The 57537-nt window shown below is 66.3% G+C and carries 41 protein-coding genes, 1 tRNA gene and 9 pseudogenes (1 of these 51 running past the window's edge); 25 read left to right on the forward strand and 26 right to left on the reverse strand.

The genetic code is table 11. The features are described from left to right. The first annotated feature begins 21 nt into the window (after positions 1-21). Positions 22-489, forward strand: coding sequence for a hypothetical protein (locus OR16_RS15945; protein ID WP_006158980.1), 468 nt, complete (start codon positions 22-24; stop codon positions 487-489). A gap of 58 nt (positions 490-547) precedes the next feature. Here the strand turns inward: OR16_RS15945 and OR16_RS15950 are convergent, their stop codons facing one another. Next, positions 548-1075: a DUF3455 domain-containing protein gene (locus OR16_RS15950; RefSeq protein WP_006158981.1), complete on the reverse strand. Its 528-nt coding sequence runs from the start codon at positions 1073-1075 to the stop codon at positions 548-550. Positions 1076-1254: 179 nt separating this feature from the next. Here OR16_RS15950 and OR16_RS15955 point away from each other — a divergent pair, with 179 nt between their 5' ends. Further along, a complete protein-coding gene (locus tag OR16_RS15955) occupies positions 1255-1578 on the forward strand; it encodes a hypothetical protein (protein WP_006158982.1) in 324 nt (107 codons plus the stop codon). Between the two features lie 135 nt (positions 1579-1713). Here OR16_RS15955 and OR16_RS15960 read toward each other — a convergent pair. Together OR16_RS15960 and rpoD are read right to left on the reverse strand one after the other, a co-directional pair. Beyond that, positions 1714-1792: transfer RNA gene (locus OR16_RS15960), tRNA-Ile, on the reverse strand. 27 nt (positions 1793-1819) lie between these two features. Further along, positions 1820-4095 (reverse strand): annotated as a pseudogene (gene rpoD, locus OR16_RS15965) (RNA polymerase sigma factor RpoD). Between the two features lie 97 nt (positions 4096-4192). Here rpoD and OR16_RS44585 point away from each other — a divergent pair. After that, on the forward strand, positions 4193-4480 hold the full coding sequence (locus OR16_RS44585; RefSeq protein ID WP_237717080.1) for a hypothetical protein: 288 nt from the start codon (positions 4193-4195) through the stop codon (positions 4478-4480). An 82-nt stretch (positions 4481-4562) separates the two neighbouring features. Here OR16_RS44585 and dnaG read toward each other — a convergent pair whose 3' ends face one another. The 4 genes from dnaG to OR16_RS15990 form a co-directional block, all read right to left on the reverse strand. Beyond that, a complete protein-coding gene (gene dnaG, locus OR16_RS15975) occupies positions 4563-6377 on the reverse strand; it encodes a DNA primase (RefSeq protein WP_006158984.1) in 1815 nt (604 codons plus the stop codon). A 214-nt stretch (positions 6378-6591) separates the two neighbouring features. Continuing rightward, positions 6592-7041, reverse strand: coding sequence for a GatB/YqeY domain-containing protein (locus OR16_RS15980; RefSeq protein WP_006158985.1), 450 nt, complete (start codon positions 7039-7041; stop codon positions 6592-6594). A 132-nt stretch (positions 7042-7173) separates the two neighbouring features. Next, complete coding sequence (gene rpsU, locus OR16_RS15985) at positions 7174-7386, reverse strand: 30S ribosomal protein S21 (RefSeq protein ID WP_006158986.1); 213 nt, start codon at positions 7384-7386, stop codon at positions 7174-7176. 128 nt (positions 7387-7514) lie between these two features. After that, positions 7515-8789 (reverse strand): NAD(P)/FAD-dependent oxidoreductase, encoded by a 1275-nt coding sequence (locus OR16_RS15990; RefSeq protein WP_006158987.1) that lies wholly within the window; start codon positions 8787-8789, stop codon positions 7515-7517. Between the two features lie 108 nt (positions 8790-8897). On the opposite strand from OR16_RS15990, the pseudogene tsaD reads away from it, so the two are divergent. Continuing rightward, positions 8898-9917 (forward strand): annotated as a pseudogene (gene tsaD / locus OR16_RS41310) (tRNA (adenosine(37)-N6)-threonylcarbamoyltransferase complex transferase subunit TsaD); the annotation flags it as partial. A gap of 33 nt (positions 9918-9950) precedes the next feature. Here the strand turns inward: tsaD and folE2 are convergent. The 4 genes from folE2 to OR16_RS16015 form a co-directional block, all read right to left on the reverse strand. Further along, complete coding sequence (gene folE2 / locus OR16_RS16000; protein WP_006158988.1) at positions 9951-10757, reverse strand: GTP cyclohydrolase FolE2; 807 nt, start codon at positions 10755-10757, stop codon at positions 9951-9953. A gap of 240 nt (positions 10758-10997) precedes the next feature. Next, positions 10998-12908 (reverse strand): 1-deoxy-D-xylulose-5-phosphate synthase, encoded by a 1911-nt coding sequence (gene dxs / locus OR16_RS16005; protein WP_006158989.1) that lies wholly within the window; start codon positions 12906-12908, stop codon positions 10998-11000. Positions 12909-12967: 59 nt separating this feature from the next. After that, entirely contained in the window at positions 12968-13888 is a 921-nt protein-coding gene (locus OR16_RS16010) for a polyprenyl synthetase family protein (RefSeq protein WP_006158990.1), read from the reverse strand. After that, positions 13885-14175, reverse strand: coding sequence for an exodeoxyribonuclease VII small subunit (locus tag OR16_RS16015; protein ID WP_043419976.1), 291 nt, complete (start codon positions 14173-14175; stop codon positions 13885-13887). The genes OR16_RS16010 and OR16_RS16015 overlap by 4 nt, the downstream gene beginning before the upstream one ends. Before the next feature lie 357 nt (positions 14176-14532). On the opposite strand from OR16_RS16015, the gene OR16_RS16020 reads away from it, so the two are divergent. From OR16_RS16020 to OR16_RS16030, 3 genes are all read left to right on the forward strand, one after another. Further along, positions 14533-15636, forward strand: a complete 1104-nt coding sequence (locus OR16_RS16020) for an aromatic ring-hydroxylating oxygenase subunit alpha (RefSeq protein WP_006158992.1) — start codon at positions 14533-14535, stop codon at positions 15634-15636. A gap of 254 nt (positions 15637-15890) precedes the next feature. Next, positions 15891-16811, forward strand: coding sequence for a DMT family transporter (locus OR16_RS16025; RefSeq protein WP_043419943.1), 921 nt, complete (start codon positions 15891-15893; stop codon positions 16809-16811). A 76-nt stretch (positions 16812-16887) separates the two neighbouring features. Then, positions 16888-17745, forward strand: coding sequence for a sulfurtransferase (locus OR16_RS16030; RefSeq protein WP_006158994.1), 858 nt, complete (start codon positions 16888-16890; stop codon positions 17743-17745). Between the two features lie 35 nt (positions 17746-17780). Here the strand turns inward: OR16_RS16030 and OR16_RS16035 are convergent, their stop codons facing one another. The 4 genes and pseudogenes from OR16_RS16035 to polA form a co-directional block, all read right to left on the reverse strand. Continuing rightward, a complete protein-coding gene (locus tag OR16_RS16035) occupies positions 17781-18608 on the reverse strand; it encodes a ZIP family metal transporter (protein WP_050982995.1) in 828 nt (275 codons plus the stop codon). A 183-nt stretch (positions 18609-18791) separates the two neighbouring features. Next, a pseudogene (locus tag OR16_RS16040) lies at positions 18792-19665 on the reverse strand (dienelactone hydrolase family protein). A gap of 180 nt (positions 19666-19845) precedes the next feature. Then, positions 19846-21153 (reverse strand): annotated as a pseudogene (locus OR16_RS16045) (NAD(P)/FAD-dependent oxidoreductase). Between the two features lie 58 nt (positions 21154-21211). Beyond that, on the reverse strand, positions 21212-24025 hold the full coding sequence (polA, locus tag OR16_RS16050; RefSeq protein ID WP_006158996.1) for a DNA polymerase I: 2814 nt from the start codon (positions 24023-24025) through the stop codon (positions 21212-21214). Positions 24026-24029: 4 nt separating this feature from the next. On the opposite strand from polA, the gene OR16_RS16055 reads away from it, so the two are divergent. The 4 genes from OR16_RS16055 to OR16_RS16070 all read left to right on the forward strand — a co-directional run bounded on the left by OR16_RS16055 (position 24030) and on the right by OR16_RS16070 (position 27520). Continuing rightward, positions 24030-24968: a TIGR00730 family Rossman fold protein gene (locus OR16_RS16055; protein ID WP_063709591.1), complete on the forward strand. Its 939-nt coding sequence runs from the start codon at positions 24030-24032 to the stop codon at positions 24966-24968. A gap of 197 nt (positions 24969-25165) precedes the next feature. Next, positions 25166-25393: a hypothetical protein gene (locus OR16_RS45835; RefSeq protein WP_006158998.1), complete on the forward strand. Its 228-nt coding sequence runs from the start codon at positions 25166-25168 to the stop codon at positions 25391-25393. A gap of 337 nt (positions 25394-25730) precedes the next feature. Continuing rightward, positions 25731-26714 (forward strand): homoserine kinase, encoded by a 984-nt coding sequence (locus OR16_RS16065; protein WP_006158999.1) that lies wholly within the window; start codon positions 25731-25733, stop codon positions 26712-26714. Positions 26715-26719: 5 nt separating this feature from the next. Next, positions 26720-27520, forward strand: coding sequence for a BPSS1780 family membrane protein (locus OR16_RS16070; RefSeq protein WP_006159000.1), 801 nt, complete (start codon positions 26720-26722; stop codon positions 27518-27520). 7 nt (positions 27521-27527) lie between these two features. Here OR16_RS16070 and OR16_RS16075 read toward each other — a convergent pair whose 3' ends face one another. Beyond that, positions 27528-28337: an amidohydrolase family protein gene (locus OR16_RS16075; protein WP_006159001.1), complete on the reverse strand. Its 810-nt coding sequence runs from the start codon at positions 28335-28337 to the stop codon at positions 27528-27530. 151 nt (positions 28338-28488) lie between these two features. Here OR16_RS16075 and OR16_RS16080 point away from each other — a divergent pair, with 151 nt between their 5' ends. Further along, positions 28489-29256 carry a GntR family transcriptional regulator gene (locus OR16_RS16080; RefSeq protein WP_006159002.1) on the forward strand — a complete coding sequence of 256 codons (768 nt, stop codon included), beginning with the start codon at positions 28489-28491 and terminating at the stop codon, positions 29254-29256. Positions 29257-29328: 72 nt separating this feature from the next. Then, positions 29329-30306, forward strand: coding sequence for a tripartite tricarboxylate transporter substrate binding protein (locus OR16_RS16085; RefSeq protein ID WP_006159003.1), 978 nt, complete (start codon positions 29329-29331; stop codon positions 30304-30306). A 24-nt stretch (positions 30307-30330) separates the two neighbouring features. On the opposite strand, the pseudogene OR16_RS16090 reads toward OR16_RS16085, so the two are convergent. Continuing rightward, positions 30331-32525 (reverse strand): annotated as a pseudogene (locus tag OR16_RS16090) (UvrD-helicase domain-containing protein). Positions 32526-32847: 322 nt separating this feature from the next. Here OR16_RS16090 and OR16_RS16095 point away from each other — a divergent pair. Together OR16_RS16095 and galU are read left to right on the forward strand one after the other, a co-directional pair. Beyond that, positions 32848-35715 carry a valine--tRNA ligase gene (locus OR16_RS16095; RefSeq protein WP_006159004.1) on the forward strand — a complete coding sequence of 956 codons (2868 nt, stop codon included), beginning with the start codon at positions 32848-32850 and terminating at the stop codon, positions 35713-35715. Positions 35716-35767: 52 nt separating this feature from the next. Beyond that, the gene (galU, locus tag OR16_RS16100) at positions 35768-36646 is read left to right on the forward strand and encodes a UTP--glucose-1-phosphate uridylyltransferase GalU (protein WP_006159005.1); all 879 of its coding nucleotides are present in this window, start codon (positions 35768-35770) and stop codon (positions 36644-36646) included. A gap of 75 nt (positions 36647-36721) precedes the next feature. On the opposite strand, the gene OR16_RS16105 is transcribed toward galU, so the two are convergent. From OR16_RS16105 to OR16_RS16130, 6 genes are all read right to left on the reverse strand, one after another. Beyond that, the gene (locus tag OR16_RS16105; RefSeq protein ID WP_006159006.1) at positions 36722-36979 is read right to left on the reverse strand and encodes a sulfurtransferase TusA family protein; all 258 of its coding nucleotides are present in this window, start codon (positions 36977-36979) and stop codon (positions 36722-36724) included. A 32-nt stretch (positions 36980-37011) separates the two neighbouring features. Continuing rightward, positions 37012-37599, reverse strand: a complete 588-nt coding sequence (locus OR16_RS16110) for an NUDIX hydrolase (RefSeq protein ID WP_006159007.1) — start codon at positions 37597-37599, stop codon at positions 37012-37014. Between the two features lie 57 nt (positions 37600-37656). Next, positions 37657-38688: a threonine aldolase family protein gene (locus OR16_RS16115; protein WP_006159008.1), complete on the reverse strand. Its 1032-nt coding sequence runs from the start codon at positions 38686-38688 to the stop codon at positions 37657-37659. 102 nt (positions 38689-38790) lie between these two features. After that, complete coding sequence (locus OR16_RS16120; RefSeq protein WP_006159009.1) at positions 38791-38979, reverse strand: 4-oxalocrotonate tautomerase; 189 nt, start codon at positions 38977-38979, stop codon at positions 38791-38793. A 96-nt stretch (positions 38980-39075) separates the two neighbouring features. Further along, on the reverse strand, positions 39076-39873 hold the full coding sequence (locus OR16_RS16125; RefSeq protein WP_043419981.1) for a class II aldolase/adducin family protein: 798 nt from the start codon (positions 39871-39873) through the stop codon (positions 39076-39078). A gap of 128 nt (positions 39874-40001) precedes the next feature. Beyond that, a complete protein-coding gene (locus tag OR16_RS16130) occupies positions 40002-41219 on the reverse strand; it encodes a YbfB/YjiJ family MFS transporter (RefSeq protein WP_006159011.1) in 1218 nt (405 codons plus the stop codon). A 144-nt stretch (positions 41220-41363) separates the two neighbouring features. Between OR16_RS16130 and OR16_RS16135 the strand changes: the two genes are divergently transcribed. From OR16_RS16135 to OR16_RS16145, 3 genes and pseudogenes are all read left to right on the forward strand, one after another. Continuing rightward, complete coding sequence (locus tag OR16_RS16135; RefSeq protein ID WP_006159012.1) at positions 41364-42242, forward strand: LysR family transcriptional regulator; 879 nt, start codon at positions 41364-41366, stop codon at positions 42240-42242. Positions 42243-42453: 211 nt separating this feature from the next. Next, a pseudogene (locus OR16_RS16140) lies at positions 42454-43555 on the forward strand (NfeD family protein); the annotation flags it as partial. Between the two features lie 2 nt (positions 43556-43557). After that, on the forward strand, positions 43558-44319 hold the full coding sequence (locus OR16_RS16145; protein WP_043419945.1) for a slipin family protein: 762 nt from the start codon (positions 43558-43560) through the stop codon (positions 44317-44319). A 45-nt stretch (positions 44320-44364) separates the two neighbouring features. Here OR16_RS16145 and alaS read toward each other — a convergent pair. After that, a pseudogene (gene alaS, locus OR16_RS16150) lies at positions 44365-47002 on the reverse strand (alanine--tRNA ligase). 331 nt (positions 47003-47333) lie between these two features. Between alaS and OR16_RS16155 the strand changes: the two are divergent. From OR16_RS16155 to OR16_RS16165, 3 genes are all read left to right on the forward strand, one after another. Next, positions 47334-48554, forward strand: coding sequence for a CaiB/BaiF CoA transferase family protein (locus OR16_RS16155; protein ID WP_006159015.1), 1221 nt, complete (start codon positions 47334-47336; stop codon positions 48552-48554). 158 nt (positions 48555-48712) lie between these two features. After that, positions 48713-49168, forward strand: a complete 456-nt coding sequence (locus OR16_RS16160) for a DUF2214 family protein (protein WP_006159016.1) — start codon at positions 48713-48715, stop codon at positions 49166-49168. Between the two features lie 76 nt (positions 49169-49244). Next, on the forward strand, positions 49245-50276 hold the full coding sequence (locus OR16_RS16165; RefSeq protein ID WP_006159017.1) for a tripartite tricarboxylate transporter substrate binding protein: 1032 nt from the start codon (positions 49245-49247) through the stop codon (positions 50274-50276). 87 nt (positions 50277-50363) lie between these two features. Here the strand turns inward: OR16_RS16165 and OR16_RS16170 are convergent. Beyond that, positions 50364-52054: pseudogene (locus OR16_RS16170) on the reverse strand (potassium/proton antiporter). Positions 52055-52386: 332 nt separating this feature from the next. Between OR16_RS16170 and OR16_RS16175 the strand changes: the two are divergent. Together OR16_RS16175 and OR16_RS16180 are read left to right on the forward strand one after the other, a co-directional pair. Next, a complete protein-coding gene (locus OR16_RS16175) occupies positions 52387-52848 on the forward strand; it encodes a tripartite tricarboxylate transporter TctB family protein (protein WP_006159018.1) in 462 nt (153 codons plus the stop codon). A gap of 12 nt (positions 52849-52860) precedes the next feature. Then, positions 52861-53951 (forward strand): annotated as a pseudogene (locus tag OR16_RS16180) (tripartite tricarboxylate transporter permease). A gap of 109 nt (positions 53952-54060) precedes the next feature. Here OR16_RS16180 and OR16_RS16185 read toward each other — a convergent pair. Further along, positions 54061-54960 carry a LysR substrate-binding domain-containing protein gene (locus tag OR16_RS16185; RefSeq protein ID WP_006159019.1) on the reverse strand — a complete coding sequence of 300 codons (900 nt, stop codon included), beginning with the start codon at positions 54958-54960 and terminating at the stop codon, positions 54061-54063. A gap of 267 nt (positions 54961-55227) precedes the next feature. Between OR16_RS16185 and OR16_RS16190 the strand changes: the two genes are divergently transcribed. Both OR16_RS16190 and ggt read left to right on the forward strand, forming a co-directional pair. Then, positions 55228-56205, forward strand: a complete 978-nt coding sequence (locus OR16_RS16190; RefSeq protein ID WP_006159020.1) for a Bug family tripartite tricarboxylate transporter substrate binding protein — start codon at positions 55228-55230, stop codon at positions 56203-56205. Positions 56206-56275: 70 nt separating this feature from the next. Further along, positions 56276-57537 carry the 5' portion of a gamma-glutamyltransferase gene (gene ggt / locus OR16_RS16195; RefSeq protein WP_006159021.1) on the forward strand. The gene runs 364 nt beyond the window's last position, so only the first 1262 of its 1626 coding nucleotides appear in the window; it begins with the start codon at positions 56276-56278; the stop codon falls past the right edge of the window.

A 57537-nucleotide genomic window follows, 5' to 3' on the forward strand; every position in this document is an offset into this window, starting at 1 on the left:
AATTTCTTTAAAGGAAAAGACGTGCCATTCATCATCGCCGGCCTAGCATTGATCGGTGCCCTCATCTATGGCGCGGTCCGCTTGTACGCGACGGTGGCCGCGGCCTATGGCGCGATTGCCGGGACCGCTGCAGTCGTGTTCTGCGCGGCGCTGCTCGCGGCCTTCGTCGCAAGCCTGGTTCGCCGCTACCGCGCGATCCACGGGGTCAAGATCAAGGGCGAGCGCATCCTGTCGCTGGAAGGCGCGTGGGGGGCAATGCGCGTGGATCCGGAACGCAAGCGTGGCGCACTGGATGTCGACGGACAGCAGGCGAAGTTTATTTTTGCGGATATAGCGAGTGCCAACGCGTTGCAGAACGGCGGCGAATGGAGGCTTGAATTACGTCTTGAACACAATGCGCGAGGCAGCTGGCATATCCCGATGGCGAGTCGCAAGGAGGCGCTCCGCTGGGCCAGGATATTCGAGCTTGCCGCGGTGCAAAAGCTCTAAAGCCGGGGGCGCATGGCAACACCATGATAGACCGCGCGCTCGCCTCGGGATGGCTTGGCTACTCGAGGAATACGTAGTCCGCGCGATACGGCACGCGGCTTTCCTGTCCTTCCTGGGTGCAAGCCTGGGCGGGCGCGATGCCGCCTTGCGTGTTCAACCGCTGAACGTAACGCACCGCGGCAAACAAGCCCGCCCCCCCGGAACTCGTCGCCTGCAACAGCAGGAGCGGAATGCTGTCCGGCGCCCGCGCATTCGCCGCCTGCCGCAATACTTTGCCGGTCACCGTGCTGCCGTCGGGCGCTGCCCAGGTCGGCCCGGCGTAATGCCGGACGACGAGCTTGCCGGAATCGTCGCGCAGTTCCGCCTCGGGGGCTTTGAACGCCCACGACAAGGCATTGCCCTGAGCGCGCTTGCACACATAGATCTGCACGCCGGATGCGTGCAGGACCGCGATCGAACGGCTAGCGTCGGGGGGCTGGAGTTCGGGCGGCGCGGCTTCCTGGGCAATGGCGCAGGAAACCAGCAAACACGCCCCGGCGAGGGCGAAGCGATGCGATTTGCGACTACCGTGGAAATCTTGCCACATACAGCCTCCTTGCCTGGGCCCGTTCGGAATAGTACCTCCGGCTCGGCTGCGAGAGTACGGCAAAAACGAGCACTGGAACTTTGCAGGGCTGACGGCTACGCTATTAGGCGGGCCGTCGCGCCAGGTGAGCGCGCGAGGGCCATCGGCGTTGTATCGACCTTGATCGGAAGGAGTCACCCATGAAGATCGCTATCGCATTGGCAATTGCAGTTCTCGTACCTGGCACCCTTTACGCCGCAGGCCCTGCAAATCCGGCAGATCGCTACGACTACAACATGCGCAGTACCAACAAGGACGGCTACGTGCCGGACCCGCAGCGGACTACCAACAAGGATGGCTACGTGCCGGACACCGCGAAGGCCAACGACAAGTTCGACCCGTACACCCAGGGTGCGAATCAAAACACGGCCTCGGCGCTCACCGACACAAAGACGTCGACCAAAAAAGCGGCTGGCAAGGCACCAAGCCATAAAAAGGCAACCACGACCGGCATGGACAAGTAGAAATAGCGTGGCCTGATGAATCCGAGGCGGCGATATGGCGGCAATAGGGCGGCAGTCAGGCAGCGATGCGCAAGCCCGCGGCATGGCCGCACCAAAGAAAAAGCCCCGCAGGAAGCTGCGGGGCTTTTTCAACAATGGTGGGCCTCCCGTGAGTCGAACACGGCACCAACGGATTATGAGTCCGCTGCTCTAACCAGGCATGAGCTAGAGGCCCAGGAAAGTCAGACCGGCATGATACCGATCAACTACCTTCGAGGAAACTCTTAAGCTTATCAGAGCGGCTGGGGTGACGCAGCTTGCGCAATGCCTTGGCTTCTATTTGCCGGATCCGCTCGCGGGTAACGTCGAACTGCTTGCCCACTTCTTCCAGCGTGTGATCGGTGCTCATTTCGATGCCGAAACGCATGCGCAGCACCTTGGCTTCACGCGGCGTGAGCGAATCCAGCACGTCCTTGACGACGTCGCGCATGGAGCCGTGCAGCGCCGCTTCGGCCGGGGCCAGCGTGTTGGTGTCTTCGATGAAGTCGCCCAGATGGGAGTCGTCGTCGTCACCGATCGGCGTTTCCATGGAGATCGGTTCCTTCGCGATCTTCATGATCTTGCGGATCTTGTCTTCCGGCATCTCCATCTTCTCGGCCAGCGTTGCCGGATCCGGCTCGTTGCCGGTTTCCTGCAGGATCTGGCGTGAGATGCGGTTCATCTTGTTGATCGTTTCGATCATGTGCACCGGGATACGGATGGTGCGCGCCTGATCGGCGATCGAACGGGTGATGGCCTGGCGGATCCACCACGTCGCGTAGGTCGAGAACTTGTAGCCGCGGCGGTATTCGAACTTGTCCACCGCCTTCATCAGGCCGATATTGCCTTCCTGGATCAGGTCGAGGAACTGCAGGCCGCGGTTGGTGTATTTCTTGGCGATCGAGATCACCAGGCGCAGGTTGGCCTCGGTCATCTCGCGCTTGGCTTCGCGGGCGCGCTTCTCGCCCTCGCTCATCTTGCGGTTGACTTCCTTGAGCTCCTTCAGCGGCAGCACCACACGCAACTGCAGGTCGATCAGCTTTTGCTGCAGCTCGCGCACGGCGGGCACATTGCGCTCGACGATGGTGCTGTACGACTTGCCGTCCTTGATGATCGTGTCGATCCACTCAAGGTTGGTTTCATTGCCCGGGAAACGGGCAACGAAATCCGCGCGCGGCATGCCGCATTTGTCCACCACGATTTTCAGGATGGAGCGCTCGAGCTTGCGCACTTCGTCCACCTGGCCACGCAGCGTGTCGCACAGGCGTTCGACGTTGCGGGCGGTGAAGCGGATGCTCATCAGCTCGTTCAGGATGGCTTCCTGGGCTTTGACGTAGGACTTGGACTTGTAGCCTTCCTTCTCGAACGAGCGGCGCATCTTGTCGAACTGCTCGGCAATCACGCGGAATTTTTCCAGCGCGGCCAGCTTCAGTTCCTCGAGCTGGCGCGCGGAGGCAGCCAGGCCGCCAGCCTCGTCGTCCTCGTCTTCGTCGGATTCCTCGCCGTCGGACTCCAGGTCGTCTTCCTCGGCAGCCACCACCACGGCCGGGGCCGGGGGGCCACGGGCACGTCCGCGGCATTCGGGTCGATCAGGCCATCGACGAACTCGTCGATCTTGATTTCATCGTTGGCAACGCGCTCGGCCAGGGCCAGGATCTCGGAGATCGTGACCGGGCAGGCGGCGATCGCCATCACCATGTCTTTCAGGCCGGCCTCGATGCGCTTGGCGATCTCGATTTCGCCTTCGCGCGTGAGCAGCTCCACCGTGCCCATCTCGCGCATGTACATGCGCACGGGGTCGGTGGTCCGGCCAAACTCGGAGTCAACGGTAGAAAGCGCAGCTTCAGCCTCTTCCTCGGCTTCTTCTTCGCTGGTGGCCGACGGGGCGTTGTCGTTGAGCAGCAGCGTTTCCGCGTCGGGGGCTTGCTCGTAGACGGCGATGCCGATGTCGTTGAGCGTGGCGACCAGCGTGTCGATCGTTTCCGAATCGACCATGTCGTCCGGCAGGTGATCGTTGATTTCCGCGTAGGTCAGGTAGCCGCGCGACTTGCCCAGCTTGATCAGCGCCTTGAGCTTCTGGCGGCGCGCTTCCAGTTCTTCCTCGGTGCCCTGTTGCGTCGAGGCGAACTCTTTCAGCAAGGCCTTTTCCTTGGCCTTGCGGTCGCGAGCCCTTTGCTTTTCGCTCTTGGGCGCGACAGCCGGCGTTGCGGCCGCCGGCGTCTCGTCTTCGTAAAGCTCTTCAGTCACGTCGTCTGGTGTGCTGTCGTCCTGCTGCGCTCCGGCCTTGGGCTTGCGGCCACGCTTCTTCGGCTCCGGCTTGACTGCCGGAGCGGCGGGACGCTCGGATGCAACGGGGGCGGAAGTTGTGGCGGGCGGCGTGGCCTCGGGCGCGGCGGCGCCTGGCATGGCGTCTCCGGTCTTGGCGCTGGTCGCTGCCGTATTCTTGCTCTCGACTTCGGTATTCTGCTGTTTCGCCACGGTAATACTCTTGCCTTTCACAGGTGCAGACGCGGCGTTCTTGCCGCTTGTATTGGCGCTATCGCCGCTCTCGTGTGCCGAAGTCGAGGGCCTCAAGTTTTCGGATAGGCGGGTCCCGGTGGAAGTGGACGCTGCGGGCGCCTTGGCGCTCCGAGCGGTCTTGGCAGGCACGGGCTGGGCTGGCGCCTTGACTGACGCGGCTGCCTTGGCAGCCGCCGTTATTTTCACGGACGCCTTGCCGCTCCCCGATTGGGGAGCTTTAGTGGAAACCTTTTCGGTTGCTTTGGCCTTTGCCATTGGCACGCTCACTTTCACCAGAAGGGGAGAGAAAGATTCCGCTATCGAAACCGGCAATTGTAGCACGTCACAATTAGCCAGCTTCCCATCAGGTGAGGTTTTCACCTGAAAAATCAAGGCTTAAGCGCAGCCAGGCTGCGCCAAACCTTCACTTATTTGTCACCATCCGCCTTGCCCGACCTACCGGACGGTCAACCCAGCTGCCGCCGCCGATTGATCTCGCTGACCAGCCATCGCATGCGGCTCTTGCCTTCTTCATCCGCCGTGCCCATGATCACCGACTGCTGGAGCATGTCGAGCTCACGGCGCAACGGCCCTGCCAGCAGCTTGGCGATGGCGGTATCGAATTCCTGCTCGGCAGGTTCCTCATCGATCTCTTCGCGCAGCACCGCGGCGCGCACATTGGCGTAGACCTCGGCATACGGCGACTGCGCGAGATGCTCGCTAAAGGCCGCGAAGTTCACCTCGCCCTGCAACTCATCGCAGGCGGACACCAGGTGCGCCAACACCTCGGCATCGGCCTGCTCGTCTTCCAGCAGCAGCGCCCGGCTGTCGACATCGAGCCGGCTCGATAGCTGCGGGTAGCGCATCAGCAACTGCAGCACCCGCTGTTCCAGCCCGGCGGGGGCCTGACGCTTGGTGCGCGGCCGCGGCTGGGCAAAGCGCCCGACCCGCGCCGGATCGCTCGCCAGCCCGCAGACGGCTTCGATTTCGGCCGGCGTCGTGCCGGTGGCATCGGCCAGCTCGCGCACGATCTGCAGCCGCAGGCCGCCGGCAGGCATGGACTGCAGCAGCGGCTTGGCCTCGTACTGGGCGCGGGCGCGGCCTTCGGCCTGGCGCAGCTCCTGCCCCTCCGACACCACCTGCAGCAAGAAGCGCGACAGCGGCATGGCATCGCGCACCTGCGCGGCAAACGCGTCGGTGCCCTGCTCGCGCACATAGCTGTCCGGATCATGCTCGGCGGGCAGGAACAGGAAGCGGATGGTCTTGTTGTCCGCCACGTACGGCAGGCAGGCCTCCAGGGCCCGGCGCGCCGCGCGGCGTCCGGCGGCGTCGCCGTCGAACGAGAACACCACGGCGTCGGTCTGGCGCAACAGCTTTTGCACGTGCACCGCCGTGCAGGCCGTGCCCAGCGTGGCCACGGCGTTGGCAAAGCCGAGCTGGGCCAGGGCCACCACGTCCATATAGCCTTCGACCACCAAAACATAGCCGGTTTCCCGGATCGCATGGCGGGCCTCGAACAAGCCATACAGCTCGGTGCCTTTGCTGAACAGGGGCGTTTCAGGAGAATTCAGGTACTTGGGCTCGCCCTGCCCCATCACCCGCCCGCCAAAGCCGATCACCTGGCCCTTGGTGCTGCGGATGGGAAACATGATGCGGTCCCTGAAACGGTCGTAGCGCCGCGGCTTGCCGTCGGCGTCGCGCTTCTCGGCGCTTTCGATCATCAGGCCGGCTTCCACCAGCGGCCCGGCGATCGCATCGTCGCGATAGTTGCCGAACACCGACTCCAGCCCCTGCCAGTCGTCCGGGGCATAGCCCAGGCCAAACTGCGCCGCGATCTCGCCGGTCAGGCCACGGCCCTTGAGGTACTGGATCGCCTGCGGCGCGCTGCGCAATTGCTTGCGGTAGAACTCGGTCGCGCGGGTCATGGCATCGGACAGCGCCAGCGAGCGAGCCTGCACTTCGGCCCGCTGGGCCGGCGGCAGCCGGTCGCGTTCCTCCGGCACCGACAGGCCGACCGATTGCGCCAGCTCACGCACGGCATCAGGGTAGGACTGCCCGGAGTACTCCATCAGGAAACCGATGGCCGAGCCGTGCGCCGAGCAACCAAAGCAGTGATAGAACTGCTTGGTCGGCGAGACCGTGAATGACGGCGACTTCTCGTTGTGGAAGGGGCAGAGCCCCATGAAGTTGGCGCCGCCCTTCTTCAACTGCACGTACTTGCCCACCACATCGACTATGTCGACACGGTTGAGCAGGTCCTGAATGAAGGATTGCGGAATCACCCGGCTTGTCGTCCTCTGGCCGAGCTGCCCGTAGGACCGGGTAGCGGCGCTATCTTGTTCATGAAGTGCGTGACCGGCACTGCGCTTTCCGGCCCCTTGACACTACATTGTAGTGCAGACGCAACGGATTGCAGCCAGTGCTGCGAGGGGTGCCGGGCAAGAAGCGCCTTAAACGGCCCTCGGCCACCAGGCGCAAGCTAGCGCCCCGGCCCGGTCAGCGCCCGGTCAGCGCGGCCTTGACGAGGCCGGAGACGGCGGTCATGTCGGCACGGCCAGCCAGCTTCGCCTTGAGCACGGCCATGACCTTGCCCATGTCCTGCGGGCCGGCGGCGCCGGTTTCCGTCACCGCGGCCAGCACCTCGGCGGCAACTTCCGCATCCGACAGGGCCGCCGGCATGTAGACCTTGAGCACTTCGATTTCCGCGCTTTCCTTGTCCGCCAGGTCGGTGCGGCCGGCTTGGGTGAATTGGGAAATGGAATCCTTGCGCTGCTTGATCAGTTTTTCGATCACGGCCTGCACGGCGGCATCGTCGAGCTCGATGCGCTCGTCCACTTCCCGTTGCTTGATGGCGGCCAGCAGCAGGCGGATGGTGCCGAGGCGCTCGGTCTCGCGGGCACGCATGGCGGCCTTCATGTCTTCAGTTACACGGGCTTTGAGGGACATGGCAAATTTCCAGAAAAGTGTGGACGGGACGTTACCGGCCGGCGCCGCGCGCCGTCCGTCGGACCGCCAATGCAAAAACCCGCCGGGGTCTTGCCCACAGCGGGTTTTGATGCGAAAAAGCGAAGGGTGCGCTCAGTACAGCTTCTTCGGCAGCATCAGGCTGCGGATGCGCTTGTAGTGGCGCTTCTCGGCTGCAGCCTTCTTGCGCTTGCGCTCAGCCGTCGGTTTTTCGTAAAACTCGCGAGCCCGCAATTCAGTCAGCAAGCCGTTTTTCTCGATGGTGCGCTTGAAACGACGCATGGCAACTTCAAACGGCTCGTTTTCTTTAAGGTGGATCGTGGTCATTTTGCTGAAATAAGTAGCAGCTGTTAGCGATTTTACGAAAGCTACAAGTGTAGCACAACGGCTGTCAAGCCCGCACGGCGGCTTTTTTGGTGCCGTGCCGCTTAGGCCACCTGGATCACCGGGACCTTCTAGACGGCGCTCGTGGCCGTGGCCCGCGCGTTCTCCGCGACGGCCTGGCCGGCGGCTACGCCGGACGCCCAGGCCCATTGGAAGTTGTAGCCGCCAAGCCAGCCTGTCACATCGACCACCTCGCCGATGAAATACAGGTTCGGCACGGTGCGTGCCATCATGCTCGCCGACGACAGCGCCCGCGTATCCACGCCGCCAAGCGTGACCTCGGCCTTGCGGTAGCCCTCGGTGCCTGCCGGCACCAGTTGCCAGCTATTGAGCGCGGCGCCGAGCCGGCGCAGCGCCTTGTCCGGCATGTCGTGCAGCGGCTGGGCGCCGTTCAGGCCCGCGGCCGCGCACCAGGCGTCGGCCAGGCGGGCCGGCAGGCGCTCGGCCAGCAGGTTGGCCAGGTGCTTGCGGCTGCCGCCCTTTTGCTCGAGCAGCCATGCACTGGCGTCGTTGCCGTCGAACAGGTCGATGGTGATCGGTGTGCCAGGGTGCCAGAAGCTGGAAATCTGCAGCACGGCGGGGCCGGACAAGCCACGGTGGGTCCACAGCAAGTCCTCGCGGAAGGCACCCGCGGTCTTTCCGCTGCCCGTCGCGATGTCGACCTCCATCGACACGCCGGCCAGCGGCACGAACGGTGCCCAGCCCTGCCCGTCGAAGGTCAGCGGCACCAGCGCCGGGCGCGTCTCCACCACGCCCAGCCCGAACTGGCGGGCAATGCGGTAGCCGATGTCGGTGGCGCCGATCTTCGGAATGGACAGGCCGCCGGTGGCTACCACCAGCGCACCGGCGCGTACCGGCCCGCTGGCCGTCATCAGCAGGAAATCGTCCCCCTCGCGCCTGACCTCGTCCACGGCGCAGCCGGTCCGCCATTGCACATGGCCCGCGCCGCATTCGGCGCGCAGCATCTCGATCACCTGCTCGGCGCTGTCATTGCAGAACAGCTGGCCACGGTGCTTCTCGTGCCAGTCGATCTCATGCTTGCGCATCAGCGCGAGGAAGTCCTGCGGCGTGTAGCGGGCGAGCGCAGAGCGGCAGAAGTGCGGATTAGCCGACAGAAAATTGGCCGGACCCGCCTGCAGATTGGTGAAATTGCAGCGTCCGCCACCGGAAATGCGGATTTTCTCCGCCACCTTGGTGGCGTGGTCGATCAGCACCACGCTGGCGCCGCCCTGCCCCGCCACGGCGGCGCACATCATGCCGGCGGCCCCGGCGCCAAGCACCGCCACATCGAAGCGCCCTGCGCGCGCGCCGGCCTGGCCGGTCTCTGCGGTCTGCTTGCTGCCCATGTCTGTCTTGCCCACTCAATGCCTGCTGAAGAAGCGGCGATTGTAGCGAAAAGCATGGCCGGCGCCGCTGTGCTACCCTGCTGGCCTCATGCCAGGCTGCCACCCGATCTGCTTGTCCTCGGCATCGAATCCTCCTGCGACGAAACCGGCCTCGCGCTGTACGACACCGAAGCCGGCCTGCTCGCCCACGCCCTGCATTCGCAGATCGCCATGCACCGCGACTACGGCGGCGTCGTACCTGAACTCGCCTCGCGCGACCATATCCGCCGCGTGCTGCCACTGTTGCAGCAGGTGCTGGACGAAGCCGGCCGCACCCGCGCCGACATCGATGCGATCGCCTTCACCCAAGGCCCCGGGCTGGCGGGCGCGCTGCTGGTGGGCGCATCGGTGGCCAACGCCCTGGGCTTCGCGCTCAATGTGCCGATGCTGGGCGTGCACCACCTCGAAGGCCACCTGCTGTCGCCGCTGCTGACGCGTAATCCGCCGCCGTTCCCGTTTGTTGCCTTGCTGGTGTCCGGCGGGCACACGCAGCTGATGGAAGTGCGCGGCGTCGGTGAGTACGCGTTGCTGGGCGAGACCCTGGACGATGCCGCCGGCGAAGCCTTCGACAAGACCGCCAAGCTGCTCGGCCTGAGCTACCCGGGCGGCCCCGAAGTCTCGCGCCTGGCCGAGTTCGGCGTGCCGGGCTCGTACGCGCTGCCGCGCCCGATGCTGCATTCCGGCAACCTTGACTTCTCCTTCGCCGGCCTGAAGACCGCCGTGCTCACGCAAACCCGCAAGCTCGGCAATGTGTGCGAGCAGGACCGGGCCAACCTGGCGCGCTCCTTTGTCGACGCCATCGTCGACGTGCTGGCCGCCAAGTCGATGGCCGCGCTCAAGCAGACCGGACACCGGCGCCTGGTGGTTGCCGGCGGCGTGGGCGCCAACCGGCAACTGCGCGAGCGGCTGGACCAGCTTGGCGCGCAGAAGAAGATCGAGGTCTATTATCCCGACCTGGCCTTCTGCACGGACAACGGCGCCATGATCGCCTTTGCCGGCGCGATGCGGCTGCAAGCCGCGCCCGAGCTGGCGCAGCGCAACTACGGCTACGGCGTGACGCCGCGCTGGGAGCTGGCGGATATCCGGCTGCTTTTTTGTCGTTGGCAAGGACGGCTTACTGGCTTACTGTGCCGTACGCTTGTCCCGCTCGATCACCGCATAGGCGCTGTGATTGTGGATGGACTCGAAGTTCTCCGCCTCCAGCACATAGGCCACGATGCGCTCGTCCGCATTCAGGCGCATGGCGATATCGCGCACCAGGTCCTCGACGAACTTGGGATTCTCGTAAGCGCGCTCGGTGACGAACTTCTCATCCGGGCGCTTGAGCAAGCCCCACAGCTCGCACGAGGCTTCTTCCTCGGCCATGCGCACCAGCGCCTCGACCGGCAAGTCGCCCGCCAGCTCCACGTTCATGGTGATGTGCGAGCGCTGGTTGTGCGCGCCGTACTGCGAGATCTTCTTCGAGCACGGGCACAGGCTGGTGACCGGCACCAGGGCCTTCAGGAAGACCTTGGTGGTGCCGTTGCGCACTTCGCCGATCAGCGTGACTTCGTAGTCCATCAGCGATTGCACGCCGGACACCGGTGCGATCTTGTTGATGAAATACGGGAAGGTCACTTCGATGCGGCCAGCCTCGGCTTCGAGCTTGACCAGCATCTTGTCAAGCAGCGTCCGGAAGGTCGCCAGTTCCAGCGGCTCGCGCTCGTCCTCCAGCAAGGCGACGAAACGCGACATGTGCGTGCCCTTCTGGTCGGCAGGCAGGTGCACGTCGAGATTGAAGGTGCCAACCGTCGCCAGCACGCCCGCGGGCGTCTTCAGCGACAGGGGGTAACGCACGCCCTTCACGCCAACCCGCTGGATCGGGATCTGGCGGGTATCGAGGCTCGACTGCACGTCGGGCATCACAAAGGCGGGATTGATGTCATTCATATGGATCAGGTTTCCTCTACGGTCGCGGCATTTTTCGCAGTCAACCTTGCCGCGCAACGAGTGTGAAACCGCGGTGAAGGCAAAGCCGATGCCTTCTTCGCAGCTGCGAACACAGAACCTGGGATTCTAAGGGAATTTGTCTTGGACTGCCCACGAGCAGGGCGATACCCGCACGGGGAGCACGGGTGAACGGCATCAGGAAAACCGGCGCGCCCGCAGCGCTGCGGGCGCGCCCTTGGCTCAGGCCGCGCGCGTTGCGGCGGCCGGCCGGGCCAGGTTGAAGCGCTCGCGCACCGACTGCTCGATGCCCTTGGCGTCCAATCCGCATTGCGCCAGCAGGAAAGCCGGATCGCCATGGTCGACAAAGCGGTCGGGCAGGCCAAGCTGCAGCACCGGCACGGCGATGCCGGCGGCGGCCAGCGCTTCGAGCACGGCGCTGCCCGCGCCGCCCATCACGCAGCCTTCTTCGACGGTGACGAGGTAGTCGTGCTCGCTCGCGAGCTTCTTCACCAGTGCTTCGTCAAGCGGCTTGACAAAGCGCATGTTGGCCACCGAAGCGTCGAGCGCCTCGGCCGCGCCCAGCGCCGGATGCAGCATCGAGCCGAACGCCAGGAAGGCCACGCGCTGGCCGGCGCGCGCGCCGCCCGTGCGGCGCATCTCGCCCTTGCCCACCGGCAGCGCGGTGAGCGCGGCCTCGGTCGCCACGCCGCTGCCGGCGCCGCGCGGATAACGCACGGCGGTCGGGCATGCCTGCTGGTACGCGGTGGTCAGCAGTTGGCGGCATTCGTTCTCGTCGGCCGGCGTCATCACCATCATGTTGGGGATGCAACGCAGGAACGCGATGTCGTAGGCGCCCGCGTGGGTGGCGCCGTCGGCGCCGACCAGGCCGGCGCGGTCGAGTGCGAACACCACCGGCAGGTTCTGCAGCGCCACGTCGTGGATCAGCTGGTCATAGCCGCGCTGCAGGAACGTGGAGTAGATCGCCAGCACGGGCTTGAGACCCTCGCAGGCAAGGCCCCCCGCGAACGTCACGGCATGCTGCTCCGCGATGCCCACGTCGTAGTAGCGGTTCGGGAAGCGCTTCTCGAACTCGACCATGCCCGAGCCTTCGCGCATGGCGGGCGTTACCGCCACCAGCTTGGGGTCGGCGGCGGCCATGTCGCACAGCCATTCGCCGAACACCTGCGTGTAGGTCTTGCGGGCGGGCTTGGTCGACGGGCGGATGCCTTCGGCCGGGTTGAACTTGCCGGGGCCGTGGTACAGGATCGGGTCGGCCTCGGCCAGCTTGTAGCCCTGGCCCTTCTTGGTCACCACGTGCAGGAACTGCGGGCCGCCGCCTTCGAGGGCGCGCTGGCGGATGTTCTGCAGCGTCGGCACGAGCGACTCGAGATCATGGCCGTCGATCGGGCCGATGTAGTTGAAACCGAATTCCTCGAACAGCGTGGCCGGCACCATCATGCCCTTGGCATGTTCCTCGAAGCGCTTGGCGAACTCGAGCACCGGCGGGGCTACCGACAGCACGCGTTCGATGCCCTTCTTGGTGGCGGCGTAGAACTTGCCGCTCATCAGCCGCGCGAGGTGGCTGTTGAGCGCGCCCACCGGCGGCGAGATCGACATGTCGTTGTCGTTGAGCACCACCAGCAGCGGCAGGTCCTTGTAGACACCGGCGTTGTTCATGGCCTCGAAGGCCATGCCGGCGGTCATCGCGCCGTCGCCGATCACGGCAATGGAAACGCGCTTCTCGCCCAGCGTGCGGGCACCCAGCGCCATGCCCAGCGCAGCCGAGATGGAGGTGGAGGAATGCGCGGTGCCGAAGGTGTCGTACTCGCTTTCCGAGCGTCGCGGGAAGCCCGAGATGCCGCCCCACTGGCGCAGGGAATGCATGCGGTCGCGGCGGCCGGTCAGGATCTTGTGCGGATAGCTTTGGTGCCCCACGTCCCAGACGACGCGGTCTTCCGGCGTATTGAACACATAGTGCAGGGCAATGGTCAGTTCGACCGTGCCCAGGTTTGACGACAGGTGGCCGCCGGTTTGCGACACCGATTCGAGCACGTAGGCGCGGAGTTCGTCGGCCAGCGTCTTGAGCTGGCGGCGGTCCAGCCGGCGAAGGGCTGCGGGGTCGTCAATAGTTTTTAGCAGTGCGTAGGTCATGATGTCCGTTCGGCGGCCGGATTCTTGTGCCCGGTTGTCAGTGTTTCCTGCTTGTCCATTCAATTCGAGCGCAGCACGATGAGATCGGCCAGTTCGCCCAGGCGTCTGGCGCGCGCGCCGAACACCGCCAACGCTTCGTGCGCCGTGGCCCGAAGCTGCTGCGCCAGTTGGCGTGCAGGCTCGAGCCCCATCAGCGACACGTAGGTCGGCTTGTCGTTTGCCGCATCCTTGCCGGCGGTCTTGCCAAGCGTGGCGGTATCCGCGGTTACGTCGAGGATATCGTCCACCACCTGGAACGCCAGGCCCACGGCCGCGGCGTAGCGGTCGAGCGCGGCCAGGCCGGCTTCGTCCACGGCACCGCAGTAAGCGCCCATGCGCACGCTGGCGCGCAGCAGCGCACCCGTCTTCATGCGGTGCATGCCTTCCAGTTCTTCCAGCGACATGGCCAGGCCGACATGCTGCAGGTCGATCGCCTGCCCGCCTGCCATGCCCACCGAGCCAGAGGCCCTGGCCAGCTCCGCTACCAGGCGCATGCGCGCGGCGGCGTCGAGCGAGGCCAGCGAGGCCGACTCGGCCAGCACCACGAAGGCCTGGGTCTGCAGCGCGTCGCCCACCAGCAGCGCCGTCGCTTCATCATAGGCCTTGTGCACTGTGGGACGGCCACGACGCAAGTCGTCATCGTCCATGCAGGGCATATCGTCGTGGACCAGCGAGTACGCATGGATCATCTCCACCGCGCTGGCGGCCGCGTCGCAGGACTCGGGGGCAGCGCCCGCCACTTCGCCGGCCGCGTGCACCAGCAAGGGGCGAACCCGCTTGCCGCCGCCGAGCACAGCATACCGCATGGCTTCGTGCAGCGTGCAAGGCACTGTCTCCACCGCCGGCAGCCCGGCGTCGAGCGCGGCCTCGGTCCTGGCGCCCGTGGCGCGCATCCAGGCGGCGAAATCGCCGGCGTCGATAGCTTGATGCGATTCGCTCATTCCAGGTCTCCGGCGTCGGCGGACATGGGCTTGAGTACATCGCCCTCCAGCACTTTAACTTGTTGTTCCACGCGTTCGAGCATCTGCTGGCAGTACCTGACCAGTTCAGCCCCGCGCTTGTACGCGGCCAAAGAATCTTCCAGCGGCAAGGCACCGCCCTCCATGCTGGCTACCAGGGCCTCCAGTTCGGCCATGGCGGCCTCATAGGAGGCGGGCGGCGCGGAGGCGGACCGCGGGTCGGCCGCGGCCGGATCGGCCTGGGCCGGAGAGCTCGTAGTCTTTGGCATTGCGGACATTGAATCTGAGGAAGGTGGGATTTTACGCCAAAGCGGGGCGTTGCCCGCATCCATGCGACAGCGGGGGTGGACAGCGTTGCCGGAAAGTGACTTGTGCGCTTGGGTCGTCTTTCCGAATGCGCCCTGAACGACACCTCCATGACGACCCGGGTCGACTTTTTCGCTAAAAAGGCTAAATAATCAGTCCCTTAACTTTTTCGCTCGGGTACAATCCGCGGTTCGTCAGCGCGATCCCCATCCGTCGGCCCGGAAGCAGGCCAGGGCGCGGCTGACCGTCTTTCCCAAATCGATTTCTTTTTCGATGGTTGGGTTGTTCACTGCTTTCGCCTGTCATAGGGAGTGGGGATAATGTCCAATCTCAGCACCGCGCTGAAACTGGTGCCGGCTGATACGCAGTTGCCCGTAAACGTCTACATCGACGAGGCACTGCATCAACAAGAACTGGAACTGCTGTTCAAGAAGGGCCCGGGCTACGTTGGCCACGAGCTGATGATCCCCGAAGCGGGCGATTATCACACGCTGGCCGCCGAGGACGAGGGCCGCATCCTGGTACGGAATGCCGACGGGATCGAGCTCATGTCCAATGTCTGCCGCCATCGGCAGGCCATCATGCTCAATGGCCGCGGCAATGCGAAGAACATTGTCTGCCCCTTGCACCGCTGGACCTACGATCTCAAGGGTGAACTGCTCGGTGCGCCGCATTTCGCCGAGCGTCCGTGTGTCCACCTGAACCGCTCGCCGCTGCAGAACTGGAACGGCCTGCTGTTCGAGGGGCAGCGCGACGTCCGGGCCGACCTGGCACGCCTGGGCGTGGCGGAAGACCTGAACTTCGAAGGCTACCTGCTCGACCACGTCGAGATCCACGAGTGCAACTACAACTGGAAGACCTTCATCGAGGTCTATCTGGAGGACTACCACGTCGTGCCGTTCCACCCGGGCCTCGGGAGCTTTGTCTCCTGCGATGACCTGAGCTGGGAGTTCGGCGACTGGCACAGCGTCCAGACCGTCGGGCTGCATGCGGGCCTGAAGCGCCCGGGCAGCCCCACGTACCAGAAGTGGCATGAGGCCGTGCTGCGCTTCAACAACGGCGTGCTGCCCAAGTACGGCGCGATCTGGCTCACCTACTACCCCAACATCATGGTGGAGTGGTATCCGAACGTGCTGGTGGTCTCCACCCTGCATCCGCTCGGGCCGAACAAGACGCGCAACGTCGTGGAGTTCTACTACCCCGAGGAAATCGCGCTGTTCGAGCGCGAGTTTGTCGAGGCCGAGCGCGCCGCCTATATGGAAACCTGCATCGAGGACGACGAGATCGCCGAGCGCATGGATGCCGGGCGCCGCGCGCTGGCAAAGCGCGGCGTCAGCGAGACCGGGCCTTACCAGTCGCCCATGGAAGACGGTATGCAACACTTTCATGAATGGTATCGCCGCGCCATGTCGTTCACGGACTGACCCGCCAGCCAAGGCCCGGCGGGCCGCAGCCACCTGAACGACGTAGCTTTTCAAGCAGAACGGACCGCCTCGGCGGTCCGTTCTGCCGTTGGTGCACTGCACACTCGCTGTTACAATCGCCGCTTCCGGTGTGCGTCCGGCGCCTCGCCGCCTGCCACGCCGGCCATCCGCCCCATGCGGAGCCTTCCGCGATTCCGATCCCTGCCCTGCCAGGACCCGGTTCGCGCGCTGTCCATTCTTCCTTCCGCCTCACCATGCAATCGCTCTGGATGCTGTTCGCCGCCTTCGCCTTCTCGTTAATGGGGGTGGGCGTCAAGCTGGCATCCGAGATCTATGCCACGGGCGAGATCGTGTTCTACCGCAGCCTGATCGGCGTGATCATCATGTGGACCGTGCTGGCATCGTCGGGCACCTCGGTGCGTACGCCGCACATGGCCATGCATATCAAGCGCAGCCTGTTCGGCGTGACCGCCCTGCTGCTGTGGTTCACCTCGATCACCATGCTGCCGCTGGCCACGGCGATGACCCTGAACTACATGTCGCCGGTCTGGATCGCGCTGATCCTGGGTGCCGGCGCGGCCTTGACCGGTACCGGCGGCGCGGACCGCAAGCTGATCGGCGCCATCCTGATGTCGTTCGGCGGCGTGCTCTGCCTGCTGCAGCCGTCCGTTGGCCATAACCAACTCACCGGCGGCCTGATCGGCCTGATCTCCGGCATGTTCACCGCGCTGGCCTACGTCGAGGTACGCCAGCTCGGCCAGTTGGGCGAGCCCGAAGGCCGCATCGTCTTCTACTTCTCGGCGGTCGGGATGGTGGTCGGCCTGGCCTGGATGGTGTTTACCGGCCCGAGCGCCCACACCTGGCGGGGCGCCGGCCTGCTGCTGGCCATCGGGGTTCTCGCCACGCTCGGCCAGACCGCGATGACGCGCGCCTACAAGCGCGGCAACACGCTGCTCACCGCCAACCTGCAATATGCCGGCATTGTGTTCTCCAGCCTGTGGGGCATGATTGTCTGGCGCGACCAGCTCAACGGGTTGTCCTGGGTCGGCATGGGGCTGATCATCGCCAGCGGCATCGCGACCACGCTCACCCGGGCGCGCGAAGGCTCCAACCAGCAGCCAACCGCCGATACGCCGGTCAAGTCGGCCGAGGCGGAAGTGCACCCCGAGGTGTAGCATCGATGGCGGCCAACGGTGCTCACCCGGCCGCCCGCGCCGTCAGGGCGCGGCCATCCCAACCCAAGGTTATGCCATGTTCACCACCCTGATCTCCAGCCAGGACCTGCGCGCGCTGCGCGACGACGGCAGCCGCCACAGCGTCGTGATCGACTGCAGTTTCGACCTGGCCAACCCGGCTGCGGGACGCGATGCCTATCACGTGGGCCACCTGCCTGGCGCCTTCTACCTGCACCTGGACAACGAGTTGTCCGGCGAGAAGACCGGCACCAATGGCCGGCACCCGCTGCCCGACCCCGACACGCTGACCGCGCGCCTGCGCGCACTGGGGGTGAATGAAGACACCCAGGTCATTGCCTACGATGCGCAGGGTGGCATGTACGCGGCGCGCGCCTGGTGGCTGCTGCGCTGGCTGGGCCACGGCGCGGTGGCCGTGCTGGACGGCGGCAAGAATGCATGGGTGGCGGCCGGCCTGCCGCTCGAGGCGGACAACGCGCGGGAGCCCGAAACCCCGGGCAACCTGACGCGCAAGGCGGCACTGGTGGCCACGGTGGACGCCGACGCCGTGCTGGCGAACCTGGCAAACCCGACCCGGCTGGTGGTGGACGCCCGCGCGGCGGACCGCTTCCGTGGCGAGAACGAAACGCTGGATCCCGTGGGCGGGCATATCCCGGGCGCGGCCAACCGCTTCTTCAAGGACAACCTGGAGGGCGACGGCAGCTTCAAGCCGGCTGGCGCGTTGCGCCAGGAGTTCGCGCAGGTGCTGGGCGGCAAGCCGGCCAGCGAAGCGATCATGCAGTGCGGCTCCGGCGTGACCGCCTGCCATAACCTGCTGGCGCTGGAAGTGGCTGGCCTTTCGGGCGCTGCGCTTTACCCGGGATCATGGAGCGAGTGGTGCGCCGATCCGGCGCGGCCGGTGGCAAGCGGCGCCTGAGATGGCGGGCGGCGCAAGCCGCCCCGGCGGCTGGCTTATCTGGCGGACGCCGCCGCGCCGTGCGCGTGGCCATGGCCATGCGCTTCGTGCACGCCATTGGTGATGAAGAAGATGGCGCAGATCCCGGTGGCAACCAGCACGACCTGGATAATCGACTCGCGCCAGCGCGGCTTGCGCTGCATCTGCGGCATCAGGTCGCTCACGGCGATATAGACGAAGCTGCTCGAGGCGATCACCAGCACGTAGGGAATCCAGCCGCTCATCTGGTCGAGCAGGTAGTACCCCACCACGCCGCCGGCGATGGCCGCCAGGCTGGAGAGCAGGTTGAAGGCAAAGGCGCGCGCCTTGGAGAAGCCGGCGTTGAGCAGCACGATGAAATCGCCCACTTCCTGCGGGATCTCGTGCGCGGCGATGGCCAGCGCGGTGACCAGGCCAATATGCGGATCGGCCAGGAAAGCGGCGGCGATCACGATGCCGTCGGCAAAGTTGTGGAAGGTATCGCCCACCAGGATGGTCATGCCGCTACGACCCGCTTCCTCGCGGTCATGGCCGTGGTGGTGGTGGTGCCCGTCGCCCTCGTGATGGTGCGAGTGGCGCAGCAGCGCTACCTTTTCCAGCAGGAAGAAGCCCAGCAGGCCGGCCAGCAAGGTGCCGAACAAGGCGCGCGGATCGGCGCCGGACTCGAAGGCCTCGGGCAGCGAATGCAGCAAGGCCGTGGCCAGCAGCACCCCGACCGAGAAGCTCACCATGCGCTCGACCACGCGGGAAGCCACTGTCAGCGACAACAGCGCTGCGCCAAAGATACTGCCCACCCCCGAGACGGTGGCGGCAAGCAGGATATAGACAAGCGTGGAATCGATGATGGGCTCCTGGGATCGCTATTCCGCTCCTGGGGGAGCAGTATCGATCTCAAACGCAACACTGTTGCAAGAAACGAAGCCCGCATTGTACGTAGGTTGCGGCCGGTTTTGCAAATCCCGCGGCACAAGCCGATCTTGCCCGCGGAACCGGCAGCGCCCGGCCAGGCCGCATGCGCGAGCCGCGCCTTACACCCCGTGCTGCTTGAACCAGGCCAGGCAACGCTGCCAGCCATCCTTGGCGTCCGCCTCCCGATAGCTCGGGCGGTAGTCCGCGTTGAAGGCATGGCCGGATTCCGGATAGACCACGAAGGTGGAAGCCTTGGCAAAGGGATCGCTCGATGCCGCCAGCGCCGCCTTCATCTTTTCGACCTGTTCCTGCGTGATGCCGGTGTCCTTGCCGCCGTAGAGGCCCAGCACCGGCACCTTGAGCTGGCCGGCCAGGTCGACCGGGTTGCGCGGCTTGATCGGGGTCGGCTCGCCCACCAGCTGGCCATACCAGGCCACGCCAGCCTTCACCTGCTGGCTGTGCGCGGCGTACAGCCAGGTAATGCGCCCGCCCCAGCAGAAGCCGGTAATGGCCAGGCGGCTGGGGTTGCCGCCGTTGGCCTTGGCCCAGGCCGTCGCCGCGTCGAGGTCTGCCATCACTTGATCGTCCGGGACCTTGGAGATCAGCTTCGCCTGCAGTTCCTGGATGGTGCCGAAGCTGCTGGGGTCGCCCTGGCGCGCGAACAGTTCCGGCGCGATGGCCAGGTAGCCCAGCTTGGCAAAACGCCGGCAGATGTCGGCGATGTGCTCATGCACGCCGAAGATCTCGCCTCACCACCAGCACCACCGGCAAGTTGGTCTTGCCCTCCGGCTGGGCGCGGTACGCCGGCATGTTGAAGCCGCCCGAGGGAATCGTCACCTCGCCGGCGGCAAGGCCGGCGAAATCGGTCTTGATGGCCTGCGCCATCACAGGCAAGGCAGCGGCGGCAAACGCCGAACCCAGCGCCGTCTTGACGAAGGCGCGGCGGTCAAAGGACTGGCTGGGTACGAGGCTCTCGACTTCTGGCTTCAGCATGCGGTCTCCTGTGGGGCGCGGATGGCTTGAGTGGCTTGGCTTGCGGATCTGGATGCGCAAGGCACGCCGACGCCAGCGGCGTCGGGAGATCCGATTCTAAGCAAACATGGCGTGAAACGCACGCGGCCGGCAGGCGCGGCGATTCCGCGCGCCTCCGGCGCCCGTCAGGCGGTCAGGCGGTCAGTGCAGCTTGACTCGCGGGCTGGTCTTGCTGCGCAGCCAGTGGGTCACGGTATCCAGCCCCATGCCCACGGCGCCGTGCAGCGCCATCACGTGCATGCGGTACAGGGAGCTGTACATCACGCGCGCCATCAGCCCTTCGATAAACATGGAGCCGCCAATCAGGCCGCCCATCAGGCTGCCGACCGCGCTGAAATGCCCCAGCGACACCAGCGAGCCCAGGTCCTTGAAGGAGAACGACGGCAGCGGCTTGCCGTCCAGGCGCGCGCGCAGCGCGCCGTAGAGGAACATGGCCTGCTGGTGCGCGGCCTGCGCGCGTGGCGGTACGGCGCCCTGCTTCTCGGGCCAGGGGCAGCTGGCGCAATCGCCAAAGGCGAAGATATCGGGATCGGCCTCGCTTTGCAGCGTGGGCTTGACGATGAGCTGGCCCATCCGGCTGACCGGCAGGCCCAGGGTGGACAGCACCGCCGGTGCGGTAATGCCGGCGGCCCACACCGTCAGGTCGGCGTCGACGCGCTTGCCGCTGGCGGTCAGCACCGCGTCCCCGGTCGACTTCCGTCACGCACGCGCCCGGCGGGAAAAACTTCGATGTCGAGCTTTCGCAGCAGCTTGGTGGTTTCGGTGGACACGCGCTCGGACAGCGCGGGCAGGATGCGCGGGCCGGCCTCGATCACGTGGATGCGCACATCGCGGCGCGGGTCCAGCTGATGCAGCCCGTAGGCGCTCAGCACGTGCGCGGTATTGCGCAGTTCGGCCGAGAGCTCGACGCCGGTGGCGCCGGCGCCCAAGAAGGCCAAAATCCACGCGCGCCCGGCCGTCTTCGCCGATGCGCCCGCGCCCGTTCTGGGCGCGCACGCAGGCCGAGATGAGCTTGCGGCGAAAGCGCTCCGCCTGGTCCACGGTGTCGAGCGCGATGGCGTTCTCGGCGGCGCCCGGCACACCGAAGAAATGCGTGACGCAGCCGATCGCCAGCACCAGGGTGTCATAGGGCAGATCGCGCGCGGGCAGGAGCTCCGTGCCGTCGAGGTCGACACAGGCCGCCACCGAGATGGTCTTGCGGCCCCGGTCGATGCCGGTCAGCTCGCCTTGCTGGAATTCGAAATGATGCCAGCGGGCCTGCGCCACGTATTCGAGTTGATGGGTATGGGGATCCATGCTGCCGGCGGCAACTTCGTGCAGCAGCGGTTTCCAGATATGCGTGGGGGAGCGGTCCACCAGTACCACCTGCGCGGCCCCGCCCTTGCCGAGCTTGTCGCCCAGCCGCGTGACCAGCTCCAGCCCGCCTGCTCCTCCTCCGACTACGATGATGCGATGCGCCCTTCCCTAGGTGCAATCCCGGGGCGGCCCCGAAGGCCGCCCCGCGCGCTTAGTGGGCCTCCTCCCAGTTGCTGCCGGTGCCAACCTCGGCCACCAGCGGCACACGCAGTTCGGCCACGTTGCACATCAGTTCCGGCAACTTCAACTTGACCAGCTCCAGCTCGGACTGCGGCACTTCCAGCACCAGTTCATCGTGCACCTGCATGACCTGGCGCGTACCCAGGCCATCGCGCTCCAGCCAGTCCTGCACCGCGATCATCGACAGCTTGATCAGGTCGGCGGCAGTACCCTGCATCGGCGCGTTGATGGCGGCACGCTCGGCCCCCTGGCGGCGCGGGCCGTTGCCACCGTTGATGTCCGGCAGCCACAGGCGGCGGCCGAACACGGTCTCGACAAAGCCCTGCTCGCGCGCGGTCTGGCGCGTTTCTTCCATGTACCGCGCCACACCGGGATAGCGCATGAAATAGCGGTCGATGTAGTGCTTGGCGGCCTCGCGCTCGATGCCCAGGTTGCCGGCCAGGCCAAAAGCGCTCATGCCGTAGATCAGGCCGAAGTTGATGACCTTGGCGTAGCGGCGCTGCTCGCTGCTGACGGCGTCCGGCGTCACGCCGAAGATCTCCGCGGCGGTGGCGCGGTGCACGTCCTCGCCCTCGGCGAACGAGCGCATCAGGTTCTCGTCGCCCGAGATATGGGCCATGATGCGCAGCTCGATCTGCGAGTAGTCGGCCGACACGATCACGTTGCCCGGCCCGGCGATGAAGGCCTCGCGGATACGCCGGCCTTCCTCGGTGCGTACCGGGATATTCTGCAGGTTGGGCTCGGTGGAGGCCAGCCGGCCGGTCACCGCGGTGGTCTGCCCATAGCTGGTATGCACGCGGCCGGTGGCCGGGTTGACCATCTTCGGCAGCTTGTCAGTATAGGTGGACTTCAGCTTGGCCAGGCCGCGGTAGTCCAGCAGCAGCTTGGGCAGCGGGTAATCCTCGGCCAGCTTCTGCAGCACCTCTTCGTCGGTGGACGGCGCGCCGCTGGCGGTCTTCTTGACCACCGGCAGCTTCATCTGGCCGAACAGGATCTCGCCGATCTGCTTGGGCGAGCCCAGGTTGAAGGGCTGGCCCGCGGCCTCATACGCGGCCTGCTCCAGCGTCAGCATGCGCTGGCCGAGCTGCGTGCTTTGCGCGCCCAGGCGCTCGGCGTCGATCAGCACGCCGTTGCGCTCGATCTTCTGCAATACCACCGAGACCGGCATCTCGATCTTTTCGTAGACGTAATGCACGCCCTGCAACGCCTCGACCTGCGGGTACATATTGCGGTGCAGGCGCAGGGTGACGTCGGCATCCTCGGCGGCGTATTCAGTGGCGCGCGCGATGTCGATCTGGTCGAAGCCGATCTGGCTCGCGCCCTTGCCGCACACTTCCTCGTAGCTGATGGTCTTCAGGCCAAGCAGGCGCTCGGCCAGGCTGTCCATGCCATGGTTGCGGTGCGACGCCAGCACGTAGCTCTGCAGCATGGTGTCGTGCACGATGCCGCGCAGGCTCACGCCATGATTGGCGAAGACATGGGCGTCGTACTTCAGGTTCTGGCCGACCTTGCCGCGCGACGGGTCTTCCAGCCAGGCGCGCATGCGCGCCAGCACGGCCTCGCGCGTGAGCTGGCCGTTGGCCTCCAGGCCCACCACATCCGGGCCGCGGTGCGCCACCGGGATATAGCAGGCTTCGCCCGGCTCGATCGACAGCGAGATGCCGACCAGTTGCGCCTGCATCGGCTCCAGCGAGGTGGTCTCGGTGTCGATGGACACCAGCGGAGCGGCTTCGATGCGCCGCATCCAGGCCTCCAGCGCCGCCTCGGTCGCCACGGTCTCGTAGCGGATCTGGGCCGGGGCCGGAGCGCTGTCGAACAGGCCGCCCTGGGCCGGGCCCGGATCGGCCGCCGCCGCACCGCCTGCCGCGGCAGGCTGCGCCGCGCTGGCGCGTGCCAGGGCACGCGGGTTGGGCAGGCTCTCGCCGGAGGCCTCGCGCAGCCAGGTCTTGAAGCCATAGCGCGCGAAGAAGTCGATCAGCCTGTCCTTGTCCTCGTTGCCGCCCTTGAGCTGGTGGAAATCGGCCAGCGAGCTGGTCAGGTCGCAATCCACCTTGACCGTCACCAGCTCGCGCGCCTTGGGCAGCCACTCCAGCGTATTGCGCAGGTTCTCGCCCACCACGCCCTTGATGCCGGGGGCGCCCGCCATCACATCGTCGAGCGTACCGTATTCGGTGAGCCATTTGACCGCGGTCTTGGGGCCCACCTTGGGCACGCCCGGCACGTTGTCCACGGCATCGCCGATCAGTGAGAGATAGTCGACGATGCGATCGGGCGGCACGCCGAACTTGGCGGCCACGCCGGGCGGGTCGAGGATTTCGCCGCTCATGGTGTTGACCAGCGTGACGTGGTCGTCGACCAGTTGCGCCAGGTCCTTGTCGCCGGTGGAGACCACCGTGCGCATGCCTTCGGCGGTGGCCCGGCGCGCCAGCGTGCCGATCACGTCGTCGGCCTCCACGCCTTCCACCACCACGATGGGCCAGCCCAGCGCGCGCACCGCTTCGTGGATCGGCTCGATCTGCTTGGCCAGGTCCTCGGGCATCGACGGGCGATGCTCCTTGTACGCCGGATACAGGTCGTCGCGGAAGGTCTTACCCTTGGCGTCGAACACGCAGGCGCTATACTCTGCCGGGAAATCGCTGCGCAGCTTGCGCAGCATATTGATCATGCCGTAGATTGCCCCTGTGGGCAGGCCCTCACCGTTCCTCAGGTCCGGCAGCGCATGATACGCACGATACAGATAGCTCGACCCATCGACGAGCAAGAGTGTTTTTGGACTATCCGACATTCCCATGGACTCAAAATTGACTGGTGCCGCCGCAGGCGGTGCGAACGCCGCCCCCCCTTCCGACGCAGCCGGCGCCGATAACCCGGCGGCGGCCCTCAAGCAGGCCGCGCAAGGCAGTATTACCACCGCGGCCGATATGGACGTGAACGTGACGGTCAGCGCTGCTGCCGATGGCCCGGGAGATACATCTCCCGCCGCCGGCATCCGCGCCAACCCACGCAAGATGATTCCCAGCCTGCGTGCGCTGGCCGACGAAGACCGCGCGACTGCAAAAAAAGCGCGCGCTTCGTGGCAAATGTTCACGATTATGGCAGAGTTCATCGAGGCAACCGAGTACCTTTCGGAGATCCGCCCGGCGGTCTCGATCTACGGCAGCGCGCGCCTGCGCGAGGATTCGCCTTACTACCAGCGCACCATCGAGATCGCTCGCCTGTTCTCCGACGCCGGCTTCGCCGTGATCTCGGGCGGTGGCCCGGGCATCATGGAAGCGGCCAACAAGGGCGCCCACGCGGGCAAATCGGCCAGCGTGGGCCTGAACATCGAGCTTCCGCACGAGCAGCAAGGCAATCCCTACCAGGACATCGCCATGCGCTTTCGCCACTTCTTCACGCGCAAGGTGACCTTCGTCAAGAATTCGGACGCCTTTATCGTGATGCCGGGCGGCTTCGGCACGCTCGATGAGCTGGCCGAAGTGCTGACCCTGGTGCAGACCGGCAAGTCCCGCTCCGTGCCGGTGGTGCTGTTCGGCAGCCGGTTCTGGAAGGGCCTGCTCGACTGGTTCCGCTTCACGCTGCTGCCGATGGGCCTGATCGCCGAGCATGACCTCGACCTGATGAAGATCGTGGACGAGCCCCACGAAGTGCTCGAAGCGGTATATGAGTACTACGAGCAGCGCGGCGGCGACAACCCGATCCCGCCCAAGGAAGAGATGTTCTACCTCTGAGCCGGGTCGGCCAGGCGGCTGCCTGGCCCGCCGCCCGCCCCGCAAAGGTGCCCGCCGGGTCACCGCGAGGAGCCCGGCGCGGGCAGGAATTGCTAGAATGGAACCCTGACACACTGCGAAAGCCCGGCGTCGCCGGGCTGCAGCGCCATTTGTGGTGCAGCATGCCCTTGGCCTGCTGCACTGCATAGGAGCCTTCGATGACCTCCCCCTCACTCCTGGCCACCGCACGTGCGGCAGAGCCGGAGCCGTTTGGAGCCCCCCGTCCGGTCGCCGCCCGCGCGCTGGCGCTCGCGGTATTGCTGGCGCTTGGCGCCCCGGCCGCGGTGATGGCACAGCAGCCGGCCGAGCAGGCAGGCGGCGCACTGACCCAGCAAGAGCTGAACCAGATCAACAACCGGCCGATCACCACGCCGGCCAAAACCTAGCTGAACCAGCCGCGCGAACCGAGCTTCCAGCTCGATGAGCGGGATGGCACCCAGATCCGGGAATACAAGAACAAGGGCCAGGCCACCGATATCGAGGTCAAGTCCGGCATTACCGTCAGTCAAAGTGTTGCAATTCTGAGTGCCGGCAATCCGGGGCTTGACGTCCCGGCTCCGGCGTCCCGATTTTCGCTTTCTGAATTCTGCTTGCTGTTTCCCGATTTCCCACGACCCTGCCAGATGATCACGGCGGGGCCGCGCCGGCGCTTCCGGCATTCATGCCGCGAAAGCCAAGCTCTGCTTGCGCCCGCCGCCATCCGTTTCGATTCACACAAAGAGTATGGCCGTATTCACCACGGTCTCGCCGGACGAGATCGCCAGTTGGCTCCTTGATTACAACCTGGGCAAAATGCGCGACTTGCGCGGCATTGCCTCGGGCATCGAGAACAGTAACTTCTTCCTGACCATGGAGCAGGACGGCGTCACACGCGAGTACGTGCTGACCATCTTCGAACGCCTGACGTTCGAGCAGCTGCCGTATTACCTGCACCTGATGGCCCACCTGGCCGCGCACGACATCCGCGTACCGGCGCCCATCCCGGGCCGCGACGGCGAGATCCTGCGCGCCCTCAAGGGCAAGCCGGCGACCATTGTCACGCGGCTGCCGGGCGGCTCGCAGCTGGCGCCCGGCGCCGGGCATTGCGCGCAAGTGGGCGACATGCTCGCCCGCATGCACCTTGCCGGGCAGAGCTATCCGCGCCAGCAGCCCAACCTGCGCAGCCTGCCTTGGTGGCAGCAGACGGAAGGCGAGATCCTGCCCTTCCTGGATGCCGGCCAGCAAGCGTTGCTGCGCGAGGAACTGGCCCACCAGAGCGCTTTCTTCGGCAGCGCGGATTACGCGGCGCTGCCCGGCGGCCCTTGCCATTGCGACCTGTTCCGCGACAATGCGTTGTTCGAGCAGGATCCTGCCGGCCAGGAGAAACTGGGGGGCTTCTTCGACTTCTACTTCGCCGGCAACGACAAGTGGCTGTTCGACCTGGCCGTCACCGTCAACGACTGGTGCATCGACCTGGCCAGCGGCACGCTCGACGCCGCCCGCGCCCAGGCACTGCTGCGGGCTTATCATGCCGTGAGGCCGCTGGGCCCCATCGAGGCGCAGCACTGGCGCGACATGCTGCGCGCCGGCGCACTGCGCTTCTGGATTTCCCGCCTGTGGGACTTCTACCTGCCACGCGAGGCCGACATGCTGCAACCGCACGACCCCACGCATTTTGAACGCATCCTGCGCCGGCGCATCGAAGCCGCCGCGCTGCCCTGGACCTGACCGTCATGCAATTACTGGAAGTCTCCGCCAAGGAAGGTTACGTCTGGTTCCGCCAGGGTGTCTGGCTGTTCCGCAAGAACCCGCTCGCTTTCCTGATGTTGTTGTTTGTCTACCTGATCGCCGCGCAGCTGGCCGTGTTCGTGCCGTTGATCGGCATCATCGCGCTGCTGGTGGTCACCCCGGGGCTGTCGGTCGGCATCATGACCGCCTGCCGCGAGGTGATCCTGAACAAGCGTGTGCTGCCTACCGTGTTACTGGCGGGATTTCGCGGCAATGGCAAGCAAGCCAGCCGCAACCTGCTGGTGCTGGGCGGCATCTATGCCGGCCTGGTGTTCGTGCTGAGCCTGATCGCGGGCAGCCTGGTGGACATCAGCACGCTGGTGCCGATCCTGCTCAAGGAAGAAGCGCCGTCGGCGGAATCCGTGCGGCAGCTCTACTTCGCGCTGATGATCGGGGCCGCGCTGTACACGCCCATCGCCATGCTGTTCTGGTTTGCGCCGCTGCTCACCGCGTGGCACAACGTGCCGCCGGTCAAGGCGCTGTTCTTCAGCTGGACCGCGTGCTGGCGCAACCGTGGCGCGTTCCTGGCCTATGGCGTGGTGTTCGCGGTCTTGCTGGTGGCGGTGCCTTTCTTTCTCGAGGCGTTGTTCGGCGCCTTGGGGGCCGAGGCGGTGCTGTCCTTCCTGGTCACGCCGTATTCGCTGCTGATGCTGGCGATCATGTACTGCTCGTTCTACGCCACCTACCGCGGCTGCTTCAATGTCGTGCCGGAAGAAGCCGCCGGCAGGCCGGACCTGGCCGCCTGAAGGCCGGTCACGCGGCTTGCAGGCCGAACAGCCGGGCCGCGTTTCGGTCCGGCGCCTCGGCCAGCGGCCCCAGCCACTCCCACACCTTGCGCTGCAGGCCGGCATAGTCGGCCTCGGCCTCGTGATTGGTCCACGGCCAGTCCGATCCCCATAGCAAGCCTTGCTCGCCCAGGCAGTGGTGCCAGCCGGCCACCACGCCCGCCAAGTCTGCCGCCACGCGATACGGCGCGCTCAGCTTGACGTAGACCGCCCGCTGCCCGCGCCAGTGCGCGGCGCAAGCCAGCGTCGGCGCGTCTGCCTGCGCGCCGAGCGCGGGCTTGCCGAAATGATCCAGCACCAGCGCAATGGGCACCGCCGGCAGCCATGCCTGCACCGCAGGCAGGCGGCCCGGATCGGTGTGCAGCTCCAGGTGCCAGCCCAGCGCGTGGGCCGCCTCCAGCAGCGCGGGCCAGCGCGCATCGCGCCATGACGCGTCGTTGTGCCGCCCGACCATATTCCAGCGCAGGCCGCGCACGCCCAGGCCATGCAGCCGTGCCAGTTCCCCGGCGGACGCCTCCGGACCCACAACGCAAACACCACGCAGCGCGGACGAAGCCGCCAGCGCCGTTTCCAGCTCGCTGTTGTCGCTGCCGAAAAAGCTCGGCTGCACCACCACACCCGCGCGCACGCCATGCGCCCCGGAGATAGCTTGCCACTGCGCCAGGCTGGCGCCGTAGGCAGGCCGGTAGCGCGCGCCGCCCACGGCGGGGGCACCTGCGGAAAACACGTGGAAGTGGGTATCGATCTGGAACATGTTCTGGCCCAAGGAACGGCGCATGCCGCCATGAATGGTAGCGCCTGGCCGTCTCGTGGCGGCCAGGCGTCCGGTGGTTGACACCAGTGCCCCTCCATTCTATGCTCTAGTCCTATAGATGACTAGAGTCCTCGACAGCGCGCAGCCGCCGGGGCACTCACCACCGAAGACAAGCATGCCCGACCGTTCCGCTCTGCCGGCCCTCATGGGAGCCGCCCTCGACGCCTCGCCAGCCAGCCAGGCGGCGCCACGCTGGGCCCGCATCGCCACGGCGCTCAAAGGCCGCATCCTGGCCGGCGAATGGGCTTCCGGCACCGCCATTGCGGCCGAGAGCGCGCTGGCGGAACACTACGGCGTGGCGCTTGGCACCATGCGCGCCGGCATTCAGGCGTTGGTGGACGAAGGCTTGCTGGAACGCGTGCATGGCCGCGGCACCTTCGTGCGCGGCGCGCTGACCGGCGCCACCATGGCGCGGTTCTTCCGCTTTGGCGATGCTGGCTCGGAGATCCCCGAGTCGCGCATCGTGTCGCTGCGCACGCTGGCGGCCCCGGCGGATGTCGCCGTGCAGCTTGGGCTGGCCGCGGGCACGCCGGTGCTGCGCGTGCTGCGCCAGCGCGGCTGGGAAGGACAGGTCCGGCTGCTCGAGACCATCTGGCTGCCGACGGCGCTGTTCGGCGCGCTGGCCACGCTCAAGCCAGCCGAGTTCGCGCCCCTGCTCTATCCGATGTATGCCGAGCGTTGCGGCGTCACGGTCGGCCGCGCCGTCGACGACTTGCGCTTCACCCGGCTGGGCGCGCGCGAGGCGGCCCAGTTGAACTTGCCAGAGGGCCATCCCGCCCTGGCGGTCAGCCGCGTGGCGTTCGACCTCGCAGGCAGGCGCGTGGAGTTCCGTCAGACACTCGGCAATGCCGACGATTTCCACTATCGCGCCGAAGTGCGCTGAACCCGCGCGCGCTGGCGCCGCCGCAGGCGCGGTCCGGCGCGGCACCCATACCTACATATCCCGAGGAGACCCATGCAATTCCCGATCCGTCTTTGCGCCGCCGCCCTGTGCTGGCTCGCCGCCGGCACCAGCGGCTTTGCGCACGCACAGGCCTGGCCTGCGGCCAAGCCCATTAGGCTGGTGGTCACCTACGCGCCCGGCGGCGGCGCCGACACCATGGCCCGCATGATCTCGCCGCGCCTGGGCCAGGAGCTGGGCCAGACCATCGTGGTGGACAACCGGCCCGGCGCGGGTGGCCAGATCGGTACGGACCTGGTCGCGAAGTCGGCGCCGGATGGCTATACGGTGCTGCTCGATGCCGCCTCGTTTGCCGCCAACCCCTCGCTCTACAAGCGGCTGCCCTACGACCCGGTCAAGTCCTTCATCCCGGTCTCGGTGCTAGCGCTGTATCCCAACATGCTGGTCGTGAACCCGCAGTTCCCGGCCAAGACCACGCAGGAGCTGATCGCGATGGCACGCGCCAAGCCGGGCACCATTGCCTATGCGTCCTCGGGCAACGGCTCGGCCCAGCACCTGGCGGGCGCCCTGTTCGCGCAGCGCATGAAGCTGGATCTGCTGCACGTGCCGTACAAGGGCGGCGGCCCGGCCATGGCCGATGTGATTGCCGGGCAGGTGCCGGTGTTCTTCGCCAACACGGCGTCGGGCCTGCAGCATGTGCGCGCGGGCAAGCTGCGCGTGCTGGGCGTGACCGGCGCCAAGCGCACGGCCATCCTGCCGGACACGCCGACGCTGGCCGAGGCAGGCGTGCCGCGCTATGAAGTCTACGAGTGGAATGGCGTGTTCTTGCCGGCGGGTACGCCGCCGGAGATCGTCAAGCGCCTGTCGGACGCGATCCGCAAGGTCATCAACCTGCCGGAGAATCGCGAGCGCGTGACCAGCCTGGGCGGGGAGATCGTGGCCGGTACGCCGGCCGAGGCGGCGAAGTTCATCCAGGCCCAGACAATCGAATGGGCCAAGGTGATCAAGGAAGGCAACATCCAGCTGGACTGATGCCCTGCCTGGCCACCCGTGCACTCAGTCGATCGGGTCCAGCTTGGCGACCGACAGCATCAGCCATTTGGCGCCGTGGCGCTTGAACTTGATGTTCGCGCGGGCGGCTTCGCCCTCGCCTTCCAGCCCGGCGATCACGCCCTCGCCGAACTTGTTGTGGAACACGCTCTGGCCAATGCGCAAGCCGGAGCCGGCCTGGCGCTTGGCGTCGGCGTAGCCGTTGCCGGTGTCCATGCCGCCGGTAGGCTGGGTGCCCGAGTAGGGAACGTCCTCCGCCTTCTTGAACCAGTCGCGGCCCCAGCCGCCCTCGTTCTGCTGGCGGCGCTGGGAACCACCGCCACCGCCATAGGCCTGCGCGGGCGGCATCAGCCACTTGAGCGATTCCTCGGGCAACTCCTCGAAGAAGCGCGAGCGCACGTGGTAGCGCATCTGCCCGTGCAGCACGCGGCTTTGCGCGAACGAGAGATAGAGCCGCGCGCGCGCGCGCGTGATCGCCACGTACATCTCAGCGAGGCATGGGTAAGGAAGGCCACCAGCGGGGTCATCACCACCGGCAGCGCCTCGGGATCCAGCACCTGCTGGGCCTGGTCGCCCTCGGCCAGCGCGGGCAGCGGCTGCGCGCCATCGCGCCCAACGGGAATCGCGCTCGCCAGTGCATCCAGGCCAAATCCTTCTTCCATCACGAACGCCTGTGCGGCCGTCACCAGTTCCTGCAAGTTCTCGATGCGGTCCTGGCCTTCTTTTTCGGCGCGATAGTGCGTGATCAGGCCGCTGGTGTTGGTCACGTACTCGACCGTTTCCGGCAGCGTCATGCGGCGTGTCTCGGCGCGCATCTGCTCGATCAGGCGGACGAAGGCGCCAAGCGTGCTGCCAGCCTTGCCGGGCACGAAGGCCACGGCCTCGGCCAGCGAGCAGTCGTACTGGCGCGCCGCATCCTGCAGGGCTTCCAGCGAGCGCGCGCCGATGCCGCGCGTGGGGAAATTCACCACGCGGCCGAAGGCGGCGTCGTTGCGCGGGTTTTCCAGCAACTGCAGGTAGGCGAGCGCATGCTTGACTTCGGCACGCTCGAAGAAGCGCAGGCCGCCGTACACGCGGTAGGAAATGCTGGCCGAGAAGAGCGCGTGTTCGATCACCCGCGACTGCGCATTGCTGCGGTAGAGGATGGCGATTTCCGAGCGGCTCATGCCCTGCGCGATCAGGTCACGGATTTCCTCCACGATCCAGCCGGCTTCCTGGCCGTCGGTGCCGGCCTGGTACACCCGTACCGGCTCGCCGTGGCCCGCATCGGTGCGCAGGTTCTTGCCCAGGCGGCGCGAATTGTGGGCAATCAGGTGGTTGGCCGAATCCAGGATGTGGCCATGGGAGCGGTAGTTCTGCTCCAGCTTGATCATGTGGCGCACGCGGAACTCGTGCTCGAAGTCGCGCATATTGCCGACATTGGCGCCGCGGAATGCGTAGATGCTCTGGTCGTCGTCGCCCACCGCGAATACGGCGGCGGGATTTTGCGTGCCAAAGCCAGCCAGCATCTTGAGCCACTGATACTGCAGCACGTTGGTGTCCTGGAACTCGTCCACCAGCACATGGCGGAAACGGTGCTGGTAGTGCTGGCGGATCGCATCGTTGTAGCGCAGCAACTCGTAGCAGCGCAGCAGCAGCTCCGCGAAGTCGACCACGCCTTCACGCTGGCACTGCACATCGTAGGCGGCGTAGAGATCGACAAAGCGGCGGTTGAAGTCGTCGTTGGCCTCCACGTCGGCCGGGCGCAGGCCTTGCTCCTTGGCGTTGTTGATGAAGTACTGCAGGTTCTTGGCCGGGTACTTCTCATCATCCACGTTCAGCGACTTGAGCAGGCGCTTGAGCGCGGAGAGCTGGTCCTGGCTATCGAGGATGGCGAAGGTCTGCGGCAGGCCGGCGTCGCGGTAATGCGCGCGCAGCATGCGGTTGCACAGCCCGTGGAAGGTGCCGATCCACATGCCGCGCGTGTTGATCGGCAGCATCGACGTCAGCCGTGTCATCATCTCCTTGGCGGCCTTGTTGGTAAAGGTCACCGCCAGCAGGCCGGCGGGCGACACCCGGCCGTTCTGGATCAGCCAAGCGATGCGGGTGGTCAGCACGCGCGTCTTGCCGCTGCCCGCGCCAGCCAGGATCAGCGCCGGCTCGTCGGGCAAAGTGACGGCGGCTAGTTGTTCAGCATTGAGATTGGCAAGCAGGTCGGACATCGGGGAGGCCTTGTGGAGTGCCCCGAATTATACCGGGGCGCCTCTCGTGGCCGTGGGGCCCCCGCTACCGGATGGGGGAATCGTCCGGGGACGGGCCGGGAACCACACAAAGCGGCACGAAAAATGGCTTGCGATCCCCTCGCGAGAGGGAAGCCGGAGACTTTCAGGCAGGGCAAAGCACCGGCAAAATGACGCCGCGATGCCGAGCTCGGGCCGAAATCGCGCGCCCTCCACCCGCCTCCCCTATAATTTGACGTTTTCCCGGCGCGTTGCCCCTCTCCGCCTGGCCCGCAGAATCCGACGTAATCATCGACATCCGAGCATGACCGCCCAAGACCAGTCCCTTGCCAAGAGCTTCGAACCCGCCGCCATTGAGGCCAAGTGGGGCCCAGAGTGGGAGAAGCGCGGCATCGCGAAGCCGACCCTCGATCCGGATCGTCCGGACTTCTGCATCCAGCTGCCCCCGCCCAATGTGACCGGCACGCTGCACATGGGCCATGCCTTCAACCAGACCATCATGGATGGCCTGGCCCGCCACGCCCGCATGACCGGCGCCAACACCCTGTGGGTGCCGGGCACCGACCACGCCGGCATCGCGACCCAGATCGTGGTGGAGCGCCAGCTGGAAGCACAGGGCGTGTCGCGCCATGAACTCGGCCGCGAGAAGTTCACCGAGAAGGTGTGGGCCTGGAAGGAAGAGTCCGGCTCGACCATCACGCGCCAGATCCGCCGCATGGGCGCCTCGATCGACTGGAGCCATGAGTACTTCACGATGTCGCCGGAGATGTCCCAGGCGGTCACCGAAGTGTTCGTGCGCCTGTACGAGCAGGGCCTGATCTACCGTGGCAAGCGCCTGGTGAACTGGGATCCGGTGCTCGGCACCGCGGTGTCCGACCTGGAAGTGGACAGCGTCGAGGAAGAAGGCTCGATGTGGCATATCCGCTATCCGCTGGCCGAGGCAGATACCGTGCACGGCCTGACCCACCTGACGGTTGCCACCACCCGCCCCGAGACCATGCTGGGCGACGTGGCCGTGATGGTGCACCCGGAAGACGAGCGTTATGCGCACCTGATCGGCAAGTTTGTGCGCCTGCCGCTCGCCGGCCGCGATATCCCGGTGATCGCCGACGACTACGTCGATCGCGCATTCGGCACGGGCGTGGTCAAGGTGACTCCCGCCCACGATTTCAACGACTATGCGGTTGGCCAGCGCCACAAGCTGCCGCAGCTGTCCATCCTGACGCTAGACGCCAGGATTGTCGCCGACGCGCCTGCCGCCTACGCCGGGCTGGACCGCTTCGAAGCGCGCACACGCATCGTGGCGGATCTGGACGCCCAAGGCCTCCTGGCCGAGGTCAAGAAGCACAAGCTGATGACGCCGCGCAGCGAGCGCACCGGCAGCGCGATCGAGCCGATGCTGACCGACCAGTGGTTCGTCGCCATGAGCAAGCCGGCGCCGGACGGCACGTTCCACCCGGGCCGCTCGATTGCCGAAGTGGCGCTGGACGCCGTGCAGAGCGGCGAGATCAAGCTGATCCCCGACAACTGGAACAGCACCTACAACCAATGGCTGGAGAACATCCAGGACTGGTGCATCTCGCGCCAGCTGTGGTGGGGCCACCAGATTCCGGCCTGGTACGACGAGGCCGGCAAGTGCTTCGTCGCCCGTACCGAGCAAGAGGCGGTGGCCAAGGCGAGCGCGGCCGGCAGCACCGGCCCGCTGCGCCGCGAAGACGACGTACTCGACACCTGGTTCTCGTCGGCACTGGTGCCCTTCTCGTCGCTGGGCTGGCCCGCCGAGACGCCCGAGTTGCAACATTTCCTGCCGTCGTCGGCACTGGTTACCGGTTACGACATCATCTTCTTCTGGGTGGCGCGCATGGTCATGATGACCAAGCACTTCACCGGCAAGGTGCCGTTCCATACCGTCTATGTGCACGGTCTGGTGCGGGATTCGGAAGGCAAGAAGATGAGCAAGTCCGAGGGCAACACCCTGGACCCGGTCGACCTGATCGATGGCATCGAGCTCGAGCCGCTGCTCAAGAAGCGCACCACCGGCCTGCGCCGTCCCAAGGACGCGCCCAAGATCGAGAAAAAGACCAAGAAGGAATTCCCCGAAGGCATTCCGGCGTTTGGTGCCGATGCGCTGCGTTTCACCTTCGCCTCGCTGGCCACGCTGGGCCGTAACATCAACTTCGACACCGGCCGCTGCGAAGGCTATCGCAACTTCTGCAACAAGCTGTGGAACGCCACGCGCTTCGTGCTGATGAACACCGAAGGGCACGACTGCGGCATGGGCCCGTGCAGCAACGACTGCGGACCCGACGGCTACCTGCACTTCTCGCAGCCGGACCGCTGGATCGTATCGCTGCTGCAGCGCGTCGAGGCCGAGGTGGAGAAAGGCTTTGCCGAGTACCGCTTCGACAATATCGCCAGCGCCATCTACAAGTTCGTCTGGGACGAGTACTGCGACTGGTACCTGGAACTGGCCAAGGTCCAGATCCAGAACGGCACCCCCGCGCAGCAGCGCGCCACCCGCCGCACGCTATTGCGCGTGCTCGAAACCGTGCTGCGCCTGGCCCACCCGATCATCCCCTTCATCACCGAAGAACTGTGGCAGAAGGTAGCGCCGCTGGCCGGCCGCGCCAAGGGCGACGGCAGCGAGACACTGGCGCTGCAGGCCTACCCGCTGCCGGCCATCGCCAAGATCGACGAGGCCGCCGAACAATGGACCGCGCAGCTCAAGGCCGTGGTCGACGCCTGCCGCAACCTGCGCGGGGAGATGAACATCTCGCCGGCCCAGCGCATCCCGCTGTATGCCGAAGGCGACAGCGCGTTCCTGACGTCGGCCCAGGCCTATGTGCAGGCGCTGGCGAAACTTTCCGAGGTCAAGGTGTTCGAAGATCAGAATGCCCTGATGGCAGAAGGTGCCGGTGCGCCGGTGGCCATCGTTGGCGGCAACCATCTGTTGCTCAAGATCGAAATCGACGTCGCCGCGGAACGCGTGCGCCTGTCCAAGGAAATAGAGCGCATCAGCGCCGAACTCGGCAAATGCCGTGGCAAGCTGTCCAACGAGAGCTTCGTCGCCAAGGCACCGCCCGCCGTAGTCGCGCAAGAAACCCAGCGTCTGTCGGATTTCGAACAGACGCTGGTCAAGCTGCAGGATCAACTTCAGCGTTTGCCGGCATGAGCTTTGCATCACCAGCAGGGTTGTCTACACCGAATTGATAAGGAAACCTGATATGGAAACCCGCGTCACCAAGGCTGTCTTCCCGGTAGCCGGTCTCGGCACTCGTTTTTTGCCGGCTACCAAGGCAAGCCCGAAGGAAATGCTGCCGGTGGTCGACAAACCCCTGATCCAGTACGCCGTGGAAGAAGCCATGGCTGCTGGCATCACCGAGATGATCTTCGTCACCGGCCGCTCCAAGCGCGCCATCGAGGATCACTTCGACAAGGCCTACGAGCTCGAGGCGGAGCTCGAGGCAAAGAACAAGCAAGCCCTGCTCACCCTGGTGCGCTCGATCAAGCCGTCGCACGTGGAGTGTTTCTACGTGCGCCAGCCCGAGGCCCTTGGCCTTGGCCACGCCGTGCTGTGCGCGGAAAAGCTGGTGGGCGACGCGCCGTTCGCCGTGATGCTGGCCGATGACTTGCTGGATGGCGAGCCGCCGGTCATGAAGCAGATGGTGGACTTGTACGGCCACTACAACTGCTCGGTGCTGGGCGTGGAAGAGATCGCGCCGGAGCAGAGCCGCTCCTACGGCGTGGTGGATGGCCGCGAATGGGACGAAGGCGTGATCAAGGTGTCGGACATCGTCGAGAAGCCCGCGCCCGAGAACGCACCGTCCAACCTGGGCGTGGTTGGCCGCTACATCCTGACCCCGCGCATTTTCGACCATATCCGCAACCTCAAGCCGGGCGCGGGCGGCGAGTTCCAGCTCACCGATGCCATCCAGTCCCTGCTCAGCCAGGAACAGGTGCTGGCCTACCGCTACAAGGGCACGCGCTACGACTGCGGCAGCAAGCTGGGCTACCTGAAGGCCACCGTGGAATTTGCGCTCAAGCACCCGGAGGTGATGGACGAATTCGGCACCTACCTGCGCGCGCGCATCAATAACATCTGAACATCCGGAACCATGAAAAAAGCCGCGGAAACGCGGCTTTTTTCATGGTCGCGGGCGACCCGCGCCGCCCTGGCTTCAACGCCGGCGCATGTAGAACACGAACACCTTGTCCACTTCCTGGTGCGACAGCAGCTCGTTGCCGGTCTGCTTCGCAAACGCCTGGAAGTCACGCGTGGCGCCGGGATCGGTGGCGAGAATCTTGAGAACGTCGCCGCTGGGCATGTCGGCCAGCGCCTTCTTGGTACGCAGGATCGGCAGCGGGCAGTTCAGGCCCCCTCTGGAACTCCATTCCTCTCTTCCTTGGTTCTGGGCGCTCAGGGCCGTCATGGTCATGGGAACCGTGCCTGCCGCTGCCGCATCTGTGGCTATGGCCGGTATTGTAGCGAAATGCCCGGCTGCCCCAGGCCATCGCGCCGGCGCGGGTCGGCAATGTCCTCGCCGGTCTGGCGATCGAAGAAGCGCACCGGATGGCCGCGCGAGGCCAGCCAGTCCGCTACCGCGAAGCCGGTGCCCGCCGACCAGATCCGCATGTCCTCCGGTGCCACCAGCTTGTAGTCGACCAGTTCCTCGGACAACACGATCGTGCCGCTCGCCTGCACGTGGTAGGCGATGATCAGCTCGTTCTTGCGCATGAACTCGTACACGCCGATCAGGGATACCGAATGCGCGTCCAGGTTGGTTTCTTCCTTGAGCTCCCGCGCCACGCCCTGCTCCGGCGTCTCGTCGCGCTCCATGAAGCCGGTTACCAGCGCGAACATCTTTTCCGGCCACGCGGCGTTGCGCGCCAGCAGCAGCTTGCCTTCATATTCCACCACCGCGGCCAGCACGGGCAGCGGGTTATTCCAGTGGACAAAGCCGCACTCTGGCTGGATGCAGGCGTCGCGTTCGCGGCCGGAATGCGGCAGCACCTCCAGCGGCGAGCCACATTGCGGACAATATCGGTAGACGGGCATGCGGGGCTCCTGTTTTTGTGATCTTGTTATGTTGTCATTTTATAAGGACGGCGGCGTTCACGCGCCGCAGGCCACGCGCATATCCGCGGCCAGCGCCTCGACCGTTTCCGGCTGCAGGTCCCACGAGCACATGAAGCGGCAGCCGCCGGCACCGATAAAGGTGTAAAAGCGCCAGCCCTTGGCATGCAGGGCCTCGATGGCCGCGAGCGGCAGCTCGGCAAAGACGGCGTTGGACTCGGTCGGGAACATGATGCGCACGCCGGGGATGCTGGCGATGCGCGCATGCAGCAACTGCGCCATGGCGTTGGCATGGCGGGCGTTGCCAAGCCACACATCGTTCTCGAGCAGGCCCAGCCACGGGGCCGAGATAAAGCGCATCTTGGAAGCCAGTTGCCCGGCCTGCTTGACGCGGTATGCAAAGTCCTCGGCCAGCTTACGGTCGAAGAACACCACCGCCTCGCCTACCGGCAGGCCGTTCTTGGTGCCGCCGAAACACAGCACGTCCACCCCCGCGCGCCAGGTGATCTCCGACGGATGCACGCCGAGCGACGCCACCGCATTGGCAAAGCGCGCGCCGTCCATGTGCACGCGCAACTGGCGGCGCTTGGCGATGGCGGCAATGGCACGCACTTCTTCCACCGTGTACACCGTGCCGACCTCCGTCGACTGCGTCAGCGACACCACCTTGGGCTTGGGATAGTGGATGTCCGAGCGGCGTGTCACCAGCGCTTCCACTGCATCGGGCGTGAGCTTGCCGTTGGCGCCTGGCGCGGTCAGCAGCTTGGAGCCGTTGGAGAAAAACTCCGGGCCACCGCACTCGTCGGTCTCGATGTGCGCCAGTTCATGGCAGATCACCGAGTGGTAGGACTGGCACAGCGCGGACAGCGCCAGCGAGTTCGCCGCGGTACCGTTGAAGACGAAGAACACCTCGCAATCGGTCTGGAACAGGTCGCGGATCCGGTCGCAGACTTTTTGCGTCCACGAATCGTCGCCGTAGGCCTGCTCGTGGCCGCTGCCGTTGGCTTCGAGGAAATACTTGAGCGATTCCGGACAGAAGCCGGCGTAGTTGTCGGAGGCGAAATGCTGCATGGGGAGATCCGTGGCGGGTGGCGAGGCGCGTGCCGTGGGCGTCGGGGCTTGTGGCCCTTGGCCCGGGGCGGTTTTTTTGTCTGCGGCGTAGCTGCGCGTGGCTTACTTCTTGTCAGCCCACAGCTGGCCGCCGGTGGCCCAGTTCTCGCGCTTGATGTCGGTGATGATGATATCCACGGCCGAGGCCGAGCAGCCGAGGGTTTCGCAGGTAACGCGGGTGACTTCCTCGACCAGCTTGCGCTTTTGCTCAATGGTGCGGCCTTCGAAGAGTTCTACGTGGTAAGTCGGCATGGCTTTGTTTCCTGTTTCCTGTTGTCGTTTTGTTTCTCGTTGTCCCTTGCTGCCTGCCCTGGCGATGCGCGCAGGGAGCTACCAGCATCCGCAAGGTCAATCGCGGTACGAAGCATCGATTCTATCGAGTTTGCGCAACAGCGATGGCCATTCCAGTTCGCCCTCGACCGCGCCGCCGTCGTACAGCTGCTCGGAAGCGCGTTGCGCCAGCGCGTGCGGCGGCTGCACGACCTGTCCGCCAGCCTGCGCGCCGATCTGGATCTCGCAGGCCTTGATGAGCGTCGCCATCAGCACGTAGGCCTCGCCCACCGTGCGGCCCGCCGTCAGCGTGCCGTGGTTGCGCAGCAGCATGGCGGGATGCTGGCCGAGCGAGGCCGTCAGCCGCGCGCCCTCGGCGGGCGTGAAAGCCAGGCCTTCGTAGTCGTGATAGGCCAGCCGGCCGTAGAAGCGCAAGGCGTGCTGCGAGAGCGCCAGCAGGCCGCAGGCCTGGGCCGAGACCGACACGCCGGCGCTGTTGTGCAGATGCATCACGCACACGGCATCGGGGCGTGCCGCATGCACCGCGCCATGCAGCGCGAAGCCGGTGACGTTGACCGCATGCGTGCTGTCGCCCACCACCTCGCCGCGGCCATTGATCTTGACCAGGTCGCTGGCGCGGATCTCGTCGAAGGCAAAGCCGAAGGGGTTGATCAGGAAGTGATCGGGCTCGCCGGGAACGGTCGCCGAGATATGCGTGTAGATCAGGTCGTCCCAACCCTGCAGGGCGCAGAGACGATAGGCCGCTGCCAGGTCGACCCGCATGCGCGACTCGGCTTGCGCGACTGGCTGAGAAGCGGACGGAGAAGCGGACGGAGAAGCGCCCGCAGCACGGGCGGGTTGCAAGGCAAAGGACATGTTCGGCTCCTGCGCCGCGCGTGTCGCGCGCCGGTTCTGCCAACCGGCGCCGGGGGCGGCAAAGGCGATACTGTAGCGCAAGCCGGGAGTGGCGTCAGGGTGCGCGCCGGCGCCTTGGCGGGGCCTCGTTACCCGCGTGATGGCCGGCATTGTTGCCGGCTCATCCATGCGAAGATCGCGCCACCCAGCAGCAGGGCCGCCACCGCGCAGCCGAGCGAGGCCGCGAAGCCGCCGGTGCGCGCCACCAGCGCCGTGGCGAGCGGCGGCCCGACGATCTGGCCGAGGCCGTAGCTGGCGGTCATCAGGCCCATCAGGCGCTGCGCCTGCGCGCCCCACAGCCGCCGCGCCTCGCGCATGGCAAACGACACCAGCGCATTGAACGGCAATCCGGCCAGCACGCTGCTGAGCGCGAAACCCGCCACCGTTGGCCAGACCACCGCAATGGCCACGCCGATCGCCTGCACCACATAGGTAAAGGCCAGCAGGCGGCGATTGTCGTGCTCCGTGCTGACGCGCGAGGCCGCGAAGGCCCCGATGGTCACCCCCACGCCGAAGATGGGCCAGAACAGGTCGGCCCACAGCGAGCCCGGCATGGCTTGGCGCGCAATCACCGGCAAGAAGGTGGCGGTGATGATATAGCCAAAGCCCGCTAGGCCGTAAGCGCAGGTCAGCAGCCAGGTCTCGCGGCCCAGCCGCGGCGCCGCTTGCGCCGGCGCCGCCAGGCCGGCAGCGCGCGCGCCGCGCGGCGCGGGCGTGAAGACATGCCAGACCGCGCCGACCAGCAGCACCGCCAGCGCGCTAAAGGCCAGCCAGCCCCAACTGGCCGGCCAGCCGGCACTCACCATGGCAAAGACGGAAACGCCCGTGATGACGATGCCGATGCCCGGCCCGCAGAAGATCACGCCGCCCAGCGGTGCCCGGCCCAGTTCGGCCAACCGGTGCATGCACCAGGCCGAGCCGTAGACCATGACCATCGCGCTGGCCACGCCGGCCGCCGCGCGCCACACGCCCCAGGCCGCCATGCCGCCGGGAGCGGCCATGCCAAGCGTTAGCAGGACAGTGACCACCATGCCAATCCGGACCATGCGCGCCGGGTCGGGCCGGATGAACAAGCAGGCCGCGGCGCCGGCGAAGTAGCCCAGGTAATTCAGCGTGGCCAGCCAGCCGCCCTCGCCCAGCGTGACGCTGCCGTCGTGCAGCATCATGGGCAGCAGCGGCGTAAAGGCGAAGCGGCCAACGCCCATCGCCACGCCCAGCGCCACCAGCCCCGCCAGGGCCACGGCCCAGACGCCGGGCTGCGCCTGCGCGGCAGCGTCGCGGGACGCGAGTGTGGATGTGGATTTCATAGGCGCATGCTACGCTCGGATCCGAGAGCCTAAAAATGAATAATTGAGAACACAATCATCTTTATCTGAGATGATCATTTGTTCGTCGCCGCTTCGCCACCTCGTCGCCGTCACGTCATCAACACACCTTGCAAGGGGATCGCAATGGACCTGGCTTCCCTGGAAATCTTCCGCGCCGTGGTGGAGCAAGGCGGCGTCACCCGCGCCGCCACCCGCCTGCACCGCGTGCAATCCAACGTCACCACCCGCATCCGCCAGCTGGAGGCGTCGCTCGGCGTCGAGCTGTTCCTGCGCGATGGCAAGCGCATGGTGCTGACCCCGGCCGGACAGACCTTGTTCGACTACGCCCGGCGCGTGCTGGACCTGGCGGAAGAAGCGCGCCAGGCCGTGCTGCCGGCCAAGCCGCAAGGCCGCCTGCGCATCGCCTCGATGGAAAGCACGGCGGCCAGCCGCCTGCCCGCCGTGCTGGCCGCCTATCACCAGGCGTGGCCGGACGTGGAACTTGAGCTGGTGACCTGCCCCACGCGCCAAGCCTTGCAGGCGCTAGCGCGCTTCGAGGTGGACTGCGCCTTCGTGGCCCAACCGCTGGACGACCCGGCGCTGGCGTCGCTGCCGGCGTTCGAGGAAGAGCTGGTGCTGATCGCGCGCGAGCGCCATGCCCCCATCCACAGCGCTGCCGACCTGGAAACGCGCACCATGCTGTCCTTCGAGTCTGGCTGCAATTACCGTGGCCGGCTCGAAGCCTGGTTCGGCGCCAGCGGCAGCCCGCCGCGCCGGGTGCTGGAACTCGGCTCGTATCACGCCATCATTGCGTGCGCCGCAGCCGGCATCGGCGTAGCGATTGTGCCGCGCTCGGTACTTGGCCTGTACCGCGACCTGCCCAGGATCAGCCTCCACGACCTCGGCCCGGCGGGCCGGGTCACCACGTTGCTGGCCTGGCATCCGGCCATGGTCAACACCGCGCTGGGCGCCTTGGCCGACACATTCAGGGCGGCCGCGCCCGGGATGGCAGCGGCGGCCTGAGACTGCCGGCCACGGTGTTGCACCGGCAAGATGTGCCCGGTCGCCTACACTGGAAGTGGCGCCGCGTTTGCACTTCTCGTGCCGGCGTCACTGCCATGAAGCCTGTCCCGATGCGCCTGCGATGGCTTTTCGCGACCGCCTGGCTAGCCCTCGCTGCCTTGGTGGCGACGCCGCTGGTCTCCGTCACGCCGGCCAATGCGCAGGCGAGCCCGCCCGCGCGGCCAGCGCCGGTACCTACATCCTCTACGCCAGCCATATCGCCGCGATGGCGCCCGGCACCAACCTGGGCGCGGCCAGCCCGGTGCAGATCGGCATCGGCGGCCCGCAAAAGCCGGAGGCGACCCCGGCCTCGGCCCCCCGCTCCGGCCGGCGCGCCGCCACAGGACACCATGGAGCGCAAGCAGATGCACGATGCCTCGGCCTATATCCGTGGCCTGGCACAGTTGCGCGGGCGCAATGCCGAGTGGGGCGAGCGCGCGGTGCGCGAAGCGGTCAGCCTGTCGGCCAGCGAGGCAGTGGCGCAGAAGGTCGCCGACCTGATCGCGCCCGACCTGCCCGCGCTGCTGCGGGCGGTGGATGGCAAGCACATCCAGGCCGCCGGTGTGGACCGCGTGCTGCGCACCGCGCATGCGCCGGTGCAGGTGCTGGAGCCGGACTGGCGCGACCGCTTCCTGGCGGTCATCACCGATCCCAGCGTGGCCCTGATCCTGATGATGGCCGGCGTCTACGGCCTGATTTTCGAGTTCTCCACGCCGGGCATGGTGGTGCCCGGCATCGGCGGCGCAATCTGCCTGCTGCTGGCGCTGTTCGCGCTGCATATGCTGCCCGTCAGCTACGCAGGCCTGGGGCTGATCGCGCTGGGCATCGGCTGCATGGTGGCGGAGCTATATCTGCCCACCTTTGGCGCGCTGGGGGTGGGCGGCATCATTGCCTTCATCTTCGGGGCCGTGATGCTCATCGATACCGACGTGCCCGGCTTCGGCATTCCGCCGTGGCTGATCGGCAGCCTGGCGCTGGCCAGCGCGGTGTTCCTGTTCGCCGTCTGGACGTTGCTCTGGCGCGCGCGGCGCATGCCCGCGATCAACGGCGGTGACGCGATGATCGGCGCGCCTGGCGTGATGCTGGAGGATCTCCGGGAAGACGGCTGGGCCGAAGTGCGCGGCGAGCGCTGGCGCGTACATAGCGCGCGGCCGCTGGCGCGCGGCGAGCCGGTGCTGGTCATCGGGCGCAATGGGCTACTGCTTGAAGTGCGCGCGCTGGACGCAGCGCAATCCACAACTGGCACGATTCACCCATCCTCGCAAGGAGCATGATCATGGCATTCGGATTCAGCGCAGGCGGTCTGGTCTTCATCATTGCCCTGCTCATCGTCTCGTCCATCCGCGTGCTGCGCGAGTATGAGCGTGGCGTGGTGTTCATGCTGGGACGCTTCTGGAAGGTCAAAGGGCCGGGGCTGGTGATCCTGATCCCGGCGGTGCAGCAGATGGTGCGCGTGGACTTGCGCACGGTGGTGATGGACGTGCCGCCGCAAGATGTGATCTCGCGCGACAACGTGTCGGTGAAAGTGAACGCGGTGGTGTACTTCCGCGTGATCGACCCGGAGCGCGCCATCATCCAGGTGGCGAATTTCCTCGAGGCCACCAGCCAGCTGGCGCAGACCACACTGCGCTCGGTGCTGGGCAAGCACGAACTCGACGAAATGCTGGCCGAACGCGAGCAACTCAATATCGATATCCAGAAAGCGCTCGATGCACAAACCGATAGCTGGGGCATCAAGGTTTCCAACGTGGAGATCAAGCACGTCGACCTCAACGAAACCATGATACGGGCCATTGCACGCCAGGCCGAGGCCGAACGCGAGCGGCGCGCCAAGGTCATCCATGCCGAGGGCGAGTTGCAGGCTTCGGTGAAGCTGCTGGAAGCCGCCCAGATGCTGGCGCGGGAGCCGCAGGCGATGCAGCTGCGTTATCTGCAGACGCTCACGCAGATCGCCGGGGACAAGAGCTCGACCATCGTGTTTCCGCTGCCGATCGATATCTTGACGCTGGTGGGCAGGCTGAGCCGGCAGGAGACATGAAAAAAGGCGCCGAAGCGCCTTTCTCCACGATGCTGCAAAAGCGCATCAAGCTCCGACCTTGCCCGCGACCCACTCGCCGACACCTGCCAGCGCCTGCGGCAGGTTGGCCGGCTCGGTGCCGCCAGCTTGCGCCATGTCCGGACGGCCGCCGCCCTTGCCGCCGACCTGCTGCGCGACAAAGTTGACCAGTTCGCCGGCCTTGACCTTGGCGGTAGCATCGGCGGTCACGCCGGCGATCAGGCTGACCTTGCCGTCTGCCACCGCGCCCAGCACGATGGCCGCGGTGCCCAGCTTGTCCTTGAGCTTGTCCATGGTCTCGCGCAGCGTCTTGACGTCGGCGCCGTCGAGCTGGGCTGCCAGCACCTTGATGCCCTTGACGTCGATGGCTTGCGCGGCGAGCTCGTCGCCTTGCGAGGCGGCCAGCTTGCTCTTGAGGCGTTCCAGTTCCTTCTCCAGCGCGCGCACTTGCTCCTGCACCTGGCCGATACGCGGCACCAGTTCGGACGGCTGCGCCTTGAGCGCGGCGGCGGCTTCGTTCAGCTTGGCATCCAGCGCTTGCAGATAGTGCAGCGCGTTGTCGCCGGTGATGGCTTCGACGCGACGGATGCCCGCTGCCACGCCGCCTTCCATCACGATCTTGAACACGCCGATATCGCCGGTGCGGCTCACGTGGGTGCCGCCGCACAGTTCCTTGGAACTGCCGATCGACAGCACGCGCACGTCGTCGGCGTACTTCTCGCCGAACAGTGCCATGGCACCGCTCTTCACGGCGTCGTCGAACGGCATGACTTCAGCGCCGGTAGCTGCGTTCTGCAGGATCTCGGCATTGACGATTTCCTCGACGCGGCGAATCTGCTCGTCGGTCATGGAAGCGTTGTGCGAGAAGTCGAAGCGCGTCTTGTCGGCGTCGACCAGCGAGCCCTTTTGCTGCACGTGGCTGCCCAGCACTTCACGCAACGCCTTGTGCATCAGGTGGGTGGCCGAGTGGTTGCGCACGGTGCGCGCGCGGCGCTGTGCGTCGACCTGCGCGGTGACGCTATCGCCGACCTTGAGCGCGCCGCCCGCCAGGGTGCCCTGGTGGCCGAACACATCGGCCTGCACCTTGGTGGTATCGACCACGCTGAATACCGCGCTGGCGCTCTTCAGTTCGCCCTGGTCGCCGGCCTGGCCGCCGGACTCGGCGTAGAACGGCGTGTTGTCCAGCACGATCACGCCGGTCTGGCCGGGCTGCATCGTGTCGACGGATGCGCCGTCCACGTACAGCGCGGTGATCGTCGCGCCGTCCACACCCAGCTTTTCGTAGCCGTGGAAGGTGGTCTTGTCGCCCTTGTACTCCAGGCCGGCCGCCATCTTGAACTTGCCGGCGGCGCGGGCCTGCTCGCGCTGGCGGTTCATGGCCGCGTCGAAGGCGGCTTCGTCCACCGTCAATTCCTGCTCGCGGCACACGTCCTGCGTCAGGTCCAGCGGGAAGCCAAAGGTATCGTGCAGCTTGAAGGCGAGTTCGCCGTCGAGCACCTTGCCGCCCTTGAGCTTGATATCGGCCAGTGCGGCATCGAGGATGGACATGCCGTTCTCGATGGTCTCGAAGAAACGCTCTTCCTCGGCCTTGAGCACCTGCACCACACGCGATTCAGCCTCGGCCAGCTCCGGATAGGCTTCGCCCATCTGCGCCACCAGGTCGGCCACCAGCTTGTGGAAGAACGGCGTCTTCTGACCCAGCTTGTAGCCGTGGCGGATGGCGCGGCGGATGATTCGGCGCAGCACGTAGCCGCGGCCTTCATTGCCGGGGATCACGCCATCGACGATCAGGAAGGCGCAGGCGCGGATATGGTCGGCGATGACCTTGAGCGAGTTCTGGTTGAGGTTATCGGTATGGGTCTCGCGCGCAGCACCCTTGATCAGGGCCTGGAACAGGTCGATCTCATAGTTGCTGTGCACGTGCTGCAGCACCGCGGCAATGCGCTCCAGGCCCATGCCAGTGTCGACGCAGGGCTTGGGCAGGCGCGGCATATTGCCTTGCTCGTCCCGGTTGAACTGCATGAACACCAGGTTCCAGATCTCGATGTAGCGGTCGCCGTCTTCCTCGGGAGATCCCGGGGGGCCGCCCCACACGTCAGGGCCGTGGTCGTAGAAGATTTCCGAGCACGGGCCGCAGGGCGCAGGGGCCGGTATCGGCCATCTGCCAGAAGTTGTCGGAGGCGTAGCGCGCGCCCTTGTTGTCGCCGATGCGCACGATGCGCTCGGGCGGCACGCCGACTTCCTTGGCCCAGATGTCATAGGCTTCGTCGTCTTCCGCGTACACCGTGACCCACAGCTTCTCGCCCGGTAGCTGGTAGACCTTGGTCAGCAGCTCCCACGCGTACTGGATCGCCTCGCGCTTGAAATAGTCGCCAAACGAGAAGTTGCCGAGCATTTCAAAGAAGGTGTGGTGACGCGCGGTGTAACCCACGTTCTCCAGGTCGTTGTGCTTGCCGCCGGCGCGCACCGAGCGCTGCGACGAAGTCGCGCGGGTGTAGGGGCGCTTGTCGGTGCCCAGGAACACGTCCTTGAACTGCACCATGCCGGAATTGGTAAACAGCAACGTCGGATCGTTCCCCGGCACCAGGCTGGACGAGCGGACCACGGAATGGCCCTTCGATTCGAAGTACTGCAAGAACTTGCTGCGGATGTCGGAGACTTTCATGTTCTGGGCAGGGCGTCCCACGGCGTGGCAGGGCGCTGTCGGTCAAGATGGATTTGCAAACCATTGATTATACGGGGAAGGCTCGCCGCGCGGCAGCCCGCCGGGGAATCGCCGCGCGCAGCCCGCAACGCCCAGTCCCGGCTGGCTCCCGGCTTCCCTGCGATGTGCTCCCGGCGGCTTGCCGGTGGTAAAGTGCTGCCTGTCCCAGCCGGACGCCCCCGAGCCTGGTTTCGCGCCAGCCCCCGATTGCCCCGCAAGCCGCCACCCAGACCAGACGGCGGGGCCGCCCGGCCTTCCCTAGCCCACCTCGATCGGATCCGCAAACCACCCCATGGGAGCTTTAAGCCACCTCCGCGTCCTCGACCTGACCCGTGTTCTCGCCGGGCCATGGTGCGCCCAGAACCTTGCCGACTTCGGCGCCGACGTGATCAAGATCGAGCGCCCCGGCGCCGGCGACGACACCCGCACCTGGGGCCCGCCCTGGCTGCAGGACGACCAAGGCCGCGACACCGCGGAAGCAGCCTACTATCTGGCCGCCAACCGCAACAAGCGCTCCGTCACCTGCGATATCAGCACGGCCGAAGGCCAGGAACTGGTGCGCGCGCTGGCCGCCCAGAGCGATGTGGTGCTGGAAAACTACAAGGTCGGCCAACTGAAGAAGTACGGGCTGGACTACGACTCCCTCAAGGCGATCAAGCCGGGCCTGATCTATTGCTCGGTGACCGGCTTCGGCCAGACCGGCCCCTACGCGGCGCGTCCGGGCTACGACTTCATCATCCAGGGCATGGGCGGCTTCATGAGCCTGACCGGGGAGCGCGACGACCTGCCCGGCGGCGGCCCGCAAAAGGCCGGCGTGGCCATCTCCGACCTGATGACCGGCCAGTACGCCACCATTGCCGTGCTGGCCGCGCTGGCCCACCGCGAGCGCACCGGCGAAGGCCAGTACATCGACATGGCCCTGCTCGACGTGCAGGTGGCCATGCTGGCCAATATGAACACCAACTACCTGGCCAGCGGCGAAGCGCCCAGGCGCTGGGGCAACGCGCACCCCAATATCGTCCCCTACCAGACCTTCCAGGCCGCCGACGGCTGGATCATCGTGGCGGTCGGCAACGACGGCCAGTTCCGCAAGTTCGTCGCCGCCGGCGGGCGCCCCGAACTGGCCGACGACCCGCGCTTCGCCACCAACCCGCAGCGGGTTGCGCATCGCGATGTGCTGGTGCCAGTCATCGCCGAGATGGTCAAGCCGCGCACCCGCGCCCAGTGGATCCTGGACCTGGAAGCTGCCGGCGTGCCGTGCGGCCCGATCAACACGCTGGACGATGTGTTCGAGGATGCCCAGGTCAAGGCGCGCGGCCTGCGCGTGGACCTGCCGCACCCGAGCGCCGGCGAAGTCAAGCTGGTGGGCAGCCCGATCAAGATGAGCGCGACGCCGCCCGAGGCCGTGCGCCACCCGCCGCTGCTGGGCGAGCACACCGACGCGGTGCTTGGCGACATGCTGGGCTACACGCCGGAGCAGATTGCCGCGCTACGCGCCAAAGGCGTGCTGTAAGGCGCTTGCCGCCTGTGCCCGCCGTGGCGGCGCGCGGGCGGCAAGCCGGATTTGTAGCCGTAGCCGTAGTCGTTGTTGTTGCCGTAGCGGAATAAGCAAGAAACCTGGACCCGCGCGCGCCGGCGTACGGCGCATGCCCAACCACACGAGGAGTTTGGATGCTGACCGACGCCCTGCTGGCTTTCCTGCACTTCACCTTCATCTTCCTGCTGATCGCCTTGATGACCGCCGAGGCGGTTGTGCTGCGCCCCGGCATGACGCCGCCCGTGCTCAAGCGCCTGTCGGTCTACGACCTGCTCTACTTCCTGAGTGCCATGGCGGTACTGGCGACCGGCCTGCTGCGGCTGTTCTACGGCGCCAAGGGCGCTCAGTTCTACCTGCACAACCCGTGGTTCCACGCCAAGATCACCGTGTTCGTGGTGATCGCCCTGTGCTCGCTGCCGCCCACCTTCGCCATCCAGCGGTGGCGCCGCCAGGCGCGCAGCCTGCCGGACTTCGTGCCAATGCCCGCCGAGCTGAAGTCCGCGCGGCGCTGGGTCATGATCCAGGCCCACCTGTTGATCCTGCTGCCGCTGTGCGCGGTGATGATGGCGCGCGGCATCGGCATGAAATAGGCCGCAGAGCCTTCGGCGCCAAGTGCCCCGGGGCGCCTGGCGCACCCAGATTCCCAATCCAACCCGACGCATCTCCATGCTCAAGAAAAAACTCGCGGCGGCGCTGCTCGCCGCCGCCCTGCCCGCCATCGGCACCTGTATCGCCTTTAGCGCCTTTAGCGCCACGCCTGCCGCCGCGGCCACCGCCTACCCGACCAAGCCGCTCAAGTTCGTCGTGCCCTACCCGGCCGGCGGCCCGCTGGACACCGTGGCGCGCGCCATTGGCGACAAGCTCAAGGACAGCCTGGGCCAGCCCGTGGTGGTGGAAAACCGCCCGGGCGCCGGCGGCAATATCGGCGCCGACTACGTGGCCAAGCAGCCGGCCGACGGCTACACCATCGTGATGGGCGCCGTGGCCACCCACGCCATCAACCCCAGCCTCTTCGCCAAGATGCCGTATGACCCGGTGAAGGACTTCAGCCCGATCACGCTGGTGGCCGACGTGCCCAACGTACTCGTCATGCACCCCGGCAAGGCCGCCGAGCTGCATATCAACAATGTGCGTGAGCTGGTGGAATACGCGCGCAAGAACCCCGGCAAGCTGGACTACGCCTCGGGCGGCAACGGCAGCGCGGGACATCTGTCCGGCGAGCTGTTCAAGAGCATGGCCAAGGTCAGCATGGTCCACATCCCCTATAACGGCGCGTCGCCCGCGCAGCTGTCGGTGCTGTCCGGCCAGACCGACATGATCTTCGACAACCTGGCCTCCGCCTCGGCCAACATCAGGGCCGGCAAGCTCAAGGCGTTCGCCGTCACCACCGCCACGCGTGCCGCCGCCTTCCCCGAGTTGCCGACCATTGCCGAGGCTGGCAAGGGCTTGGGGCTGGAGGGCTTTGACATCTCCACGTGGTTCGGCGTGTTCGCTCCGGCCAATACGCATAAGGAGATCGTCGAGCGCCTCAACCATGAGATCGTGGCCATCCTCAAGACCGACGACATGAAGGCAAAGCTGGCCCGCATTGGCGCCCAGCCGGCACCGACCACGCCGGAGCAGTTCGGCGCACTGGTGCAGCGCGAGCTGAAGAAGTACGCGCTGATCGTGAAGGTGTCGGGCGCCAAGGTGGATTGATCCGCCTGGGCAAAACGCCGCCCCTTGAATGAAAAACGGCCCGCGCGGGCCGTTTTTCATTCCTGTTCAGGGCGTCCCCGCCGGCCGTCAGGACACCTCCGGACTGGTCGCGCCGGGCTCTGCGCGCGGCAGCAGCAAGCCCACCTGGATGATGCGTGGCCCGTCCATGCGCATGACCGTCAGCTTCAACCCAGCGATCTCCACCGCGTCGCCCTCCACCGGCGGCGACGTAAATGCCTTCTGCATGGCAGCTTCCAGCGTCCGGGCGGCTTCGTCGGCACTCAACACCCGTGTACCGTAAAGCCCCGCCACATCGCGCAGCATGGCCTCCCCGGACAAGAGGAAATCATGGCTTGCCTTGCCCCAGGCCGGCGCCGGCCCGGGCCGGTGGAACAGCAGCGCCAGCATCGGCACACTGGTGGCGGGCGCCAGGATGGAAACCATGTCGCCGGCCGCCAGCACGGTCTGCTCGGGCGCCACCAGGGCCTTGTCCCGCGCCACCGTCAGCAGCCTGCAGCGCGGCGGCAGCTCGAGCTGGTCGGCGCGCAGGTTTTCGACCGGCGAATCGGCCCCGACCCGGAACTGCATCACCTCCAGTGCCGGCCCATGCGTGCCCTGCAGCCGCGAGCGGGCCAGCGGCTCCGGATAGGCGGGGCGCAGCACGCGCGCCAGCCGCGCCGCCAGCGGCACGGTGGTGCCCTGCAGCAGCAGGCTGGTCAGCACCACCGCAAAGGCAATGCGAAACAGCAAGCCGGAATCGGGCATGCCCTGCAGCATGGGAAACAGCGCCAGCACGATAGGCACCGCCCCACGCAAGCCCATCCAGGCCACGAAGCCCTTCCCACCAGCATCAGGAATGCCGCCACCGCCACCGCCGGCAGCGCCACTTCCCAGATCCGGTGCGGCGCCACCAGCAGGCCAAGCAGCAGGAACATCACGGACTGCGACAGCCAGGCCATGCCGTCCATCGCGCGCATGGTGTCGGGGCCTACCGCGCGGTCGCGGTTGCCCACCAGGATGCCGGTCAGGTAGACGGCCAGGAAGCCGCTGCCGCCCGCGGTCTGCACGATGGCGAACACCATGGCGCCGCCCGAGCACAGCAGGATGGCCTGCAGGCCTTCTGCCACGCGGATGCGCTCCATCACGTTGGCCATGCAGTAGCCCAGGCCCAATCCGAGCAAGCCGCCGACCCCGAACTGCACCACCAGGCGCCACAGCAGCGCGCCGGGGCTCAGGCCCGCGGGCGCGGCGATCCAGTCGATCAGGGTGAGGGTCAGGAAGATGGCCATCGGGTCGTTGATGCCGGATTCGATCTCCAGCACGCTCGCCACCCGTTCCTTGAGCCGGATGCCGCTGGTATTGAGCAGCGAGAACACCGCCGCGGCATCGGTCGAGCCGACGATGGCACCCAGCAGCAGGCCCAGCTTCCAGTCGATCTCCAGCACCCAGGCCGCAAACAGGCCGACCAGGCCGGTCGTGACCAGCACGCCTACGGTCGCCAGCGACAGCGAGGGTTTCAGCGCGACCCGGAATGTGCTCAGCCGCGTGCGCAAGCCGCCATCGAGCAGGATCACCGCCAGCGCGAGGTTGCCGACCAGGAAGCTCAGCCAGGTATTGGAGAAGCGGATGCCGCCGGGCCCATCCACGCCAGCCAGCATGCCGACCGATAAGAAGACCAGCAGGAAGGGCACACCCGCGCGCGCCGAGAAGGCGCCCACCACAATGCCCAGCGACATCACGACGGCGCCGATCAGAATGACATGGTCAATGCTTTCCAAGACGGCTTTCCCTTTTCATGCCGTGCCGCATCGGCCACAGGCCGCGGACGCGCCAGCATCGGCAGTGCAGCCAACGATGATAGCGCAGCCCCATGACCACGCTGCCGCGGGCATGGGCAGGCAGCGCCCGGCAAGTGGGCAAGCGCGCCCTGGATGTCTCCTAGGGAGATACCCGCAGATTGACCATTTTTGCAGACATCTGAAAGGTAGCTGAAAGGTCTGCCCCTTAATTTCCACCCTGCCAGCGGCGGGACGGTTGCGCGCGTGCTTTTGACGCACCGCAACATCCCCAGCCGCACGGATTTCAAGCAGTTTTTTCGAGGAGAATCATTTTGCGCATTCGTAGCCAAAAGGACTTTGCCTCCGGCCTGATGTTCATCCTGGTCGGATTCAGCTTTTCCTGGGTCGCACGCGGGTATTCCATGGGTACTGCCGCGAAGATGGGCCCCGGGTATTTCCCGTTCTGGCTCGGCATCGTGCTCGCCTTGCTGGGCGCGCTGGTGCTGTGGAGTTCCCTGTCCGCCAAGAAGGAAGAAGACCAGCTCGCACGCTGGGACGTCAAGACCCTGCTGTGGATCCTGGGTTCGGTGGTGCTGTTCGGCCTGATGCTCAAACCGCTGGGCATGGTGCTGTCGGTGCTGGTGCTGGTGCTGGTGTCGTCGATGGCCAGCCATGAATTCAGCTGGAAGGGTGCCGTTGTCAACGCCATCGTCCTGGTGATCATCAGCCTGGGCGCCTTCGTCTACGGCATCAATCTTCAGATGCCGGTGTGGCCGGCATTCTTGGCAGGATAAGGAGACGGCCATATGGAACTACTAGCCAACCTGGGCCTGGGCTTCTCGACCGCCCTGACCCTGCAAAACCTCGCATACGCCTTCCTGGGCTGCGTGCTGGGTACCCTGATCGGCGTGCTGCCGGGCCTGGGGCCTCTGGCCACCATCGCCATGCTGCTGCCGGTGACCTACACGCTGCCGCCGGTGGCCGCGCTCATCATGCTGGCCGGTATTTACTACGGCGCGCAGTATGGTGGCTCCACCACCGCCATTCTGGTCAACCTGCCGGGTGAATCGTCGTCGGTGGTGACTACCATCGATGGCTACCAGATGGCCAGGCGAGGGCGAGCGGGGGTGGCGTTAGCCACCGCCGGCCTAGGCTCGTTCTTCGCCGGCTGTGTGGCAACCCTGATCCTGGCCGCGTTCGCGGCGCCGCTGTCGGAACTGGCCTTCAAGTTCGGCCCCGCCGAGTACTTCTCGCTGATGGTGCTGGGCCTGATCGGCGCCGTGGTGCTGGCTTCGGGCTCGCTGGTCAAGGCCATCGCCATGATCGTGCTGGGCCTGCTGCTGGGCCTGGTCGGCACCGACGTGAACTCGGGCGCCGCGCGCTTCTCGTTTGATGTGCCCGAACTGACCGACGGCCTGAACTTCGTGTCGGTCGCGATGGGTGTGTTCGGCTTCGCGGAAATCATCGCGAACCTGGAGCAGAAGGATGCCCGCGAAACCTTCACGGACCACATCACCAACCTGTTCCCGACCAAGGAAGACTTCAAGCGCATGATCCCGGCAGTGCTTCGCGGCACGTTCCTGGGCTCCGCGCTGGGTATCCTGCCGGGCGGCGGTGCGGCGCTGGCTTCGTTCGCGGCCTACTCGCTGGAAAAGAAGACCTCGAAGTTCTCGCATGAGTTCGGCAAGGGTGCCATCGAAGGCGTGGCGGGTCCGTGCTGGGGCCGATGATGGAAGAAAACTTCCGCCGCTCCCTGCTGCTGTCGCGCGGTGAGTTCAGCGTGTTCCTGACCCGCCCGCTGTCGCTCGGCCTGCTGATCGCAGCCGCCGTGCTGGTCCTGATCGTGGCGCTGCCGTCGATCAAGAACAAGCGCGAGGAAGCCTTCCAGGAAGAATAAGAGAGCAAGTCCCGCGGCCGGTATCCGTGCCAGCCGCGAGCGACGATGCCAGAGAAGACCCTCAAGGTGCCGCAAGGCACCTTTTTTCATGCCTTGCCCACCGCCGCGCTCAGATACCGGCGCCAGGGGCTTGGAACAGGCCTGCGCAGGCATCCCGCACGGCCGCCGTGACGTGGCGGCGCGCCTGGTCGCGCCGCTCCAGCATGCCGATGGTGCGCAGCACCGGCGCGCCGCCGATTTCGAGCGGCAGGATGCGCAGGGCGTCGTCCTCCAGCCAGCGCGCGCGCTGCAGCAACGGCACCACGGTCACGCCCACCTGCTGGCGCACCAGTTCGACGAGCGCCTCGATCGAGTTCAGCTCGAGGAATTCGTTGACGCGCAGATGCGCGCGGCGCAGCGCCCGCGCAACCAGCATGCCGGTGCGCTGGCCGCGGTCGAAACGCAGGAACGGGTTGGCCGCCAGCGCTTCGCGCGCATTCACGCCCAGGCTGTCGCGCCCAGCAATCGCCACCAGCGGCTCCTGGTAAAGCGGCGTCCACACCAGCGTGCCGGGCAGGCGGCCCGCCCCTTCCACCAGCATCGCCGCGTCCAGCTCACCGGCCTCCACCTGCGCCGCCAGCTCGATCGACTTGGCGCCGACCAGGCGCACGTCCAGCGCCGGGTATTCGCGCTTCATGCGCGCCACCACATGCGACAGGCCGCCCATGACCGAAACCACCGCGCCCACCGCTACCGCGCCGGCCATCGCGTCCGGCACTTCCTGGGGCAGCCGCATCTCGTCGTAGAGCGCGAGCATGCGGCGTGCCTGGGGCAACAGCTCGCGCCCACCGGCATTGAGCGCCACCACCCGGCCGCCCCGGTCGAACAGCTCGCGGCGCAGTTCCATCTCCAGCGCGCGCATCTGCAGGCTGACCGCGGCCTGGGTCAGGGCCACCCGCTCGGAGGCGGCGGCAAAGGAGCCGTGGTCGGCCACGGCAACGAAGGTGCGCAGGAAACGGATGGTGCTCATGGGGAGAAAGTCATGATGTGCGGCTTTGTATGCGGCTTTGTATGCGGCTTGGTGTGCGGCTTGGTGTGCGGCTTGGTGTGCGGCTTATCCGGCACGCCAATACTTAAGAAAACCTTTAGACATAAGAAAGAAATATTAGCTTTCATTATGATGACCTGCACGGAATAATTGATCCGCAGCACCGCCTGGCAGCATCCGCGGCGGGGTGTGTTGCCCGAGGGCCGGCCCCGGCCTGCGTTTGCCTGCTTCCCCGATCCGGAGATCATCATGAAACACTGGCTGCGCCTCGTTGGCACGAGCCTCGCCACCGGCCTCGCGCTGAGCGCCGTCCCGGCGCTCGCCGACACCTACCCGAACAAGCCGATCCGCCTGATCGTGCCGTTCCCGGCCAGCGGCGCCACCGATTTGCTGGCTCGCGCCATCGCGCAGAAAGTGGGCACCAACATGGGCCAGCAGATCGTGGTCGACAACCGGCCCGGCGCCGGCGGCGCCATCGGCTCCGACATGGCCGCCAAGGCGCCGGCCGACGGCTACACGCTGCTGATCGCTACCACCAGCACGCACTCGATCGGGCCGTACATCAACACGCGCCTGCCATACAACACCGAGACCGACTTCACGCCGATCGGCCAGGTGGCCATCGCCACCAATGTGCTGGTGGTGCCGAACAGCCTGCCGGTGAAGAACGTCAAGGAGCTGATCGACTACGCCAAGAAGCATCCGGGCGAGCTGAACTACGCATCCAGCGGCAATGGCACCGTGGTGCACCTGACCGCCGAAGCCTTCAAGGCGCAGGCCGGCGTATTCATCACGCACATCCCGTATCGCGGCACCGCGCTGGCCGTGCCCGACCTGATCTCCAACAAGGTGCAGATCCTGTTCGACAGCATTGTCTCGGGCCTGCCGCACGTGAAGGACGGCAAGCTCAAGGCGCTGGCCGTGACCAGCCTGAAGCGCTCGCCGCTGGCGCCGGAGATCCCGACCGCCAGCGAGTCCGGCCTGCCCGGCTTCGAGTCCGATACCTGGTTCGGCATCTATGGCCCCAAGCAGATGCCGGCCGAGCTGGTGGGCCGCCTCAACACCGAGTTCAACAAGGCGATCCAGTCGCCCGACGTGAAGGAGCGCCTGGGCAAGCTGGGCGCGGAACCCGTTGGCGGCACGCCGGCCCAGTTCGCCGCGATGGTCAAGAAGGACAGCGCGCGCTGGGGTAAGCTGATCAAGGATCGCAAGATCACCGTGGAATAACGTACGAGCGCTGGCAAGCGGGCCGCGGCATTGCGGCCAAGCGCTGCCAGCGCATCGAACCGAGACAAGCATGCAGAACTTCAACTGGACCAATCCCTACCCTTCCGTGCGCATCCCGCTGTTCGCGCGCAACGTGGTGTCCACCTCGCACCCGCTGGCGGCGCAGGCCGGGCTGCGCATGCTGCTCAAGGGCGGCAACGCGGTCGATGCGGCCATCGCCGCGGCGGCGGCCATCACCATCGTCGAGCCGGTCTCGTGCGGCCTGGGCAGCGACGCTTTCGCGATCCTGTGGGACGGCAAGGAAATGCATGGCCTGAACGCTTCGGGCGTGGCGCCGGCGGCATGGAGCCCCGAGTATTTCAAGAGCAAGTACGGCACGGATGCCAACGGCATCGCCAACCGCCCCGTGCGCGGCTGGGACGCCGTTACCGTGCCAGGCGTGATCGCTGGCTGGGCCGCGCTGCATGAGCGCTTTGGCAAGCTGCCCTTTGCCGAGCTGATGGAGCCCGCCATCGAGATCGCCGAGCGCGGCTACGCCGTGCCGCCGGTGGTGGCGCACAAATGGGCCGCCGCCGTGCCGGAACTCAAGGACCAGCCGGGCTACGCCGAGGCCTTCATGCCCAATGGCCGTGCGCCCAACGTGGGCGAGAAGTTCACGCTCAAGGCCGCCGCCGACACGCTGCGCAAGATCGGCGCCAGCAATGGCCGCGCCTACTACGAAGGCGAGATCGCCGAGAAGATCGTTGCCTTTGGCAAGGAATGCGGCGGCGCCATGACCGCCGACGACCTGCGCAACTACAAGCCGGACTGGGTCAAGCCGATCAGCAAGGCCTATCGCGGCTACGAGCTGCACGAGATCCCGCCGAACGGCCAGGGCATTGCCGCGCTGGTGGCGCTGGGCATCCTTGACCAGTTCGACATGGCCGCGCTGCCGGTGGACTCGGTCGAGTCGCAGCACCTGCAGATCGAGGCAATGAAGCTGGCTTTCGCCGATCTCTACCGCTATGTGGCCGACCCGGGCAGCATGGAAGTCACGCCCGAACAGATGCTGGACGACGCGTACCTGAAGTCGCGTGCCAAGCTGATCGACATGGAGCGCGCCACGCACTTCGATTTCGGCATGCCCAAGGTCGGCGGCACCATCTACCTGAGCGCCGCCGACGAGAACGGCATGATGATCTCGTTCATCCAGTCGAACTACATGGGCTTTGGCTCCGGCGTGGTCGTGCCGGGCACCGGCATCAGCCTGCAGAACCGCGGCGTGGGCTTCTCGATGGACCCGAAATCCCCCAACGTGGTGGCTGGCGGCAAGCGCCCCTTCCACACCATCAT

The organism is Cupriavidus basilensis OR16 (assembly GCF_000243095.1).
Classification (GTDB): Bacteria; Pseudomonadota; Gammaproteobacteria; order Burkholderiales; family Burkholderiaceae; genus Cupriavidus; species Cupriavidus basilensis_D.

Excerpts from the sequence above, each read along its gene's own strand:
- OR16_RS15950 (WP_006158981.1), bottom strand. The coding sequence starts at position 1,075 with ATGTGGCAAGATTTCCACGGTAGTCGCAAATCGCATCGCTTCGCCCTC.
- OR16_RS15955 (WP_006158982.1), top strand. The coding sequence starts at position 1,255 with ATGAAGATCGCTATCGCATTGGCAATTGCAGTTCTCGTACCTGGCACC.
- OR16_RS15980 (WP_006158985.1), bottom strand. The coding sequence starts at position 7,041 with ATGTCCCTCAAAGCCCGTGTAACTGAAGACATGAAGGCCGCCATGCGT.
- rpsU (WP_006158986.1), bottom strand. The coding sequence starts at position 7,386 with ATGACCACGATCCACCTTAAAGAAAACGAGCCGTTTGAAGTTGCCATG.
- OR16_RS15990 (WP_006158987.1), bottom strand. The coding sequence starts at position 8,789 with ATGGGCAGCAAGCAGACCGCAGAGACCGGCCAGGCCGGCGCGCGCGCA.
- folE2 (WP_006158988.1), bottom strand. The coding sequence starts at position 10,757 with ATGAATGACATCAATCCCGCCTTTGTGATGCCCGACGTGCAGTCGAGC.
- dxs (WP_006158989.1), bottom strand. The coding sequence starts at position 12,908 with ATGACCTACGCACTGCTAAAAACTATTGACGACCCCGCAGCCCTTCGC.
- OR16_RS16010 (WP_006158990.1), bottom strand. The coding sequence starts at position 13,888 with ATGAGCGAATCGCATCAAGCTATCGACGCCGGCGATTTCGCCGCCTGG.
- OR16_RS16015 (WP_043419976.1), bottom strand. The coding sequence starts at position 14,175 with ATGCCAAAGACTACGAGCTCTCCGGCCCAGGCCGATCCGGCCGCGGCC.
- OR16_RS16020 (WP_006158992.1), top strand. The coding sequence starts at position 14,533 with ATGTCCAATCTCAGCACCGCGCTGAAACTGGTGCCGGCTGATACGCAG.
- OR16_RS16025 (WP_043419943.1), top strand. The coding sequence starts at position 15,891 with ATGCAATCGCTCTGGATGCTGTTCGCCGCCTTCGCCTTCTCGTTAATG.
- OR16_RS16030 (WP_006158994.1), top strand. The coding sequence starts at position 16,888 with ATGTTCACCACCCTGATCTCCAGCCAGGACCTGCGCGCGCTGCGCGAC.
- polA (WP_006158996.1), bottom strand. The coding sequence starts at position 24,025 with ATGTCGGATAGTCCAAAAACACTCTTGCTCGTCGATGGGTCGAGCTAT.
- OR16_RS16055 (WP_063709591.1), top strand. The coding sequence starts at position 24,030 with ATGGACTCAAAATTGACTGGTGCCGCCGCAGGCGGTGCGAACGCCGCC.
- OR16_RS45835 (WP_006158998.1), top strand. The coding sequence starts at position 25,166 with ATGACCTCCCCCTCACTCCTGGCCACCGCACGTGCGGCAGAGCCGGAG.
- OR16_RS16065 (WP_006158999.1), top strand. The coding sequence starts at position 25,731 with ATGGCCGTATTCACCACGGTCTCGCCGGACGAGATCGCCAGTTGGCTC.
- OR16_RS16070 (WP_006159000.1), top strand. The coding sequence starts at position 26,720 with ATGCAATTACTGGAAGTCTCCGCCAAGGAAGGTTACGTCTGGTTCCGC.
- OR16_RS16075 (WP_006159001.1), bottom strand. The coding sequence starts at position 28,337 with ATGCGCCGTTCCTTGGGCCAGAACATGTTCCAGATCGATACCCACTTC.
- OR16_RS16080 (WP_006159002.1), top strand. The coding sequence starts at position 28,489 with ATGCCCGACCGTTCCGCTCTGCCGGCCCTCATGGGAGCCGCCCTCGAC.
- OR16_RS16085 (WP_006159003.1), top strand. The coding sequence starts at position 29,329 with ATGCAATTCCCGATCCGTCTTTGCGCCGCCGCCCTGTGCTGGCTCGCC.
- OR16_RS16095 (WP_006159004.1), top strand. The coding sequence starts at position 32,848 with ATGACCGCCCAAGACCAGTCCCTTGCCAAGAGCTTCGAACCCGCCGCC.
- galU (WP_006159005.1), top strand. The coding sequence starts at position 35,768 with ATGGAAACCCGCGTCACCAAGGCTGTCTTCCCGGTAGCCGGTCTCGGC.
- OR16_RS16105 (WP_006159006.1), bottom strand. The coding sequence starts at position 36,979 with ATGACCATGACGGCCCTGAGCGCCCAGAACCAAGGAAGAGAGGAATGG.
- OR16_RS16110 (WP_006159007.1), bottom strand. The coding sequence starts at position 37,599 with ATGCCCGTCTACCGATATTGTCCGCAATGTGGCTCGCCGCTGGAGGTG.
- OR16_RS16115 (WP_006159008.1), bottom strand. The coding sequence starts at position 38,688 with ATGCAGCATTTCGCCTCCGACAACTACGCCGGCTTCTGTCCGGAATCG.
- OR16_RS16120 (WP_006159009.1), bottom strand. The coding sequence starts at position 38,979 with ATGCCGACTTACCACGTAGAACTCTTCGAAGGCCGCACCATTGAGCAA.
- OR16_RS16125 (WP_043419981.1), bottom strand. The coding sequence starts at position 39,873 with ATGTCCTTTGCCTTGCAACCCGCCCGTGCTGCGGGCGCTTCTCCGTCC.
- OR16_RS16130 (WP_006159011.1), bottom strand. The coding sequence starts at position 41,219 with ATGAAATCCACATCCACACTCGCGTCCCGCGACGCTGCCGCGCAGGCG.
- OR16_RS16135 (WP_006159012.1), top strand. The coding sequence starts at position 41,364 with ATGGACCTGGCTTCCCTGGAAATCTTCCGCGCCGTGGTGGAGCAAGGC.
- OR16_RS16145 (WP_043419945.1), top strand. The coding sequence starts at position 43,558 with ATGGCATTCGGATTCAGCGCAGGCGGTCTGGTCTTCATCATTGCCCTG.
- OR16_RS16155 (WP_006159015.1), top strand. The coding sequence starts at position 47,334 with ATGGGAGCTTTAAGCCACCTCCGCGTCCTCGACCTGACCCGTGTTCTC.
- OR16_RS16160 (WP_006159016.1), top strand. The coding sequence starts at position 48,713 with ATGCTGACCGACGCCCTGCTGGCTTTCCTGCACTTCACCTTCATCTTC.
- OR16_RS16165 (WP_006159017.1), top strand. The coding sequence starts at position 49,245 with ATGCTCAAGAAAAAACTCGCGGCGGCGCTGCTCGCCGCCGCCCTGCCC.
- OR16_RS16185 (WP_006159019.1), bottom strand. The coding sequence starts at position 54,960 with ATGAGCACCATCCGTTTCCTGCGCACCTTCGTTGCCGTGGCCGACCAC.
- OR16_RS16190 (WP_006159020.1), top strand. The coding sequence starts at position 55,228 with ATGAAACACTGGCTGCGCCTCGTTGGCACGAGCCTCGCCACCGGCCTC.